This is a genomic window from Allobosea sp. TAB14, assembly GCF_052113865.1.
In the GTDB taxonomy this organism is placed as follows: Bacteria; Pseudomonadota; Alphaproteobacteria; order Rhizobiales; family Beijerinckiaceae; genus Allobosea; species Allobosea spartocytisi.
The window spans coordinates 1-56,152 of sequence record NZ_JBFRDQ010000089.1; the positions used below are offsets into that span (position 1 = coordinate 1).

Here is a 56,152-nt window from a genome sequence, read left to right on the forward strand (position 1 = left end):
CGGGCGAGCAGGCCAATGGCATCGACGAGATGAGCCAGGCGGTGGCGCATCTCGACGAGATGACGCAGGCCAATGCGGCGCTGGCCGAGCAGAGCGCGGCCTCGGCCGGCTCGCTCTCGGGCCGGATCGGCCAGCTCAACGACCTCGTCGCGACCTTCCGCACCGGCCGCGAGGCGGCCGGGCAGTCCGCCTCTCCGCAAGCCCATGCGGCGGCGCCCGCCCGCCCGGCGAAGGTGGCCTCTGCCGTCCCGGCCGCCACCGCGCCCGAGCCGGCSCGGCTGCGCCAGCTCGCCGAGGCCGCCTTCGTCCAGTCCCGGACCGCCCCGGCCCCCCGCAAGGTCGCCAATGGCCGCGCCATCGACACCGGATGGGAAGAGTTCTGAGGGAGCCCGGCCTTCAAGGCGCTCCGTCACAAACACAAACGGCGCCGAAAGGCGCCGTTTTCGTTTCCAGCAATCGCCGGAGCTTTCCGATTTTTACGTAGGACCTCTCCGTCATCCGGGGCTTGGCCCGGGATCCATGCCGGAGTGCTTCCGGGAAGGTTCGGGCATGGATCCCGGATCTCCGCTTCGCTCCGTCCGGGACGACATGCTGTTTCGCTCGAAACAGCATGTTCTCGATGTCACCCCGGCAGCCGGTAATCCTTGAACATCTCGCGCAGCACCGTCTTCTGGATCTTGCCGGTTGCGGTATGCGGAATGGCCTCGACCAGCACGACATCGTCCGGCAGCCACCATTTCGCGATCTTGCCGGTCATGAAAGCGAGCATCTCGTCCTTGCTCGGCGTGCGGCCCGCCTTCGGCACGATCACCAGCAGCGGCCGCTCGTCCCATTTCGGATGGGCGACGCCGATCACCGCCGCCTCCGCCACGTCGGGATGGCCGACAGCGAGGTTTTCCAGATCGATCGAGGAGATCCACTCGCCGCCGGATTTGATCACGTCCTTCGAGCGGTCGGTGATCTGCATGTAGCCAGCGGGATCGACGGTGGCGACATCGCCGGTGTCGAAGAAGCCGAGATCGTCGAGGACCTCCTCATCGCGCTTGAAATAGGCACCGGCCACGGCCGGGCCACGCACCTTCAGCCGGCCGAAGGTCTTGCCGTCCCAGGGCAGGTCCCGCCCGGCATCGTCGGTGAGGCGGAACTCCACCGTGAAGGGCGGATGGCCCTGCTTGACCTTGAGATCGTAGAGCTTCTCGCCCTCGAGCTCCTGATAGACCGGTTTGACCGAGCAGAACGACCCGAGCGGGCTCATCTCGGTCATGCCCCAGGCATGGGCGACGGTGACGCCGTATTTGCGCTCGAAGGCTTCCGTCATCGCGCGCGGGCAGGCCGAACCGCCGATGACGACGCGCTTCAGCGTCGAAAGCTTGCCGTTCGTCGCCTCCAGATGCTGCAAAAGCCCGAGCCAGACCGTCGGCACCGCCGCCGTCATGGTCACGCCCTCATCCTCCAGCAATTGGTGCAGCGAGGGACCGTCGAGCTTGGCGCCCGGCATCACCAGCTTGGCCCCGGTCATCGGCGCCGAATAGGCCAGCGACCAGCTATTGGCATGGAAGAGCGGCACCACCGGCATCACCGTGTCGCGCGACGACAGCCCCATATAATCCGGCGCGGCGCAGGCCAGCGCGTGCAGCACGTTCGAGCGGTGCGAATAGAGCACGCCCTTCGGCCCGCCTGTCGTGCCCGAGGTGTAGCAGAGCCCGGCCGCCGTGTTCTCGTCGAAATCCGCCCAGGCGAAATCATCGTCGGCCTCGGCCAGCCACTCCTCATAGGGGACCGCGCCCCTGAGCGTGCATGGCTGCATGTGAGCCGCATCGGTGAGGATGATGAAGCGTGCAATGCTGGGCAGCTTCTCCTGAATCGCCTCGATCATCGGCACGAAGGTCAGGTCGAGGAACATCAGCCGGTCCTCTGCATGGTTCACGATCCAGGCGATCTGCTCCGGGAACAGCCGCGGATTGACCGTGTGGGTGATCGCGCCGATGCCGCTGATGCCATACCAGAGCTCGAGATGGCGGTCGCTGTTCCAGGCCAGCGTCGCCACGCGGTCGCCGATCCCGATGCCTGCGCGCTGCAGGCGCTTGGCCACTCGCAGCGCGCGGCTCCTGATTTCGGCATAGGGACGGCGCCGGAGCGTCCCGTCCTCGACCGCGCGGSTSACGACCTCGCGSGTGCCGTGCTGGACGGCGGCATGGTCGATGATGCGATGGAGCAGAAGGGGCCAGTTCTGCATCAGGCCGAGCATGGTCGTTTCTCCCGGGCGTCATCTGTTTTGCCGGCAGGATAGCGACGGCTTCCGCGGAAAGTGAAGTGAGCCCTTTGGACGCCCGGTCCGGTACAGCCCCCAGGAGCGTGACCTTCACTTTGCGTAAGGTAAGACGCATGGCGATCTCGCCTGACCGGTCGAGATGGTTTAGGTCTGATCCGTCATTCGTCGGGGTATGCTTTTTTGTCAGCGACCAAGCCCGTGCCGCAAGCCTCGTCCGAGGCCGACCGCGTCTGGTTCCGCGTCATGCGGCTGCATCAGCGCATGCTGACGCAGATCACGGCGCGCATCCGCACCATCGGCCTTTCGATTCCGCAATTCGACCTGCTCTCGACGCTGACCGAACAGGAAGGCATCAGCCAGAGCGAGCTTGCCGAACGGCTCTACGTCACCAAGGGCAATGTCTCCGGCCTGGTCGACCGGCTGGTGCAGGCCGGACTGGTCGAGCGCCGCGCCATCGCCGGTGACCGGCGCTCCTACGCCATGCACCTGACGCCGGAAGGCCGCCGCCTCGCCGAGAGGGGGATCGCCATCCAGCGCGATTTCGTCGCGAGCACGCTGGGCAAGCTCGCGCCGCAAGAACTCTCCGAGCTCGACCGCCTCATCGTGCTCTGGCGCGATCTCGCCCGCGCCGCGGATGCTCCCTGACGATACGCCCCGAGGATGCCGCGTGAGGTTGCTGCCGTGCCTGCCACCATCGACCTGACCACATCCGCGACCGCGTTGCGCAAGGCGCTTCTGGCCCGGCGCTTCAGCGCCGCCGATTTGCTGGAGGCGAGCCTCGCCCGCATCGACGCGCTGAACCCGCGCCTCAATGCCGTGGTGGCTGAGGATCGCGAGGCGGCCCGCGCCATGGCCAAGGCTTCCGATGCCCGCATCGCCGCCGGCTCCGCACGCCCGCTCGAGGGCTTGCCGATCACGATCAAGGACGCCTTCGACGTCGCCGGCCGGCCCTCCTCCGGCGGTCTGCCGGCCTATCGCGAGCGCATCCCGACCGAGGATGCCGCAGCAGTCGCAAGGCTGCGCGCCGCCGGCGCCGTCATCATCGGCAAGACCAATGTCCCGGTCTTCTCCGGTGATTTCCAGAGCTACAATCCCGCCCATGGCGTGACGAACAACCCCTGGGACGAGGCCCGCTCTCCCGGCGGCTCSTCCGGCGGMGCGGCRRYCGCGGTCGCGACCGGCATGWSYGCYTTCGAGCTCGGCTCCGAYCTCGGCAGTTCGATCCGCTGGCCGGCCCATGCTTGCGGCGTCTTCGGCCTGAAGACGAGCTGGGGGCTGGTCTCGACCTGGGGTGCGATCCCGCCACCGCCCGAACGGCGCACCGCGCGCAATGTCGATCTGATGGTCGCAGGGCCGATCACGCGCGCGGCCGAGGACCTCGACCTCATCCTGCCGGTGATCGCCGGTCCGCGTAACGTCGCGCTTGCCTGCCCGCCCCTGCCGGAGCCGCGAGCCCGAAGCGCCAGGGGCCTGCGTGTCGCGCTCTGGGCCGAGGATTCCTTCGCGCCGGTCGACCGGGAGATTTCCGAGGCCGTGCGCGAGGCCGCGCGCCGATTGGCTGAAGCCGGCGCCGTCATCGACGAGACGGCCCGCCCCTCGGTCAGCCTTGCCGACGCCTTCGAGGTCTACGCGCTGCTGAACCACGCGGTCGTCGCCTATGGCCTGCCGCCGAAGGTGCGCGCCCGCATCCAGGCGCAGGCCTCGCGCTTCAGCCCGGGCGACCTCTCGCATCAGGCGCTGCAGGCGCGCGGCGCCCGGATGACGCCCGGCCTCTACCACCATCTCGCCCAGCGCCGGCTTGCCCAGAAGCGGCAATGGGCCCGCTTCTTCACGCGCTACGATGTCGTGCTCTGCCCGCCTGCCCCCGTCRCCGCGATCCCGCATGATCACAGCCCGGACATCCATGCCCGCCGCCTGATCGTGAACGGMGAGCCKCGCCCCTATCTCGATTTCCTGCTCTGGGCCKCRCTCGCSACYGGCGCMGACCTGCCKGCGCTCTGCGCGCCGGTCATGCAATCGCGTGAGGGCCTGCCCCTCGGCGTTCAGATCATCGCGCCCTTCGGGGAAGACCGCACCGCGATCGCCGTCGGCGCGATGCTGGAAGAGGCCGGAAGCCGCTTCACCCCGCCACCGCTCGCGCGCTGAGGCGCCGTTCACGCGCCGGCGCCGCAGGCCTTTACGCCGCCGGGCGCATTGCAGCAGAGTCTGCGGTCCCCTGCGCCGAAATCGCTCAACATTTGCGGACATTCAGGCGTATGGTGGCAAGTATTCTCAACAGGGACCGGGAGCCCCATCATGTTGTCGAACGTCGCCGTCAGGGACATCGAGACCCTCGTCCATCCCTACACCAACCTCGCGACCCACCGCGAGAACGGCCCGCTGGTGCTGGAAAGCGGCAAGGGCATCTACGTCTACGATTCGACCGGCAAGGAATATATCGAGGGCATGGCGGGGCTCTGGTGCACCTCGCTCGGCTACTCCAACCAGGAGCTGATCGAGACCGCCTACGAGCAGATGAAGAAGCTGCCCTTCACGCACATCTTCGGCGGCCGCAGCCATGACCCGGCGATCGAGCTGGCCGAGAAGCTGAAGGAGATCGCCCCGGTTCCGATCTCCAAGGTGTTCTATGGCGCCTCCGGCTCGGATGCGAACGACACCCAGGTCAAGATCGTCTGGTATCTCAACAACGCGCTCGGCCGCCCGCAGAAGAAGAAGATCATCTCGCGGCTGAAGGGCTATCACGGCGTCACCGTCGCCTCGGCGTCGCTGACCGGCCTGCCGAACAACCATATCGATTTCGACCTGCCGCTGCCCGGCATCCTGCACACCTCCTGCCCGCACCATTACCGCTTCGCCGAGCCCGGCGAGAGCGAGCAGGACTTCTCCTCGCGCCTCGCCGCCGAGCTCGAGGAGATGATCCTGCGCGAGGGGCCGGATACGGTCGCCGCCTTCATCGCCGAGCCGGTGATGGGCGCCGGCGGCGCGATCATCCCGCCGGAGGGCTATTTCGAGAAGGTCAACGCCGTCCTCGCCAAATACGACATCCTCTTCATCTCGGACGAGGTCATCACCGGCTTCGGCCGCACCGGCAAGATGTTCGGCACCGAGACCTACGGCATGGCGGCCGACTCGATCTCGCTCGCCAAGCAGATCACCTCGGCCTATTTCCCGCTCAGCGCCGTGATGATGAACGACAAGATCTACGACGTTCTCGTCGATCAGAGCCGCAAGATCGGCACCTTCGGCCACGGCAACACCTATGCCGGCCACCCGGTCGGCTGCGCCGTCGCGGTGAAGACGCTGGAAATCTACCAGCGCGAAAAGATCGTCGACCATGTCGCCAAGGTCGCTCCGACCTTCCTGCGCCGCCTCGACAAGCTCGCCGAGCACCCCCTCGTCGGCGAGGCGCGCGGCGTCGGCCTGATCGGTGGCGCCGAGCTGGTCAAGGACAAGCAGACCAAGGCCTCCTTCGAGGTCAAGAAGGGCGTCGGCGCCAAGGCCGTCTCCTTCGCGCTGCAGGAAGGCCTGATCACCCGCGCCATGGGTGACCGTCTCGCCTTCTGCCCGCCGCTCGTCATCTCCGAGGCGGAGATCAACGAGATGTTCGACCGCTGCGAGCGCGCCCTCGACAAGACCCTGGCCTGGGCCAAGGGCGAAGGGCTGCTGGCGGCCTGACGACTCGGGCTCCGCGACAAACAGCAAAGGGCCGGGCGCCAAGCGCCCGGCCCTTTCCGATTCGTTCAGCAATATGGCCGAATGTGATGAGCCGGCACAAATTGCCTTGAATGGATCACGATCGCGCCCTGCCGCCGTCCCGATCCCGCATCAGGCTCCCTTGGGTCGGCAGGCGAAAGCCTTTCGACATCGGACCATCAGTGAAGTCAGGAGCCATGATTCACCTCGACGCGCGTTCCCAGACCCAATCTCGCAAGGGCTTTCACGACGCCTCCGCCCGTGAGACCTATGCATCGCGTTTCCGCCCGATCGCGATTCAGGCCGTTGCGGCCGGAACCCGGCAGAGCTCACCTGCGTTGAGGAAGTTGGATGATGAGCGCAGGGCAGAGTTGCCCGGCGTCCTTCGCCACGGTTTCGACGACTGAGACCTCCTGTTTCGAGACTCTCTTTTGACCCAATAAACTGACCGGCGCGGAGCCTCTCCCGCCGGTCTTTTTCTGTTCGGCAGGAGCTGAAAACAAAAATGGCGGGCGCCACAGGCACCCGCCATCGAAAATGCGATCGCGCGGAGCGTCAGATCACGACCACCTTGGCGCCGACCGGAACGCGGTTGAACAGGTCGATCACGTCGATATTGCGCATCCGGATGCAGCCGGAGGAGGCCGAACGGCCGATCGTCTCCGGCTCGTTGGTGCCGTGGATGCGATAGAGCGTGTCGTGGCCATTCTGGTAGAGGTAGAGCGCGCGGGCGCCGAGCGGATTTTCCGGCCCGCCGGTCATGCCGCCCGCCACCGGCTTCAGATGCGGCCAGCGCTTGACCATTTCGGCCGGCGGCGTCCAGCGCGGCCACTCGGCCTTGCGCTGCACCACGGCCTCGCCGGTCCAGCCATAAGCCTCGTCGCCGGTGGCGACGCCGTAGCGGATCGCCTTCTTGTTCGGCAGCACGAGATAAAGGAACTTTTCCTTGGTATCGATGTAGATCGTGCCGGGCGGCTGGCCGGTCGGATCGCTGATCTCGTAGGGGAGATAGGGGAGATAGGTGTCGAACTTCGGAACCAGCGCGATATATTCGGCATCGCGGGCGGAGAGCTCCGGAGCGGCGACGCTCTTGTACTGGCAGGCACCCAGAAGGGCCGACAGCGCCAAGGCAACGAAAACGGTCTTCTTCATAGTCCCCACCCGAGCGACCCGCAGGCAGCCTTTATGATGAATCAAACGTTAACGCTTCGTATCGCCGATGCTTGGCCTGCAAGGCGCAGGGAGCGATGGTCGCGCGCAGAACTAGGCTCCAAACGGGCATGGCGCAATCTTGTTCCGGACATGGCGGCCGCAACAGCGATGAACGTGGCAAAGTGGTCACGGTTTTGCGCTTGAATGGCGCTGCCACCGGATAGAGACCTTTGACGACCCTCCTCATCACCCACCCCGCCAGCCTGCTCCATGCCATGCCCCCGGGCCACCCCGAACGGCCCGACCGGCTGCGGGCGATCGAGCGCGCCCTCGAAGCCGAGCGATTCGCGCCGCTGATTCGCCTCGAGGCGCCACTCGGCACGATCGATCAAGTGGCGCTCTGCCACCCGCCGGCCTATGTGCAGGCGATCCTCGACGCCTCCCCGCAGGAGGGCTTCGTCCAGCTCGACGCCGACACGACCATGTCGCCCGGCACGGTCGAGGCTGCCTTGCGCGGCGTCGGCGGCGCCATCATGGCGGTAGACGAGGTGATGTCGGGCAAGGCGCGCAACGCCTTCAGCGCCATGCGCCCGCCCGGCCACCATGCCGAGCGCGAGCGCGCCATGGGCTTCTGCTTCTTCAACAGTGCGGCGATCGCGGCCCGGCACGCGCAGAAGGTCCATGGCGCCGAACGCGTCGCCATCGTCGACTGGGACGTTCATCACGGCAACGGCACGCAGGACATCTTCTGGGACGATGCCAGCGTGCTCTACGCCTCCTCGCACGAGATGCCGCTCTATCCCGGCACCGGTGCCCCATCCGAGCGCGGCAGCCACGGCACCATCGTCAATGCCGCGCTCGCGCCCGGCGACGGTTCGGATCAATTCCGCGAGGCCTTCGAGATCGCGATCCTGCCGCGGATCGAGGCCTTCCRRCCCGAYCTCGTSATCRTCTCSGCCGGCTTCGAYGCGCATTGGCGCGACCCGCTCGCCAACATCAAYCTGSKCGARRGYGATTTCGCCTGGGCGACSCAGAAGCTGATGGATTTCGCCGACAGGCACGCGAACGGCCGCCTCGTTTCCATCCTGGAAGGCGGCTACGACCTTGAGGGCCTGGCGACATCGACGGCCGCGCATGTCGGCGCGTTGATGGGAAGCTGACGAAGCTCCTCGCCCGGCGGCCTCCGGCCGTCATTCTCGGGCCGCGTGCGGCCCCGAGAATCTCTTTGCGGAAGTGTCTCCGGTACGGGGCCCATCTCGTCTCGAGATGCCCGGGTCGAGCCCGGGCACGACGGCTAAAATGGCTGCGCGCCTTCACTCCAGCGGCTGCGTATCCGCGATCTCGATACCGAAACCRCTCAGACCCACGAAGGAGCGCGGCGAGGAGGCGAGGTTGACGATCGAGGCGACGCCGAGATCGCGCAGGATCTGCGCGCCGAGGCCCACCTCGCGCCATTGCTGGCTGCGCAGCGCGTCCGAGCCTTCCTCTTCGACGCTCTTGATCGGCACGCCGGCGGTGCCGTCGCGCAGATAGATCAGCACGCCCCGCCCGTCCTGCTGGAAGCGCCGCAATGCGCACTGGATCGAGCTCGCGCCCCCCAGCACATCGGCGACGACATCGGCGCGATGCAGCCGCGCCGGCACCTTCTCACCATCGCCGAGCTTGCCCATCACGAAGGCGAAATGCTGCGTGTCGTCGAAGGGCGTGATGTAGACATGGCCGGTCATCTCKCCGAACKCGGTCTTGACCGGGAAGGAATGCACCCGCTCGACSAGCTTYTCGCGCRMYTGSCGRTAAGCGATCAGMTCGGCGACCGTGATCTGCTTGAGGCCGTGCTTCTGCGCGAAGGCGGCGATCTGCGCGCCCTTCATCACCGTGCCGTCGTCATTGGCGAGCTCGCAGATCACGCCGACCTGCGGCAGGTCGGCGAGCTTGCATAGGTCGACGGCCGCTTCGGTATGGCCCGAGCGCATCAGCACGCCGCCATCCTTGGCGATCAGCGGGAAGACATGGCCGGGCCGAACGAAATCGGCGGCGCCCATATTGCCATTGGCAAGCGCGCGAACCGTGTTGGTGCGCTGCTCGGCCGAGATGCCGGTGGTCAGCCCATGCTTGACGTCGACCGTGATGGTGAAGGCGGTGCCGAGCGGCGCGTCGTTCGRAGACACCATCGGGTCGAGCCGCAGGCGACGCGCCTCGCTCGCCGTCAGCGGCGCGCAGACGATGCCGCAGGTGTTGCGGATGATGAAGGCCATCTTCTCCGGCGTGCAGAGCGAGGCTGCGACGATGAGATCGCCCTCATTCTCGCGATCGTCGTCATCGGTGACGATGACGATCTCGCCGCGGGCGAAGGCTTCGATGGTCTCGGTGACATTGTTGAACATGGCAGCCTCGCGCGGCCCGGATAGGCCGAGGAAATCATTGGGGGTAACGGAGCCGCCCGTGACGGCGGCGATACGCTCGGCGCTTTCCCGCGAGATCCAGGCAGCCGGATCGTTGCACAGCGCCGTCACGCTGGCCGGCGACAGGCCGACCTGCTTGGCAAAGGCGCTGCGCGCGATCTTGTTCTGCCGGAGCCAGGCGTGGAGCTTCATGCCGGCAAGCTAATACGCCGACGCTTCATCTGCAATGAATGAGTGCTGCATTTTCAGTATTGCTGAAATGCAAGTTCTCTGGCGCGTCATGTTCGGGCTTGCCCCGAGCATCTCATGACGAGGAAGGCTCTCGTACCAGAGCCCCTTTTCGGCCAGAGATTCTCGGGTCTGCGCTTCGCTTCGCCCGAGAATGACGGCGATGTCACTCCTGGAACGGCCAGCGCGGCTCGACGACGCCGACCTGCCCGCGATGGCGCAGATAATGGTCCGCCAGCACGCAGGCGACCATCGCCTCGCCCACCGGCACTGCGCGGATGCCAACGCAGGGGTCGTGGCGCCCCTTGGTGAACATCTCGGCCTCGCCGCCGGTCCGCGTCACGGTCGCGCGCGTCGCCAGGATCGAGGAGGTCGGCTTCACGGCAAAACGCGCCACGATCGGCTGGCCGGTCGAGATGCCCCCGAGGATGCCGCCGGCATGGTTGGAGAGAAAGAGCGGGCGCCCGTCATTGCCGGCGCGCATCTCGTCGGCATTCTCCTCGCCGGAGAGTTCGGCGGCGCCGAAGCCTTCGCCGATCTCGACGCCCTTCACCGCGTTGATGCTCATCAGCGCGGCCGCGATCTCGGAATCGAGCTTGGCGTAGATCGGCGCGCCCAGCCCTGCCGGCACGCCTTCCGCCACGATCTCCAGCACGGCGCCGATCGAGGAGCCGGATTTGCGGATGCCGTCGAGATAGCTCTCGAAGAAGGCGGCGGCCTTTGCGTCCGGGCAGAAGAACGGGTTGCGGCCGACCTCCTCCCAATCCCAATTGGCGCGGTCGATCTTGTGCGGCCCCATCTGCACSAGSGCRCCGCGCACSAYCATGCCYGGCACGACCTTGCGSGCRATSGCGCCGGCYGCGACSCGCATSGCCGTCTCGCGCGCCGAGGARCGMCCGCCRCCGCGATAGTCGCGGATGCCGTATTTGACGTCATAGGTGTAGTCGGCGTGACCGGGCCGGTACTTGTCCTTGATGTCGGAATAATCCTTCGAGCGCTGGYCGACATTGTCGATCATCAGCCCGATCGAGGTGCCCGTCGTCACCTGCACGCCGTCGCTCTCACGCGCGAAGACGCCCGAGACGATGCGGACCTGGTCMGGCTCCTGGCGCTGCGTSGTGAAGCGCGAYTGRCCGGGCCGGCGCCGGTCGAGATCACCCTGGATATCGGCTTCCGTCAGCGGAATCAGCGGCGGGCAGCCATCGACGACGCAGCCGATGGCTGGCCCATGGCTCTCGCCGAAGGTGGTGACACGGAAGAGATGGCCGAAGCTGTTATGCGACATGGGAGCCTGCGCGAAATCTGCGCAGGGTCTTAGTCCGTGCCGGGACCCATGGTCAAACGAAGCGAGCGGCTCAATGCCCCGCAGCCGCCTTCGCCGGCACCGCAGGCGCTCCCTCCCAGCGCGTATGCGCCGGCAGGTTCTCGCCCTTCATGATCACGGTGAGCAGGCCGATCTGGGCGTAGTCGCCGACATGGGTGTCGTAGAGCACGGTTGCGCCGGCGCCGACGCAGACGCCCTTGCCGAGCCTGACCCGGCCGACCTTCATCACCCGGTCCTCGTAGAGATGCGTCTGCAGCGCCGAATGGGCGTTGACCGTGCAGAAGTCGCCGACCTTGATGCAGTCGAACTCGGTGATGTCGGTGGAGTCGAGCCAGACGCCCTTGCCGTATTTCGCGCCGAACAGCATCAGGAACCAGGGCAGGAAAGGCGTGCCGCGCAGATAGTCGAACAGCACCTTGCCGCCGAGGCCCCAATACATCACCGCGACCGCCTCGGTGCGCATCGCCCACCAGGACCACATCGGCTTCATCACCGGCTTGTAGACGCCCATCATCAGCCATTTGACGCCTGCGCAGATCACTGCCTGCACCAGCGCGATGACGACGGCGACGCCCATGAAAGAGGTGACGAGGCCGAGCCAGTCGCCCTCGTTGATCTTCTGCTGCAGCACCATGTCGACCGCGATGGTGCCGAAGGTGATGAACAGCATCGAGGGGAAGGAGGTGTGCAGCGCCTCGAAGACGCCGCGCCCGAACTGCTTGGCGAAGGACGGCTTGTAGGTCCAGTCGGCCCCGAGATCGACCTTCTGGCGCGTCGGCAGCTTGATCGGCGGCGAACCGAACCAGGTATCGCCGGGCTGCATCCTGTCGTTCGCCGGCGGCTTCGACTTGATGCCAATCAGCACGCGGTCCGGAATGACGGCGCCCGGCGGCACGACGGCATCGTTGCCGACGAAGACCTGCTCGCCCGTGCGCGTCTCGTCGAGGCGCATATAGCCGCGCCGCATCTCCTCGTCGCCGAACACGACCTCGTCGGCGATGAAATTGCCGGCGCCGATGCCGGTCACGTCGTAGCGGCCGGAGAGGTTGGTCGAGATTTCCGCCCCGCTCCCGATCCGCGCGCCCATCAGCCGGTACCAGGCCCGCATATAGATGGTGGCGAAGAGCGACGACAGCGTCTCCAGCGTCACCTCGGTGGCCAGCGCCACCGTCCATTTGCGGGCGTAGAAGCCGGAATGGATCGAATAGGAGCCGCTCGTCACCCGCGGCAGGATCGCCCAGCGTAGCGCCGCGATCATCAGCACGGTGAAGGCGATGAGGCCGATCGCGGTCGGCCAGGTCAGGATCGGCAGGAACCAGAGATAACTGATGTCGGTCCAGCCGGCGATCCAGTAGTCGATCTTGTCGAACAGCCAGAAGGCCGGGAAGATCGGCAGCAGGCTGACCGGCGGGAGCACGATCAGCATGAAGATGTAGAAGGCCGTCATCAGCGCCCGCCGCCCCGACGAGGCCTGCGCCTGCGGCGGCAATGCGGCGACATCGACCATGCCGGTCTTGCGGCCGGGCGAACCGTCCCAGATCTCGGCCGCGCCGACATGGGTGCCGGGCGCGATGGCGGTGAGATCGGCGATCTCGGCATGGTCGCCGATCACCGCGCCATGGCCGAACACGACGGAGGCGCCGGCCGAGACGTCCTTGCCGATGGTGATGCGGCCGATCACCAGCTTGTCGCCGATCGCCTCGCCATTGGCGAAGGTGGTCTTGGTGCCGAAGGTCGAGCCCTCGCCGATCTCGATCAGGTCGATGGCGCCGGCCTCGTAATCGGAGAGGATGACGTCGCGCCCGACCTTGGCGCCGAGCAGGCGCCAGTAGAAGCGCATCACCGGCGAGCCCTGCAGCCATTTGATATGGACAAGCCCGGCGACGCGCGCCGCGAACCACCAGCGGAAATAATAGACACCCCAGAGCGGATAGACGCCGGGCTTGGTGCGCCCGAGCACGATCCATTTCAGCGCGATGGCGATGAGCCCGGTCACGACGATGATCGCGACATAGATGCCGAGCAGCGCGCCGATCTGACCGAGCAGCGACAGGTCCTCGCCCGACACGATCATGTAGGTGACGAAGACGCCGAGCCATTGCGCGGTGGAAAGCCCGATGATGACCGGCAGCACCGCCGCCTGCGCCAGCCCGCAGAGGAAGCGGCGCAGGAAGGGCGGCGGCGTGAAGGAGAGGTCCTCGCTCACCGCCGCGCCGCGCTCGTCGAGGAGCCCGGCCATCGCGCGCAGCGTGCGGGCACCGTAGACATCCTGCAGCGTGATGCCGGCATAGGCCGGCGTCTCGCGCACGATCGAGATGAAGCGGGCGGCGAGCAGCGAATGCCCACCGAGATCGACGAAGAAATCGGCCTCGAGCGGCAGGCTCGCCGCGCCGAGCACGCGCTTGGCCGCGTCCAGCAATGCCGCCTCGGTGGCGTTGCGCGGCGGCTCCTGCTCGCCATCGGCACTGGGCGCCGTGAGCGGCGCCGCCTTCAGCATCTTGCGGTCGACCTTGCCGGAAACCATGCGCGGCAGCGAGCCGACGGCCTCGAAATGCGCCGGCACCATATAGGGCGGCAGCTTCTCGCGCAGCGCGGCCCTGAGCGCCGGCCCATCGACCGCGATGCCCGGCTCCGGCACGACGAAGGCGACCAGCCGCTCGATGCCGTCATCCGTGCGCAGCACGACAGCCGCCTGCGCCACGCCGGGCTCGTCGGCGAGCTTGGATTCGATCTCGCCGAGTTCGACGCGGAAGCCGCGGATCTTGATCTGATCGTCGATGCGGCCGTGGAAGACGATATTGCCGTCGGCATCGAGGCTGACCGCGTCGCCCGAGCGGTAGAGGATCGGATCGTCGGAGCCGGCGACTCCGGAGAACGGATTCGCGATGAACTTCTCGGCGGTCAGCTCCGGACGGCCGTGATAGCCCTTGGCCACGCCGGGGCCGCCGATCAGCAATTCGCCCTGCTCGCCCGGCTGGACGAGGTGCAGGCCCTCGCTGACGACATAGGCCGTGTAGTTCGGGATCGGCCGGCCGATGGTGACCGTCTCGCCCGGCACGACCTCGGCGGCGGTGGCGACGACCGTGGCCTCGGTGGGGCCGTAGGTGTTGAGGATGCGCCGGCCCGGCCGCGACCATTTCTGCACGATCGCCGGCGGCAGCGCCTCGCCGCCGAGCAGGATGAGGCGCAGCGACGGCACGTCGGAGGGCAGGATGCCGAGCAGCGTCGGCACCGTGTCGATGACGGTGACGCCGGCCTGCTCCAGCAGCCCCGGCAGCTTCTCGGCATCGCCCATCATCTCCGGCGAGGCCACGAACAGCGTCGCGCCGACGAGATAGGGCGTCCAGATCTCCTCCATCGACAGATCGAAGGCGACGGAAGCGCCCTGGAAGACCACATCGTCGGGGCCGATGCCGTAGAACGCGTTCCCCGAGCGCAGGAAATGGCAGATGTTGCGGTGGCTGATGACGATCGCCTTCGGCGTGCCCGTCGAGCCTGAGGTGTAGATCAGATAGGCGGGGTGGTCCTTGGTCAGCCCGGCGGCGCGTGCCGGCGGCTCGACCCCGTCGGCGCCCGCGGCAAGCGCATCGGGCGTCCAGATCGTGCGGCCCGTGTCCTCGGCGCGGACGGCCCAGCCGCCGCAGGTGACGATGCCCTTGGCCTGCGCGTCGTTCAGGCAGGTCGCGATGCGCTCGACCGGCGCCTCGGCGTCGAACGGCACCCAGGCCGCGCCCGCGCGCGTGATCGCGATCTGCGCGATCAGCAGGTCGATGCCGCGCGGCATCCACAGGCCGACCATGTCGCCGGGGCCAACGCCCGCGAGGTGGAGCCCGCGCGCCTGCCGGCCGGCAGCCGCCCAGACCTCGGCGCTGCGCTCAAAGCCCGGATGGAGGGCGGGAAGCGCGGCTCCCGCATCCTTCATTCGCACCTTGCCACGCACCTTTAAACAAACCCGGAATCGACGCTCCGATGACCGCGCTATCCGGTCGAGCCCCCCGGCCGGGCAAGCCGCCGCTCCGCGCGCCCTGCTAGCACATTCCTCGTGCCAGATCATCCGTGAACCGGTGATGAATGCCGGCGCGGTAAAGCCGAGGCTCAGAGCCACTCGGCCTTGCTGCCCTCGACGACGAGCAGCTTGCCCTGCCAGATCTCGACCATGGAAGCCTTCAGCGGCGAGACCGCGCCGACGAGMGCGAGCACSGCCCGCGCCACGCCGCCATGGCTGACGATCACCGTCTCGCGCTGCAATTCCTCCAGCACCGGCCGCACCCGTTCCGCCAGCATCCGGTAGCTCTCCCCGCCGGGTGGCACGAAGCTCCATTTGTCGCGYTCGCGCAGATGCGCCTGCTCGCGCTCGGCTTTGCGGATATCGCGCCAGGTGAAACCTTCCCACGCCCCGAAGGTGAGTTCCTTCAATCGCGGATCGACGCGGTATTCTCCCGCCGGCAGGCCGAGATCGCGGCGCAGGATGTCCATCGTCTCCCGCGCCCGCTCCATCGGCGAGCAGATATAGTCGAGCGTCGCGAAGCCCGGCTCCAGCGCCTTGAGCCGCCCGGCCGCCTCCGCCGCCTGCTCGCGCCCGAGCGCGTTGAGCGGGATATCCTGCCCGCCCTGCAGCCGCCCCTCGCGATTCCAGTCGGTCTCGCCATGGCGGACGAGAATGAGCCGGTGCGGAAGCGAGAGCGGGATCATGCCCGGCTTCTGCACGCCTCGCCGGGGGAGGTCAAAAGCCTAATGCGCCCATCGGCTATGCGCAGGGCCGATCGCGACGATCCGTCGCTTTGGGTGGCCGATCGGCAACAGGCTGTGTATAGGCGGCAGGTGAGCCTCATGGCTCCGAATTCGCGGACCGCCATGCCTCCTGCCCTCACTCTCCCCGATGGCCGCCGCCTCGCGCTCGACGCGGGGCCCTTGCTCATGGGCATCGTCAACGTCACGCCGGATTCCTTCTCGGATGGCGGCTTGCTCGGCAGCGCCGAGGCGGGGGTGGCGCACGGTCTGCGGCTGGCCGAAGAAGGCGCGGCGATCGTCGATATCGGCGGCGAATCGACCAGGCCCGGCCACGAAACCGTCGATGCCGCGACGGAGCTTGCCCGCGTGCTCCCCGTCATCGCCGGGCTGAAGGCCCGCAGCGCCGTGCCGCTCTCGATCGACAGCTACAAGGCGGAGGTCGCCGAGGCCGCGCTCGCCGCCGGCGCCTCCATCGTCAACGACGTCTGGGGTTGCCGGCGCGATCCGCGCATCGCCGAGGTCGCAGCACGGGCCGGAGCCCCGATGGTGCTGATGCACAACCGCGACACGGTCGATGGCTCCCTCGATATCTTCGACGAGGTGATCGGCTTCCTCGAAGGCTCCATCGCCATCGCCACCGCCGCCGGCGTGCCGCGCAGCCAGATCGTCGTCGATCCCGGCATCGGCTTCGGCAAGACGCCGCGCCAGAACCTCGACCTGATCCGCGAGCTCGACCGGCTCAACGTGCTCGGCTGCCCGATTCTGCTCGGTGCTTCGCGCAAATCGACGCTGGGCCTCGTCACCGGCCGCAAGGTCCCGGCCGAGCGGCTGGCCGCCACGCTCTCCGCCCATCTCTACGGCGCCAGCCGCGGCGCCGCCATCCTGCGCGTCCATGACGTCGCGCCGCATGTCGACGCGCTCAAGGTCTGGGCCGCCATCGCGGACGAAACGAAGGTGATCCCGTGAGCGAGACCGGCCGCATCCTGATCGAGCAGCTCGATATCTACGCCTATCACGGCTTCTTCTCGGAAGAGGAGCGGCTCGGCCAGCGCTTCGTCCTCGACCTTGTGCTCGATGTCGACCTGCGCGCCGCCGCGCTGAGCGACCGCCTTGCCGATACGGTCGATTACGGCCGCGCCGTCGCCATCGTCAGCGAAGCCTTCACGGCCCGGCGCTATCATCTGCTGGAGGGTGCCGCGCGCGCCGTCGCGCTCGCCCTGTTCGAGGCCTTCGCCCCCGTCGCGGGCGTCGAGGTCACCCTGCGCAAGCCCGCCCCGCCCATCCCGGCGACGCTGGGCGCGGTCGGCGTCAAGCTGAGCTTCCGGCGTGGCGACTGAAGCCGCACTCGCCTTTGGCGGCAATCTCGGCGATCCCGTCGCGGCCTTCGCCGCGGCGCTGATCGCCTTGCGCCGGCATCCGGCCGTCAGGCTCGGACAGCTCTCCCCGGTCTATCGCACCCCGCCCTGGGGCAAGATCGACCAGCCGGAATTCCTCAACATGGCGGCGCGGATCGAAACCACGCTGACCGCCGACGACCTGCTCACGCTGTGCCTCGAGCTGGAACGCGCCGGCGGCCGCGAGCGCCGCGAGCGCTGGGGGCCCCGCACGCTCGACATCGACATCCTGACCTATGGCGAGACGGTAATCGACCGGCCCGGCCTCCAGATCCCCCATCCGCGCATCGCCGAGCGCGCCTTCGTGCTGGCGCCGCTGGCGCAGATCCTGCCCGCCAAGCTGATTGGCGGGCGAACGGTCGCGGCTTTGCTGGAGGCGATCGCAGACGAAACGATCCGCCGCGACGATGCCGCGACGGATCGGTTGAAGAGATTGCTGGCGCAATAGCGGCCGGCGGCCTTCCGGTTCACTCGCCCTTGTCGAGCGAGATGTCCGGCGCGGTCGGCACCTTCATGCCGACGACATGGTAGCCGGCGTCGACATGCATGATCTCGCCGGTGATGCCGCGCGACATGTCCGAGACGAGGAACACCGCGGTCTCGCCGACCTCCTCGATGGTGACCGTGCGGCGCAGCGGGGAGTTGTATTCGTTCCAGCGCAGGATGTAGCGGAAATCGCCAATGCCGGAGGCAGCCAGCGTCTTGATCGGCCCGGCCGAGATCGCGTTGACGCGGATCTTCGAGGGGCCGAGATCGGCGGCGAGATACTGCACGCTCGATTCCAGCGCYGCYTTCGCSAYGCCCATGACGTTGTAATGCGGCATCCAYTTCTCGGCGCCGTAATAGGTCAGCGTCAGCAKCGAGCCGCCATYSGKCATCAGCTTCTCGGCGCGCTGGGTGATCGCCGTGAAGGAATAGCAGGAGATCAGCAGCGACTTGGAGAAATTCGCCTCGGTGGTCTCGACATAGCGGCCGGTSAGCTCGTCCTTGTCSGAGAAGGCGATGCAGTGRACGACGAARTCGAGCTTGCCCCAGAGCTTCTCGACCTCGGCGAAGACKGCRTCGATCGTGGCGCCGTCGGTGACGTCGCAATGGCCGACGACATGGCCGCCGAGCTCCTTGGCGAGCGGCTCGACCCGCTTCTTCAGCGCATCGCCCTGATAGGTGAAGGCGAGTTCCGCGCCCGCGTCCGCCGCTGCCTTGGCGATGCCCCAGGCGATGGACCGGTTGTTCGCGACGCCCATCACGAGGCCGCGCTTGCCCTTGAGGAGATTGGCGGTCGGCGAAACGGCGTTGGAATCAGGCATGGGGGACCCGCAGATGAACGAGGAGCAGGTCTCTTAGAACAGTCGCGGGGAAGTGGAAACCGCTTTTGAACGCTGTCCCCACGCCTGGATTGCAGCCCCGCGAGGCCGAACCGGGCCTCGCCCAGGCCCGTTTCTTCGGCTGGCGGCTCGTTACTCGGCGCGCGCCTTCATCAATGCGGAGAGCTCCGCATCGCTCGCCGGCATCTCGATGTCGATGGCGACGAAGAGGTCGCCGGCGGCACCTTTCTCGCCCTTCAGGCCCTTGCCGCGCAGCCGAAACTGCTTGGTCGTGCCGGTCATCGGCGGAATGGTCATTTCCACGGCGCCGGTCAGGGTCGGCACATGCAGCGGCCCGCCCAGAACCGCCTTGGCCAGCGGCACGGCGACGCGCGTGCGCAGATCCTGGCCGTCGATGGTGAAGCGCGGATCGGGCTTGACCTTGATGGTCATCAGTACGTCGCCGGTCTCGCCGGAATAGGGATCGGTCTGGCCGAGCCCGCGCAGGCGCATGACCTTGCCGTCGCTCACCCCTTCGGGAATGGTGATCTCGACCTCGCGCCCGCCCGGCAGCTTGACACGCCGCGTGGCGCCGCTGACCGCCTGAGCCAGCGTCACCTCGAGCGTGAAGCTCTGCTCCGGCGGCTTCTGCGGCTCGGCCTTGCCGCGCGCGCGGCGGCCGGCCTCGCCGAAGAGCGAGGAGAAGATGTCGGAGGCATCGAATCCGGCGTCGCCACCACGGCCGAAAGGCGCGCCCTGGCCGAAATTGAACTCGAAGCCGCCGGCCCGGCCGCCACGGCCGGCGCCCATCCCCTCGAAGCCCTGGAATTTCGGCTTGCCCTCGCCGTCGATCTCGCCGCGGTCGAACTGCTTGCGCTTGGTCTCGTCGCCCAGCACCTCATAGGCCGTGTTCAGCTCGGCGAACCTGTCCTGCGCCTTCGGATCGTCCCGGTTCGCGTCAGGGTGCAGCTCCTTGGCGCGGCGACGGAAAGCCTTCTTGATCTCCGCATCGCTCGCGCCGCGGGCGACGCCCAGAACCTGATACGGATCGCGCATCCAAAAACCTCGTTTCCACGCAAGACTAGGACGGCCCCGTCTGCCGGCAAGCCGTCCGCTACGCCTTATCTGGGGATGGTGTGGCCCGTACGCAACATCTTGCGGGATACGCTTCCGCTCCCGCCTTACCGGCCGAGGCGAATGGCCCGGGCGGATGCTCTAACCCAGCCCCTTCCAGGGCTCCATGTCCTTGACCGCCCAATCTCCGCCCGAGGGGCGGCAGGCGGTGCCTTGCAGCTTGAGCGGCCGGGTCTGCGTCTGGACGCTGGCGATGAAGGCCCGGCAGATTTCGTCGGCGCGCAGAAACGGGCCGCCGACGGGCACGAAGGAGCCCTTGATGCCGGTTTGCGGATTGTCCCAGGAGACGGCGGCGCCATTGCCCTGCGGATCGAGCGCGACCGACATGGCGCCATCCGCCCGGCGCAGATCCTCGGGACCGAGCTCGCTGGCGAGGGTGCCCAGCCCGGCGGCCTTGTCCGGCCCCCGGCTCGGCAGGATGGCGGAGGTCGTCGCGACCTCGTCCTCGCTCTTGCTCGACAGGCCCAGGATCGGGAAGGACACCGAGCAGCCGGCGGCCAGCAGCCCCAACGCGACGGCAGCGACGCATGAGCGCATGGGCGCCACGCAGCGAGGAAGGCTTTGGAACGCCTCCGCCCCTGCCCTATATAAATCAGCCGCCCGAAACCGGATCACTTTGCGCTCGCCCAACGCCCACTTCCAATTGCTGAGGATTAGACTGTGCAACCGTTARCGAGCGGTGACTTCACCGAGGAAAACGAGCCTTTCGCGCTGTTTCAGAGCTGGTTGGACGAGGCGGTGAAGTCCGAGCTCAATGACCCGACCGGCATGGCGCTCTCCACCGTGGACGGCGATGGAATGCCCAACAGCCGCATGGTTCTGCTCAAGGGGCATGGGCCGGACGGCTTCGTGTTCTACACCAATACCGAGAGCCAGAAGGGCGAGGAACTGCTCGGCCAGCCCAAGGCCGCGGCTCTCTTCCATTGGAAGAGCCTGCGCCGGCAGATCCGCATCCGCGGCACGGTCGCGCTCGTCACCGATGCCGAATCGGACGCCTATTTCCGGTCCCGCCCGCGCGACAGCCGAATCGGGGCGTGGGCCTCGCAGCAGTCGCGCCCGCTGGAGAGCCGCTTCGCACTGGAGAAGGCCGTCGCGAGCTATGCGCTCAAATTCGGCGTCGGCGAGATTCCGCGCCCGCCTTATTGGCGTGGCTTTCGCATCACCCCGGTCTATATCGARTTCTGGCGCGACGGGGCCTTCCGCTTGCACGACCGCATCATCTTCCGCCGGGCCTCGCCATCCGAGCCCTGGACCAAGACGCGCTTCTACCCTTGATGCCGCGCTTCTACCCCTGAAGACACGCCTCTGCACTTGAGGACTCAAGACCCATGGCGATGCCGAAATTCGACTTTCCCAAGACTGAAGCGGGCAAGCGCCCGGTCATGCTGCTGACCGGCGCGAGCCGGGGCATCGGCCATGCCACCGTGATGCAGTTCGCCATGGCGGGCTGGCGCATCCTGTCCTGCTCGCGTCAGGCCTTTTCCGAGAAATGCCCCTGGCCGTCGGGGGCCGACGACCACATCCAGATCGATCTCGGCGACCCCGAGGACACGATGCGCGGCATCGCCGAGATCAAGAAGCGCCTCGCCGCCGAGGGTGGCAAGCTCAACGCGCTGGTCAACAATGCCGGCATCTCGCCCAAGGGGGCGAAGGGCGAGCGGCTGGGTGCCGCCACCACCTCCTTCAACGACTGGCACCAGGTCTTCCAGGTCAATTTCTTCGCGCCGATCATGCTGGCGCGCGGGCTCCTCGACGAATTGACCGCCGCGAAGGGGGCGATCGTGAACGTCACCTCGATCGCCGGATCGCGCGTCCACCCCTTCGCCGGCGCGGCCTACGCCACCTCCAAGGCCGCGCTCGCCAGCCTGACCCGCGAGATGGCTGCCGATTTCGGGCCGTTCGGGATCCGGGTGAACTCGATCTCGCCGGGCGAGATCGACACCGCCATCCTCTCGCCGGGCACGGAAAAGATCGTCGCGACCTTGCCGATGAAACGGCTCGGCAAGACAGAAGAGGTCGCCAAGGCGATCTACTTCCTCTGCACGGATGCATCGAGCTACGTCACCGGCTCGGAGTTGCACATCAATGGCGGGCAGCACGTTTGAGCCGGAGCCGCGCCCGATGACGGCGGGGGACGGCCAGGTCATCCGCTTCCCGGCGGTCGGCAAGGCGCCGGCGCGACCGGTTCTGGCCGCCTCCGTCGCGGTCTTCCGCGACGGCAAGGTGCTGCTGGCGACCCGCACCAAGCCTCCGGCCGACCGGCTCTGGTCCCTGCCCGGCGGCAAGGTCGAGGCCGGAGAGACGCTCGAGGAAGCGGCCTTGCGGGAGCTCGAGGAAGAGGTCGGCGTCACCGCCCGCATCCTCGGCTTCAACCGCCATGTCGAGATCTTCGGCCGCGATGCCAAGGGCGAGGTCACGCATCATTTCGTCGTCGCCTCCTTCATCGGCGAATGGCTCTCCGGCGAGCCGCGTCCGGGGCCGGAGGCCGGCGCGGTGATGTGGGCCGATCCGCTGAGCCTCGGCGGTCTCGCCACCACGCGCGAGCTTGGCGAGGTGCTGCGCCGCGCCCACAAGCTGTTCACCGGGGGAGCCTCGGTGTGAGGGCGCTCGCCGCCGCGCTCGCCATGCTGCTTGCCGTCGCGCCCGTGGCGGCTCTCGCCCAGCAGCGCCCCGCCGCTCCGRCAGCAAAACCCGCACAGGGCGCGAAACCGGCCGAGCCCGTGCCGCCGGAGCCGGATGGTCCGCCCTACGAGCCGCAGCTCCTCCAGCTTGCCGAGATCATGGGCTCGCTCGCCTATCTGCGCACGCTCTGCGGCGGCAAGGAGGCTCAGGACTGGCGCGATCGCATGGCGGCCCTGATCGACGCCGAAGGCCGCACGCCGCAGCGGCGGGACCGCCTGACCGCCGCCTTCAACCGCGGCTTCAAGGCCTATTCGCTGACGCACCGGACCTGCACCGACGCCAGCCAGGAGGCCTCTTCCCGCCTCGCCGACCAGGGCCAGCAGCTCTCGCGGATGCTCGCGGGGCGCTATGGCGGATAGGCCACAGATGTTGCACGAATGCGATGTTCGGTGGAATTCTTGCGGTCGCGTTAACCTTTCCTAAACACCACGCTGGCGTGCCGCTCTGGCACGGCCTATGACGGGAACGTCATCAAACGTCGCGATCCGGGGCAGAACCGCCGCGATTCGCTCCAGCCAGAGGCAGCAGAGTCCCGTCTCGATGTCGATCCTTTCAGACGACCCGATGCTCGACCCGAACCTCCCCGAGGACCATGGCGACGCTCGCCGTGTTGCCTACGGTTATGTCGAGGACGCCTTTGCCGAGGGCCAGCAGGATGGGCTGGATTCCGACGCCATGGCCCATGCCGCGCTCTTCGCGGCCCTGCGCACCCTGGTCGAGACCTATGGCGAGGAGGCAACCGCCGTCTTCACCGAGGCCCTGCCTGAGAAGGTTCGCTGCGGTGCCTTCACCAGCGGCACGCGGCACTAGCCGGCAGCCGCCCGCGCCTTCACGGCCCGCTCGGCCATCAGCGCCTGCTCCTTGACGTTACCAGTCAGCGCGACCGCCTGCTCGAAGGCCTCCGCCGCCTCCCGATGCCGGCCGAGCTTGGACAGAAGATCGCCGCGCACGCTCGGCAGCAGGTGATAGCGCTTGAGCGCAGGCTCCCCCGCCAGCGCTTCGACCAACTCCAGCCCCGCCGCCGCCCCCTCCGCCATGGCGACCGCGACAGCCCGGTTCAATTCCACGATCGGCGACGGCGCCACACGGGAGAGCACGGCGTAGAGCGCCGCGATTCGCGCCCAGTCGGTCTCCTCGGCCGTCCGGGCGCGGGCATGGCAGGCGGCGAGCGCGGCCTGCAGCAGATAGGGGCCGGGCGAAGCTCCCGCGAGCCGCTGCGCCCGCTCCAGCGCGGCCAGGCCGCGCCCGATCAGCAGCCGGTCCCAGCGGGCGCGGTTCTGGTCGAGCAGCAGGATCGGCTCGCCGTTCGGGCCGGTCCGTGCCCGCAGCCGCGAGGCCTGCAGCTCCATCAGCGCCACCAGCCCGTGAACCTCCGGCTCCTGCGGCGCCCGCGCCGCAATGATGCGCCCGAGCCTGAGCGCTTCCTCGCACAATGCCGGGCGCACCCAGTCGTCGCCGGACGTCGCGGCATAGCCCTCGTTGAAGATCAGGTAGACGACCTCCAGCACCGAGGCGAGGCGCTCGCCGAGCTCCGCCCCGGCCGGCACCTCATACGGCACTCTCGCATCGCTCAACGTCTTCTTGGCCCGCACGATGCGCTGCGCCATCGTCGGCTCCGGCACGAGGAAGGCGCGCGCGATCTCCTCGGTCGTCAGGCCGCCGATAAGCCGAAGCGTCAGCGCCACCCGCGACTCCTGCGACAGCACCGGATGGCAGGCTGTGAAAATCAGCCGGAGCAGATCGTCGCCGACCTCGTCATCCAGCGCCGCATCGAGATCGGGCATGGACGGGCCGTCGTCTTCGAGATCGCGGCCGAGCTCTTCCTGCTTGCGCCGCGCCATCGCCTCGCGACGGGCGGCATCGAGCGCGCGATGCTTGGCGACCTGCATCAGCCAGGCGGCGGGATTGCGGGGAACGCCCTCTTCCGGCCATTGCTTCAGCGCCGCGACCAGCGCGTCCTGCGCCAGCTCCTCGGCGCGGCCGATATCGCGCGTCAGCCGCACGAGGCCTGCGATCAGCCGGGGCGCCTCCATGCGCCAGACCGTCTCGACGGTGCGGTGTGTATCGCTTGCCGACATGGGAAGCGATACACACCATCAGCAGCCTGCGCTGGCAAGCGGCGCGCTTCGCGCGCCGTTCAGCCCTTGCCTTCGACTTCGTCCTTGAGGCGATCCCACTGCGCCGCGGTCTCCGGCGTGACGATCTCGCCGAAATCGGCCAGCTCGAACAAGGGCCGGATCTCGATTTCGGACGGGCCGGGCATCGGGTTGGGGCAGCGCTTGACCCAGGCGATCGCCTCCTCCAGCGAGGCGCATTCCCAGAGCCAGTAGCCGGCGACGAGCTCCTTGGTCTCGGCGAAGGGCCCGTCGACGACGGAGCGCTTGGCGCCGTCGAACTGGACGCGCGCGCCCTTCGAGCTGGGCTGCAGGCCGTCGCCGCCCTTCATGATGCCGGCTTTCACCAGCTCTTCATTGTAGGCCATCATCGCCTCGAGCAGCTCCTGGCTCGGCGGAGCGCCGGCTTCGCTGTCCTTCGTCGCCTTGACCATCACCATGAAACGCATCGGTTTTCTCCTTTGGAGGGACGGAGGCATCGCCTGCACCGTCCATTGAGTTGGATGTGGGATGCCGGGCCGGCTCAGCCGGGGCGCTTCTCGAATTCGGCGCGCAGGTGTTCTTTCCGTTCGCGCCGCTCCGGCGTCACCATGTCTCCGAAATCCTCCATCTCGAAGACGGGCCTGAGCTCGATTTCAGTGCCACCGTCGAAGGGCGCGCGCTTCAGCCACTCGACGGCCTCGTCGAACGACTTCACCTGCCAGAGCCAGAAGCCGGCGAGCAGTTCCTTGGTCTCGGCGAAGGGGCCGTCGGTGATCGCCCGCTCGCTGCCCGAGAAGCGCATGCGCAGCCCCTTGGAGGTCGGCTGCAGGCCTTCAGCGGCGAGCAGGATGCCGGCCTTGATCAGTTCCTCGTTGTAGACGCCCATCTTCGCGAAGACGTCCGGGTCCGGCATCACGCCGGCTTCGCTGTCCTTGCTGGCCTTGACCAGAACCATCACACGCATCGGTCTTCTCCTTGGGTTTGGGAGAACCGGGCGGCTCCGGCGCGGACCGCCGAAACCCGTTCTCTGACTGCACGTCGAACGGGCGCGGCTCAAATCGACAGCGCCGGGAATCTTTTTTGATTTTTTTGCGGCGCCGCCCGCGCGCTCATCCAGAGCCGAACGCGGGCGGCGCCGATCCGTTTCAGGCGCCGCGCGGCAGCGCCTCCAGGAAGCGGGCCGGCTCGCCTTGCGACGGCGTCGTCAATTCGCCCTCCCACATCACTTTCAGGCCACGCACATAGGTGCCGACGGGCCAGCCCGTGACGGTGACGCCGTCATAGGGCGTCCAACCGCATTTCGAGGCGATCCAGTCATTGGTGATGGTGTGCTTGCGCTTGAGGTCGACGATGGTGAAATCGGCGTCGTAGCCGACCGCGATGCGGCCCTTGCCCTCCAGCCCGAAGATGCGCTGCGGCCCGGCGCTGCTGAGGTCGACGAAGCGCTCCAGCGAAAGCCTGCCCGCATTCACATGGTCGAGCATGATCGGCACCAGCGTCTGCACGCCCGGCATGCCGGAATGGCTCTCCGGATAGGGGTGGTGCTTTTCCTCATGCGTATGCGGCGCATGATCCGAGCCGAGCACGTCGACGATACCCTGCTCGACGCCCCACCAGATTCCCTGACGATGATAGTCGTCGCGGATCGGCGGGTTCATCTGGGCATAGTTGCCGAGCCGCTCGTAGCAGTCAGGCGCGACGAGGGTCAGGTGGTTCGGCAGCACCTCGACGGTCGCGACATCCTTGTGGTCCTTGAGGAAGACCATCTCCTCCGCCGTCGAGATATGCAGGATGTGGACGCGGGCGCCGGTCTGCCGCGCGATGCGCACCAGTCGCCTGGTGCAGGTCAGCGCCACCTCGGGCGAGCGCCAGACCGGGTGGCTCGACGGGTCGCCGGTGATGCGCAGATCCATGCGCTCGCGCAGCATCGTCTCGTCTTCGGAGTGGAAGGCCGCGCGGCGGCGCGTGCGCTTCAGGATCTCGGCGACGCCCTGGTCGTCCTCGACCAGCAGGTCGCCGGTCGAGGAGCCCATGAACACCTTGATGCCGGCCGCGCCCGGCAGCCTTTCGAGATCGGGCACATTGGCGGCGTTCTCATGCGTGCCGCCGACCCAGAAGGCGAAGTCGCAATGCATGCGATGCCTGCCGCGCTTCACCTTGTCGGCCAGCGCCTCCGGCGTCGTCGTCTGGGGAATCGTGTTCGGCATCTCGAAGACGCAGGTCACGCCGCCAAGCGCAGCTGCGCGCGAGCCGGCCTCGAGATCTTCCTTATGCTCGAGCCCGGGCTCGCGGAAATGCACCTGGCTGTCGATCACGCCCGGCAGGATGTGCAGGCCGTAGCAGTTCACGACCTCGCCGGCCGAGGCCTGGCCGAGATCGCCCAGCGCCATGATCTTGCCGCCGGTGATGCCGATGTCGCGCGTCACGCGGCCATCCTGATTGACCACCGTGCCGCCCTTGAGGATCACGTCGTAGGTCTGGGGCATGGCGGGTCTCCGGGAGGTTGAGCAAAGACGGGATGCAGCCTACCTATCGGCCAACGCGCCGTCCCGGAAGCCCAAACAGTTTTCGGGTGGCGACATCATCCCCATTCGGCTGACGAACCTCGACCCGACATCAGAACTGGACCGGCTGCCCATGTCCGCCACAAGATTGATCGATCGCGGCGTCATCCGCGTCAGCGGCGAGGATGCCCGCGACTTCCTCCAGAACATCGTGACCAACGAGATGGACGAGGTGACGCCGGAGCGGGCCGGCTATGGCGCGCTGCTGACACCGCAGGGCAAGATCCTCTGCGATTTCTTCGTCGTCGCGCTGCCGGCGGAAGATGGCGGCGGCTTCCTGCTCGATACGCCCCTGCTCCAGACCACCGATCTGATGAAACGCCTGAAGCTCTACAAGCTGCGCGCCAAGGTGGCGCTCGACGACCTGACCGAGTCCAGCGCCGTCCTCGCTTCCGCCGATGGTGCGCCGCTGCCGGCCGATGCCGGCTTCGTCTATGACGACCCGCGCCTGCCGGCGCTCGGCCAGCGCGCCATCGCGGCTGCTGCCGGGATCGACAGCCTCGTCGATGCCGAGCCGGAGGCTTATCATGCCCGCCGCGTCGCGCTCGGCATGCCCGCAGGCGGGCGCGACTTCCCCTATGGCGACACCTTCCCGCACGAGGCCCTGCTCGACCARCTCGGCGGCGTCTCYTTCAAGAAGGGCTGCTATATCGGCCAGGAGGTCGTCTCCCGCATGCAGCATCGCGGCACCGCCCGCACCCGCGTCGTGCCCATCGTCTTCGACGACGGCATCGCCACCGAAACCGGCGCCGAGGCGACAGCCGGCGGCAAGACGCTCGGCACCATCGGCTCGGGCGCGAACGGCAAGGCGCTCGCGATGCTCCGGCTCGACCGGCTGGCCGATGCGCTCGCAGCCGGGCAGACACCGCTCGGCGGCGGCCTCGCCTTCCATCTGGCGGAAAAGCCGGGCTTCATCCGCTTCCCCTTCCCCGGCGAGCCAAGCTTCGGCGTCGTCGCAGGAGCCGTCCTATGAGCGAGACAGCTCTTCTGAGCGAGGCAAGTGTCTCCAGCGAGGAACGCATCGCCATCGCGGGGCCGGACGGCAAATTCCGCTGCCGCTGGCCGGGCACCGATCCGCTCTACCTCGCCTATCACGACACCGAATGGGGCGTGCCGGAGTATGATTCCCGCGCGCTCTGGGAGAAGCTGATCCTCGACGGCTTCCAGGCCGGGCTGTCCTGGATCACGATCCTCAGGAAGCGCGACGCCTTCCGCGCCGGCTTCGCCGGCTTCGAGCCCGAAGCGGTCGCCCGCTTCACCGAAGCCGACGTCCAGCGCCTGCTCGCCAACCCCGGCATCATCCGCCATCGCGGCAAGATCGAGGGCACGATCAAGAGCGCGCAGGCCTATCTCAGGCTCAGCGAGCGCGAGCCCTTCGCCGACTTTCTCTGGAAGCATCTCGACGGCCGCGTCCTCCAGAACAGCTTCCGCACCCAGAACGAGGTGCCGACGCAGACGAAACTCTCCGAGGCGATCTCGAAGGATCTGAAGAAAGCCGGCTTCACCTTCTGCGGCCCCACCATCGTCTACGCCTTCATGGAGGCCTGCGGGCTGGTCAACGACCACCTGACCGGCTGCTTCCGCTGGAGCGAATGCGCGGCGCTCGCGCGCGACAGCCGCCCCGCCGCCTGATGCCCCGCGCCCCCGAACAGCCGCGCGCCTGGCAGCGCATGCTCTCGGGCCGGAGGCTCGACCTGCTCGACCCCTCSCCGCTCGATRTMGAGATCGAGGAYATCGCSCATGGCCTCGCCCGCGTCGCACGCTGGAACGGCCAGACGCGYGGSGMSCATTCCTTCTCGGTCGCGCAGCAYTGCCTGCTGGTCGAGGCSATCGCSRGCCAYCTCAATCCCGACTGGAGCGACGCGTGGCGATTGATGGCGCTGCTRCACGATGCGCCGGAATACGTCATCGGCGACATGATCTCGCCCTTCAAGGTGGTGATGGGCGATGCCTATAAGAGCGTGGAGCTGCGCCTGCTGACGGCGATCCATCTGCGCTTCGGATTGCCCGCCGCGACGCCCGCCTTGCAAACAGTTCTGCAGCAGCGTCGCGTTCCCGTCCATCACGCGGATGGTATAGACGGTGATCCCCGCCTTCTTGATACCCGTGCAGGCAAGCGCCGTCCGCGAGTCGATCGCCGACTGGGAGGTGGTGAACCTGTTTTGAGTATTGTCGCCGTCCGTGAGCAAGATCATGTATTTTTTCAGCCGCGGCGTTTCCGCAGGCTTCGCCTCCGTGAAAGGCACGTCCGTCGAAAGCGTCGCCCATCCCCATACCGCGCCGATCGTGACGTTGGTGTTGCCCACCGGGGTCATCGTATTGATCTTGCTCGACAGYGACGTCCAATCGGACGTCAGGCCCATCGCCTCGACGAGCGAACTTTGGCCGCACCAGGTCGCCGGATAGGCTTGCGCGTTGGAGGCCGTGGCGCCGCCATCGGTCACGTCATAGTTCTGATCCCGGTCGGCAATGCAGCCTTCACTGTTCGCCCAGGTTGCCTTGGTCAGCGTCTGGAGCTGCGTGCAGGTCTGGTTCTTTTTCCCTTGCCCCGTCGGAACGCAGTTCGACACATCGCTGCCGATCTTGGTATTGGTGTTCGCAAACACGCAGTTCTGGCCCTTGGTGTCGCAAGTGACGCTCACGTTCACGTTACGGGTCATCCCGTAGCGGATCCACTGCTCGTCCTTGAGACTGCGGGAGATCCGGACCTGCGTATTGAAGGGGACGATCGAGATCCTGATCTGATCCGTCTCCTGGGTGGAGTCTTTCATGATCTGGATCAGATCGAGCGACGCCTGCTTCAGCGCTGTCATCTTGCCGCTCTGGGCCATCGAGCCGGTGTTGTCGAGCACGAGAGCAAGCTCGATGGTGTTCAACCCCCAGGTCGACTGGCTCGAGCTGGACACAGCGAGATTGTCGGAGCCGAGGACCCGCGCGATGGTCGTCGGCACCTGCGCATTGGCCACGATTTTGACGGTGCGCGCCGTGCGGTCGATGCTCACTTGGGCACTGGTGAACTCGCTTTTCACGTCGGCCGGCAGGTTGTCCTTGAGCCAGGCATTGACCCGTGCGGTCAGCTGCACATCGGTGAGCTTCTGCGCGTCGCGCGCCGCCATCAGGGCCGCGGAATCGATCGCAGCGTTCAGCGACTGCCGGGCGTTGCTGGCGCGCGAATAGTCGACGGCCACGCCGACAACACCCATCAGCGGCACCAGGGAAAGCCCGAACAGCATCATGATGTTGCCGCTCTGGTCCTTGCGGAACCGGCCCATCATGTCGCGCAGGGAACCGAACTTGCTCATTATCCACTCACCCCCGGCCGAATTGACACATTCGACGGGGCGAGCCTTGGGCGCCGGAACTTACAAATTACTAAAACCGATTTGAGGAAGTCGAACCTATCTGCGCATTTTGAGGGAAAAGCCGATGCCCTTACGTCATATCGCGCTAGCTTAGCCGAGAAAACAACCTTGGCGCGCATAATTCCTCTTCCTCTCGGCATGAGAGATAATTTCCTTACAGGAAAAAGTGATCGTCATTTTTTCTGGATTTCGAAATGACCCGTTTCGAGCCAGCATCGACCCAATGTTTCAGGAGGAATGCTGATGTCCGACATCCCCTCGCTCGATCTGCCGGCCGGCGTCGTCGTCAAGGGCGCGCTCACGCACCGCTTCGATGAAATTCTGACCCGCGATGCCCTCACCTTCGTCGCCGACCTCCACCGCCGCTTCAACGAGACGCGCAAGCGCCTGCTCGCGCTCCGGGCCGAGCGCCAGAAGCGCTTCGACGCTGGCGAAACGCCGGACTTCCTGGCCGAAACCAAGCATATCCGCGAAGGCGACTGGACCGTCGCGCCGATCCCGGCCGACCTCCTCGATCGCCGCGTCGAGATCACCGGCCCGGTCGATCGCAAGATGATTGTCAACGCGCTGAATTCCGGCGCCAAGGTCTTCATGGCCGATTTCGAGGACGCCTCCTCGCCGGTCTGGGCCAATATGATCGAAGGCCAGATCAATCTGCGGGACCGCTGGGCGAACAGGCCAGTCGGCGCTCGGCTTGAAGAACGGCACGATCAAGGCGACTGTCCTGATCGAGACCCTGCCCGCCGCCTTCGAGATGGACGAGATCCTCTACGAACTGCGCGAGCACATGGCCGGCCTGAATTGCGGCCGCTGGGACTACATCTTCTCCTTCATCAAGAAGCTCGCCCGCAACAAGGCCTATGTCCTGCCGGACCGTTCGCAGGTCGTGATGTCGAAAGCCTTCCTGCGCGCCTATTCGCTGCTGCTGATCAAGACCTGCCACAGGCGCGGCGCCTTCGCGATGGGCGGCATGGCCGCCCAGATCCCGGTCAAGAACAACCCGGAGGCCAATGCCGCCGCCTTCGCCAAGGTCAAGGCCGACAAGGAGCGCGAGGCCGGCGACGGCCATGACGGCACCTGGGTCGCCCACCCCGATCTCGTCCCGGTGGCGATGGAGGTCTTCGACCGGCTGATGCCGCAGGCCAACCAGCTCGGCAAGAAGCGCGACGACGTCTCGATCGGCGCCAAGGACCTGCTCGAGGTCCATCAGGGCACGCGCACCGAGGAAGGCTTCCGCGAGAACATCCGCGTCGGCGTGCAATATATCGAGGCCTGGCTGCGCGGCCGCGGCGCGGTGCCGATCTACAACATGATGGAGGAYGCYGCGACSGCCGAGATCAGCCGYGCCCAGATCTGGCAGTTCRTCCAGTACGGCGTCGAACTCGAAGGCGGGATCAAGGCCGATGCGGCGCTGTTCAAGCGCTGCCTSMCSGAGGAGATGGAGCGCGTGAAGGGCGARSTCGGCCCTGAGAACTAYGCMAAGGGCCGCTTCCCSGAGGCGATTGCGCTCTTCGAGACGCTGTCGCTGGCGCCGAACTTCGAGGACTTCCTCACCGTGCCGGCCTACGCCAAGCTCGCCTGACGGGCGGACCCGGATGATCGCAAAGAGGGCGCCGTCTTAGGACGGCGCCCTTGTCGTTTGAGGACCTCAGCCATGGTGCAGGGACCAGAGGACGCGGATGCCGATGACCGCCGCCATCAGGGCGATCGAAACGCAAAGATGCAGCACATCGGCTTTCCAGCCGCCGGCGGAAACGCGCCTTGTGCTTTGATAGACCGCCTCGCGGCGGCGACGGTAGCTGCCGATCACGGACATGAGAGCCTCCTTCGAGAGTGGGGAGCCGGTGGCGCGTATCAGCGCCGCCCGGCCGCCCCTGCGGCGGCGCGGCCGAGAGACTGCGCCGTCATGGTTTCCGGGAGCGGGCGCGGCAGATCCTCGATCGCCTCGCGGACGAGTGGAACCAGCTCCGGCCGTGCGGGTGTCAACGGCGCCCGGCAAGCGGCTTCGATGCCCGAATGAAGCAGCGAGAGCGCGAGCTTGACGAGAATCGGATCGGGTTCTTTCGCCAGCAGGTCGAGCAGCGGGATGAGCCGCCGTTGCAGGATCTGCGCCTGGCCGTAAAACTCGGAGCGCGCCGCGCTTTCCAGCCGCGCCAGCCAATGCGGGGCGAGATTGCCGATGCTGGTGACGGCGCCGCAGCCTCCGGCGAGCAGATAGGCCGGCAGGGTCTCGGCCGCGCCGGTCAGGCGCATGAAACGGCGGTCGCGGATCCTGGCGATCCGGTCGCAGCGAATAAGATCGCCACGCCGCTCCAGGATGCCGACGATGTTCGCCGCCCCTTCGAGCCGGTCCAGCGTCTCGAGCGCGATCTCGACGCCGCAGCGATCCGGATCGTTGTCGAGGATGATCTCGAGCCCGGTCGCCTGCGCGACGGCCAGCGCATGAGCGGCAAGCCCGGCCTGGGTCGGCCGGCTGTAATAGGGCATGCGCAGCAGCAGGGCCGAGGCGCCCGCCTTCTCCGCCTCCATGACGGCCGCGACCGTATCGGCCGTACCGTAAGTTCCGGCGGCCACGATGACGGGAAAGTGCCGGCCCGCGATGCTGCGCGCTGCGGTCAGCAGCGACTGTTGCTCGCGGTCGGYCAGCGCGGAGATTTCACCGGTCGCGGTGCCGACCACGATGCCGTCTGCGCCCTGGGCGATCTGCCAGGCGATCAGACGCTCCAGCGCACCATAATCGATCGCCCCGCTGTCGAACGGCGTGACCAGCGCCGTGAACATGCCGTGAAGCCAGTGGTTCATGGCATGCCTCAAAGCAGGCGCAGCTGTCTCGCCGTCATCCGGACGGCGCGTGGCCGATGGGCCGTCTCGGCCGCGGCATAGCGCAAGGCAGCGCTCCGGTCGGCGAAGATGCCGCCGCCGCGCCCATGCGTCTCGATGGCGAGCCAATGCCCCTCGGCATCGCGGCCGATGAGGAAGGCGGGAGGATCGGCGAAACGCCTGTGATGGATCTGGTTCATAATCCTGGTTTCCGAACGGCCTTTGGGACCGCACGGAAAAGGATAGGGTCGCAGCCATAGCCGTTCGAGACGGACTCCGGTCCCGGAACATCAAGATCGCATAGGATTTCGCCGGAGCGCCTCCCAGGGCGCTCCGGCGGCCGTTCAGCCCGCCTTCTTCGCCTGGAGCAGCAGCACCTCGATCTTGAAGCTGCCATCGGGCTCAGTGTCGAAATAGCCGGTGATCGCCGAGGAGACGGAGGTCTGCAGCGCCCGGATCGCCTCGACCTGCAGCTTCGGCGTGTTCATCCGCTCGACCCAGGACTTGAACTCCAGCCGCATCCGGAAGCGCGTGGCGACTTCGGCCTGGAAGCCGGCGCGGGCGACCGCCGCCTCCCATTCGGCGCGGGTGTAGTTGCGGCCATGCGAACAGTCGCGCAGGATCTCGATCGCCTGGAAATAGCTGTCGGCGAGCGGGTTCGACGGCGCGACCGTGTCCGACATCACCAACTCGCCACCGCTCTTCAGGACGCGCGCCGCCTCGCGCAGGCCGGCATCGACATCGCGCCAGTGATGGGCGCTGAAGCGGCTCACCACCATGTCGAAGGAGCCATCCGCGAAGGGCAGCTTTTCCGCCGGCCCCTGCTGCGTCACGACATTGCGCAAGCCCCGCTTGCCGGCGGCGTCGGCCACCACCCGCAACATCTCGGACGACAGGTCATAGGCCACGACCTCGCCGACGAAGGGTGCGATGTTGAATGAGGCATGCCCCCCACCGCAGCCGAGATCGAGCACGCGCGCGCCGTCCCGCCCCTTCGCCAGCGCCGCCAGCGCATCGAGATCCGCGCTCTGCGCATGCACCGCGCTGTGCAGATAAGCCTCGGCGCGCGATCCGAACTGCGCGCCCACCAGGGCTTCGTGACTGCCTTCCGACATCGTGTGATCTCCGTTCGATCGATGATGGCGGCCGGCTTAGCACGCACTTATAACTAGCTTCAGAGAGAAGTTTTAACTGGTATAAATTGCACCATGATAGCTGCGTCATGATATCCGGCCCCTCCCCCGAGCAACGCCGCGAGCTCGGCGATTTCGTGCGCACCCTGCGCGAGCGGCTGAAGCCGTCCGGCATCGGCCTGCCGGATGGCGGGCGGCGGCGCACCCCCGGCCTGCGCCGCGAGGAGGTGGCGCAGCTCTGCGGGCTGAGCGTGACCTGGTACACCTGGCTCGAACAGGGCCGGGAGATGGCGCTCTCGCCGCTGGCGCTGGCCCGTTTTGCCGGGGCGCTGCGTCTCGGCCGGGCCGAGCGAGCCTATCTCTTCGAGCTTGCCGGCCGGCGCGACCCCGAACAGGGCGACAGCGAAAGCCATGCCGTGCCGCCCGATGTCCTCGCCTGCGTCGGCCTGATCGCCGCCCCAGCCTATATCCTCGATCGCGGCTGGACGGCGCTTGCCTGGAACGAGCCGGCCAGCCGCCTCTTTCGTGGCTGGCTGGACGGCGACGCCGATCGGAATCTCCTCAACTTCATCTTCCTCGCCCCGGCCGCGCCGGCCCTGATCTGCGACTTCGAGAATCGGGCGCGCCGCGTCGTCGCGGAGTTTCGCGCCGATGTCAGCGCCCATCTGAACGAGCCCTCGATCCGCAAGCGGATCGAGGAGTTGAGCGAGCGCAGCGAGGCCTTTGCGCGCTACTGGCGCGAACGCGTCGTGCTGGAGCGCGAGGGCGGCGAACGCACCTTCAACCATCCGGCGCAGGGCCGGCTGGCCTACCATCAGGTCAGCTTCGCGGTCGCGAGCCAGCCGGAGCTGAAGCTGTCCATGCTCGTTCCGGCGGAAGGGACGACGGCCGACGCGCTTTGACATCGCCCCCCTCGGCGCGCTCAATCCCGCCCCCTGTTCGCCGGATTCGCCGCATGCGGTATCGCTTCTTGTCTCTCGCCACGGCTGCCTTGCTGGCTGCCTCATTCGCTCAGGCTGCGACGCTCGCACCGGAGCAGCGCTTCAAGGCCGTCAGCGATTTTGCCGGGAAGAAGCCCGGAAAGGCCGCGCATGACGTCAGCGGCCTCGCCTGCATGCCTGTCGCCAACGGAGCCCAGCGCTGCCTGCTGATCAATGACGAAGGCGCCTTCGCCCAGTTCGCGGAGATCGCCGAGAACCGGATCACGCCGGGCGCCACCTTGCCGATTATCGGCGACGAAGCCTCGCCGGCGGTGCTCGGCACGCCGCCGCAGGGCATCTGCAAAAAGCCCGGCCGCTTCGGCGAGCTCGATGGCGAGGCCGTCGCCTATGCCGATGGCGCCTTCTACATCGCGGGCTCGCATGGCTGCTCGCGCAGGAATGGCGAGTTCCGGCTTTCCGCCTTCCATCTCGCGCGTCTTCGCGTCGAGGCAACCGGTGCGCCGGCCGGGCAGGTCGAGCTGACCTATCGCCTGAGCGATGTCCTGCGCCGCGCGGGCGAGGCCGGCGCCTTTTTCGGCAAGAGCCTGATGGACGATAACGGCCTCAATGTCGAAGGCATCGCGGCGCAGGGCGACACGCTCTGGGTCGGGCTTCGCGCACCCTCGCTCGGCGGGCGTGTCTTCCTGGTCGGAGCCTCGCTCAAGGAGCTGTTCGCGCCGGGCCATGCGCCGGCAACAGAGGCGCCGCGCGTGGTTGCGCTGCCGGCCGGGCCGGATCGCGGCATCCGCGATCTCGCCCTCCTTCCCGGCGGGCGGCTGCTCGCGCTGATCGGGCCGGCGCAGGAGCAGCAACGGCCTTATGGCCTGCTGCTGATCGACCCCGCCCGGCCCGACGCCACCGCCGATCTCGGCGAGTTGCCGGAGCGGCGCAACGCGAAGGCCGAATCCCTGACGGTGCTCGCGCAGCAGGGCCGCAAGCTCGATGTCCTCATCGGCTATGACGGCCCGCGCAACGGCCATTTCGAATCCTACCACCTGCAACTGCCCTGAGAGATTGAAGCGAAGCCATGGATTTCATGCCCTGCCTGACCGAAGCCGTCGCACGCTATCGCAGCGAGGTCGCGGGCTCCCGCGAGCATCTCTCGCTGCTGCGCTGGCAGATCGAGCAAGGCCATGCCCTCGACCGGCGCGAGACCTTTCCCGGCCACGTCACCACCAGCGCCTTCGTGCTCTCTCCCGACCACGCCCGCATCCTGCTGATCGACCATGTCGTCATCGGCCGCTGGCTCCAGCCCGGCGGGCATTGGGAGGAGGCCGAGTACTTCCACCAATCGGCGGCGCGCGAGGCGGTCGAGGAGACCGGCGTGCAGGATTTGCAGCTCCACCCCTGGCATCGCGAGGCGGATGTCCCCTTCGCCATCGACAGCCATGACGTGCCGGGCAAGCCCGCTCGCGGCGAGCCGGACCATGTCCATCACGACCTGCAATATCTCTTCCTCGCCGACCCGGCCCGGCCGCTCGTCGCTCAGGTCGAGGAGGTGCATGCCGCCGCCTGGAAGCCGGTGGAGGAGCTGGCGGCGATCGCGCCGCGCGCGCTGGCCCGGATCGCGATGCTGGCCCTGCCTGGTTGATTGTTGCGGCGGCGCAACATGTAATATTATTACGAAAAGAGAGCCTCCGCTCTCTCGCTTCCCCGTCATCGGCGCGCCATAGTTTGGTCGGAAGCGATTATGCTATTGCGAATCAATCGCAATAGCATAAGGTCATTGCTCACCCCGCCGGAGCCGCCATGCCGACAGCCCTTCTTCTTCTGTTGCAACGCCGCAACAGCCGAACGGATTGCCGAAATACCTATGGCTCTTTTATCGCGGAAAGCGGGCCGCGAATGCATCATCACACCGATMCGAGTGACTGAGCACGCTTTGCACGCACGGTGCCCCGCCCCTCCTCAACTGGAATGTCCGCGATGAAGCTGGCCTCAGCCCTCCTCTCCTCCCGCCTCGCCTTCGCGTTCCTCGGGGCCTGCGTCGCCACCGCAGGCGCTGCCGCCGACCTGCCCTCCCGCAAGGGCGCGCCCGCGGCACCTGCGCCGGTCGTCTCCCGCTGCACCGAGAGCGAGGGCATTCCGACCGACGCCTTCGGCTTCACCACCGGCTCCGACGTGGCCGATGTCGGCTCCTTCGGCCCCAGCCTGACCTATAATGGCGGCTTCGGCACCCGGGTCGGCACCTCCAACAGCCACGGCTTGACGCTGCAGGGCTCCTACGGCCTGTTCCCCTGCGCCGAGGTCGGCCCCTATGTCCTCGGCAATTTCACCGATGCCTCGGCCGGCGGTATCAGCGCCGATTCGCGCGGCTACGGCGCCGGCGTCGAGATGAAGTACCGCCTGCTCGGCCGYGACWTGCACGGCATCGGCCTGACGCTGGTGATCGACCCGAGCGTTACTCGCACCGATCCGGACGGCATCGCCCGCAACTTCACCACCTACAATACCGGCATCCGCCTCTTCGCCGACAAGACGCTGATCCCGAACACGCTCTATGCGGCGGTGAACGTCTCGCAGGACCTGACCTGGACCGGCCCCTCGCCCTATGGCCGCTCCTCGACGTTGACGCTCGCCGGCTCGCTCGCCTGGCAGGTGCAGGACGGGCTCTATCTCAGCGGCGAGGTCCGCCACATGCGCAAGCACAACGAACTCGGCTTCGACAAGGAGGCCGGTTACGCCACCTATGTCGGCCCCGGCGTGTTCTGGCAGGCGACGAAGCAGCTCGCCCTTTCGGCAGCCTACAACATCCAGGTCGCCGGCAAGGCCAAGGGCCAGCCCGGCGATCTCGACCTGACCAATTTCAGCCAGCACCTCGTCAAGGTGAAGCTGGGCTACAGCTTCTGACGATCCAATCGAGACCTCAGCCCTCATCCTGAGGAGCCGCGAATGCAGCGTCTCGAAGGATGAGGGCTGGGTCATGATTTTGCGCAAAGCGAAGAGCGGCAGCGGCAACGCTGCCGCTCTTTTCGTTTCGGCCCGCCTCGCGCGTTGACATACTCCCCCTCAGTACCATAGCGTCGCGGCAACCGGAGCCTCGGTGCCCATGCCTCATACGCCTGAAGAGAAGAAGCGCGCCGTCACGCGGCTGCGCCGGATCAGGGGGCAGACCGATGCCCTGATCGCGGCCGTCGAGCGCGGCGAGGAATGCGGTGCGCTGCTGCAGCAGCTCGCGGCGTTACGCGGCGCGGCGACCGGGCTGATGGCGGAGGTGCTCGAAAGCCATCTGCGCGAAACCATGCAAGCCGGCGCCGGCCCGGCCATCGGCTCCGCCGATGACGCGAACGAAGACGAGATCGCCGCCATCATGCGGGTGATCCGCCCCTATCTGAAATGAACAGCCTCAAAGAAGGAACCGCCCGATGAAGACCCGCGCCGCCGTCGCCTGGGAAGCCGGCAAGCCCCTCACCATCGAGACCATCGAGATCGGCGGCCCGAAGGCCGGCGAGGTTCTCGTCGAGGTGATGGCGACCGGCATCTGCCACACCGACGCCTATACGCTCTCGGGCCTGGATTCGGAGGGCAAGTTCCCGGCGATCCTCGGCCATGAGGGTGCCGGCATCGTGCGCGAGGTCGGCGCCGGCGTCACCACGCTCAAGGTCGGCGACCACGTCATCCCGCTCTACACTCCGGAATGCCGCAATTGTAAGTCCTGCCTGTCGCGCCGCACCAATCTCTGCACCTCGATCCGCGCCACGCAAGGGCAAGGCGTCATGCCGGACGGCACCTCGCGCTTCTCCTGCGATAGCGGCGAGATCTTCCACTACATGGGCTGCTCGACCTTCGCGAACTTCACGGTCCTGCCCGAGATCGCGCTGGCCAAGGTCCGCGAGGACGCCCCCTTCGACAAGATCTGCTATATCGGCTGCGGCGTGACCACCGGCATCGGCGCGGTGATCTACACGGCCAAGGTCTGGCCGGGCGCCAACGTCGTCGTCTTCGGGCTCGGCGGCATCGGCCTCAACGTCATCCAGGGCGCCCGCATGGTCGGCGCCGACAAGATCATCGGYGTCGACATCAATCCGGSCAAGCAGGAGATGGCGCGCAAGTTCGGCATGACCGACTTCATCAAYCCGRMSGAGATCGGCAACGACAAGGTCGTGCAGGCGATCGTCGATCTCACCGGCGGCGGCGCCGATTTCTCCTTCGACGCCACCGGCAACACCAATGTGATGCGCCAGGCGCTGGAATGCTGCCATCGCGGCTGGGGCGAGTCGATCGTCATCGGCGTGGCCGAGGCCGGCAAGGAGATCGCGACGCGCCCCTTCCAGCTCGTCACCGGCCGCGTCTGGAAGGGCACGGCCTTCGGCGGCGCSCGCGGGCGCACCGACGTGCCGAAGATCGTCGACTGGTACATGGAGGGCAAGATCAACATCGACGACCTGATCACCCACAAGCTGAAGCTCGAGGAGATCAACCACGGCTTCGACCTGATGCATGAAGGCAAGTCGATCCGCAGCGTCGTGGTCTATTGAGGCGTCGTTTTGCCGCCTCATCTGTGAGGCAGTGAAGCATCCTCAGTCATTCCGGGGCAGCGCGAAGCGCTGAACCCGGAACCCGCGACGGGGCATGACGCTTGAACAAGCCGACTGGGCAAGGGCTCGCCCGGTCGTCGGTCCGGATTCGATCCTGACGGATCGCCCCGGAACGACAAAAGCGCGCGCCGCAAGAAAGGACCCCGCATGGAACTCCTCTCCGCCTCCAAGGCCTTCGGCGGCTCGCAGCGCGTCTATCGGCATGAGAGCACGGCCTGCGCCTGCCCGATGACCTTCGCGATCTACCTGCCGCATCAGGCGGAGGAAGGGCCGGTGCCGGTGCTGTGGTATCTTTCCGGCCTGACCTGCACCCACCAGAACGTCATGGACAAGGGCGAATACCGCGCGGCGGCTGCCGCCAACGGCATCGCCGTCATCTGCCCGGACACCAGCCCGCGCGGCGAGGACGTGCCGGACGAGCCGGGCAACTGGCAGTTCGGCTCGGGCGCGGGCTTCTACCTCGACGCCACCCAGGCCCCCTATGCCGCGAACTACCGCATGGAGAGCTATATCCGCGACGAGCTGCCGGAGCTGGTCGCCCGGAACTTCCCGCTCGACATGTCCCGTCAGGGCATTTTCGGCCATTCCATGGGCGGCCATGGCGCGATCACGCTCGCCCTCAAGAACCCGGAGCGCTACCGCTCCGTCTCCGCCTTCGCCCCGATCTCGCAGCCCTCGACCGCCGGCTGGTCGCGCCCGGCCTTCGAGAAATATCTCGGCCCCGACGAGGCCGGCTGGCGCGCCTACGACTCGACCCTGCTGATCGCGGACGGGCATCGCCTCAAGGAACTGCTCGTCGATCAGGGCGGCGCCGACGGCTTCCTCGAGGAAGGCCTGCGCCCGCAATTGCTCGAGATCGCCTGCGCCACCGCCGGCATCCCGCTGCAGCTCACGCTGCGGGAGGGTTACGATCACTCCTACAACTTCGTCTCCACCTTCATGGCCCAGCACATCGCCTGGCACGCCGAGCGCCTCTTCGCCTGAACGGCCTGAGGGAACGGCCGTCCCCGCATCGCGTTGAAGCTGTCACAGCCTCAACACGGCTCGGGGGACCATCATGGCAAAGAGATCCAAGCGCCGCCTGCCGCAGAGCGACCGCTCGTTCTTCACGCGCCTCTCTCAGCGCGTCGCCCACTGGTCCGGCAAGCCGCAGACGTTCTTCGGCGCGGCGATCGTCATCGTGATCTGGGCCCTGTCGGGGCCGTTCTTCGGCTACAACGACACCTGGCAGCTGGTCATCAACACCTCGACGACCATCGTCACCTTCCTGATGGTCTTCATCATCCAGAACAGCCAGAACCGCGACACCGCCGCCATGCAGATCAAGCTCGACGAGCTGATCCTGAAGCTGGAGGGCGCGCGCGAGGAGCTGCTCGATCTCGAAGAGCTCGACGAGGAGAAAATCGAACACTTCCGCTCGGAATTCGAGGCGATGGCGGCAAAGGCACGCCAGACCCTGCAAAAGGTCGCGACCGGGGAAGAAGCGCCCCCTTCAACCAAAAAGTAAGGTTAGCCGTTAGGGTTAAGTCTCGTTTAAGAAATCGCTGGCATGGTCCTGCGCAACGGTAACTGCGCGGGACTGCGTCCTTGTCCTTGCGCACAACGCGAAGGATCCTGCCATGGGCAGCCTGAAATCCATTGCGCTGGGGGGCGCCCTGGCCCTCAGCGCCGCTGCGGCAGCCCATGCCGCCGACTTCCTGCCTCCCCCGCCCCCGATGGAGCCGCCGGTGCTCAAGGGCACGATCTCGAGCGGCATCTATCTGCGCGGCGATGTCGGCGTCGGCGTTCAGAGCGTCAGCAAGTACCATCAGGACGATGTCGCCGAGTTCGGCGGCAGCTTCTTCGGCAAGAGCGACAACTCCACCTTCTTCGCCGGCCTCGGCATCGGCTACCGCTTCAACAACTGGCTGCGCTTCGATGTCACCGGCGAGTATCGCGGCGCCGGCCAGATCGGGGTGAACGACATCGTCTTCAACCCCTTCAACAACGGCAACCAGACCAACACCTACAAGGGCAACCTGACCTCCCTGGTCACGCTGTTCAACGGCTACTTCGACCTCGGCACCTGGAACTGCCTGACACCCTATATCGGCGCCGGCATCGGCTTCACGCAGAACCGCATCGCGGGACTGACCGATCAGGGCGCGTTGTTCGGCAACTTCGTCGGTCCGACGCTGGGCTATGCCAACACCGGCACCAAGACCAATGTCGCCTGGGCGCTCATGGCCGGCGTCGGCTACGAGGTGAACAAGAACCTCACCCTCGAACTGGGCTATCGCTACCTCAATCTCGGCGACGCCCAGTCGGGCCGCCTCATCAACGCCTTCACGGGCCAGATCCAGGGCCCGCTCAAGGCCAAGGACATCGACAGCCACGATTTCCGCATCGGCATGCGCTGGAACTTCGGCGACCCGAATTGCTGCGGCACGCCCGAGCCCGCGCCGGTCGCCTACATGCCGCCGCCGACGGTGCGCAAATACTGAGGCTCACGGCCTTCCGACAAGCGAAACGGCGCGGATCATCTCCGCGCCGTTTCGCTTTTTTCATCTCTTCGAGACACCTGCACGCAGGGTCGTCCTGCGCGACCGCATGGATCCCGGATCGGCGCCGCCCAAAGGCGGCTTGTCCGGGATGACGATTCCGCGCGGGCTGTACTGGAAGGCTCCCCGTCAGCGCAGCAGCGACTGCCCGGTCATCTCGGCCGGCTGGGCGAGCCCCATCAGCGCCAGCAGCGTCGGCGCGATATCGGCGAGCCGGCCCTCCGCCAATGCCCTGCCCTGCCCGCCGATCAGCATCAGYGGCACCGGATTGGTGGTGTGGGCGGTATGCGGCTTACCGGTGACCGGATCGACCATCAATTCGGCATTGCCGTGATCGGCGTTGACGAGCAGCGCCCCGCCCTGCCGCTGCAYGGCGTCCGCAATGGCGCCGAGCCCCGCATCGACCGTCTCGGCCGCCTTGATGGCGGCTGCGAGCACGCCGGTATGGCCGACCATGTCGGTATTGGCGAAGTTCAGGATGACGAGGTCGTAGCGGCCTGAATCGATCGCCTCGACCGCCTTGGCGGTCAGCTCCGGCGCCGACATTTCCGGCTGCAAATCATAGGTCGCGACCTTGGGCGACGGCACCATCACCCGGTCCTCGCCGGGATAAGGCGTCTCTTCGCCGCCATTGAAGAAATAGGTGACGTGCGGATATTTTTCCGTTTCCGCCATACGCACCTGCTTCAGTCCGGCCTTGGCGACCGTCTCGCCCAGACCGTTGGCCAGCGTCTGCGGCAGGAACAGCGCCGGCATCACCTTGTCGAGCTCGGCGCTGTAGGAGGTCATGCTGACCGCCCCAGCGAGCTTCGGCACGCGCGGCCGGACGAAGCCCGAGAAATCCGGCTCCAGCACCGCGTTCAGGATCTCGCGGATGCGGTCGGAGCGGAAGTTGAAGCTGAGCAGCCCGTCGCCGTCCCGCATGCCCGCATAGCCGCCGATCACGGCCGGCATGATGAACTCGTCGGTGACCTTGTCGGCATAGGCATTGGTGATAGCGGCCTGCGCATCGGGGAAGGCGTTCCCCTGCCCCAGCACCATCGCGTTCCAGGCCTTCTCGACGCGCTCCCAGCGGTTGTCGCGATCCATCGCGTAGTAGCGCCCGGATACGCTGGCGATGGTCGCGCCGCTCGGCAGCGCCGCCGCGAAGCTCTTCACATAATCGGCGGCCGATTGCGGCGGGGTATCGCGCCCATCGGTGAAGACATGCAGCTTCACCGGAATGCCCTGCGCCGCGACGATCTTCGCCAGCGCCACGGCATGGTCCTGATGCGCATGGACGCCGCCCGGCGAGACGAGGCCGAGCAGGTGGCAGGCGCCGCCGCTCGCCTTCAGCGCAGCGACGAGCCCGCTCTCCTCCACGGCCTTCGCGATCGAGCCATCGGCGATCGCCTGGTTGACGCGCGGCAGATCCTGCATCACCACGCGCCCGGCACCGAGATTGAGATGGCCGACCTCGGAATTGCCCATCTGCCCGGGAGGGAGACCGACATCGAGCCCCGAGGTCCGCAGGAAGGTATGCGGACTGCTCGCCCAGAAGCGATCGAAATTCGGCGTCTTCGCCAGCTTGATCGCGTTGTTCTCGGCATCCTCGCGCCAGCCCCAGCCATCGAGGATCATCAGCATCACGGGACGAGGCGGCATCGGCTTGACCTTCGGCATTCAGGAAAAGGTGCTGGTGCGGATACCATGTGCTGCGCCGCCGATGCGAGTGCTAAGAAGGCGAACTATCAGAGACCTAGCCCCGGACGGAGGATGTCCATGTCGATCAAGGCCCTGGTTTTCGACGCTTACGGAACGCTGTTCGACGTCCAGTCCGTCGCCGCCGTCACCGAGGCCGCTTTCCCCGGCCACGGCGCGACCATCACCCAGATCTGGCGRYTGAAGCAGCTCGAATACACCTGGCTGCGCGCGCTGATGGGTCGCTACGAGGATTTCTGGACGGTCACGACCGAATCCCTCGACTTCACCTTGAAAACGCTGGGCCTCACCGCGACGCCCGCATTCCTGGCGGAGATCGCCGGCGCCTATGACGGGCTTGCGCTCTATCCCGAGGCGCGTGCCGCGCTGCAAGGGCTCGCCTCCTACCGGCTCGCCATCTTCTCGAACGGCAGCCCAGCCATGCTGAAGCGGCTCGTCGCCCATGCCGGCATCGGCGAGTTCCTGGAGACCGTCATCAGCGTCGACGAGATCGGCGTCTACAAGCCCGATCCGCGCGGCTATGCCCATGTCGAGAAGCGTCTCGGCCTCTCGCGCGACGAGATCCTCTTCGTCTCCTCCAACGGCTTCGACATCGCCGGCGCCAAGGCCCATGGCTTCACGGTCGCACGCATCGAGCGCGTGCCGGCCGCGGCCTTGCGGGTCGAGATCGAGGCAACCGGCACGATCGACCCGAAGCTGATGTTCAAGGCGCTGCGCCTGCAGCCGGAACAGCTTGGCTTCCATGCGGATGTGACGATTGCCGCGCTGACCGATCTCGTCTCCTATGCCGCGATCCGTAACCTGCCCGGACCAAGCGGGAGCCTGCCATGATCAAGCTTTACTACCACCCCTCGCCGAACCCGGCGAAGATCGCGCTCTTCCTCGAGGAAGCCGGCCTGCCCTACGAAATGGTCCCGGTCGACACCCGCAAGGGCGACCAGTTCAAGCCGGACTTCCTCGCCATCAACCCCAACGCCAAGACGCCGGCGCTGACCGATGGCGACGTCACCGTCTTCGATTCCAACGCGATCCTGCTCTATCTCGCCGAGAAGACCGGAAAGTTCCTGCCGCAGGATACGCCGAAGGCGCGTGGCGAGATGCTGTCCTGGCTGATGTTCGTCGCCACCGGCATCGGGCCCTATTGCGGTCAGGCCGTGCATTTCAGCCGCTTCGCCCCCGAGAAGATCCCCTATGCGATCAACCGCTACGCCCGCGAGGCCGAGCGTCACTGGGGCATCATCGACGAGCGGCTGAAGACCCGGCGCTATATGCTCGGCGAGGACTACACGCTGATCGACATCTCGGTCTGGGGCTGGGCGACGCGGCTTTCCTTCGCCGTCGGGGAGGATTGGGCGACGATGTTCCCGAACGTGAAACGCCACACCGACGAGATCTCGGCACGGCCGGCCGCCCAGCGCGCCATGGCGCTGAAGGACCAGTTCGCCTTCAAGACCGAGGTCGATGCGGAAGCCCGCAAATTCCTCTTTCCTCAGAACGCGCGTCTGGCGGGGTGAGCTTGTTCGTCATGGTCGGGCTTGACCCGGCCCTTTCTAAAGCCAGCTAGCCAATCCGGAGATTCTCGGGTCGGCGCACGGCGCCGCCCGAGCATGACGCAGGACACAGCGCCTCCGCTGTGCATCACCCTTTGAAAACGCTGGCAGCGCCCAGCATTTCCGGCCAGTGTCTCGACGCCCCGCCCCCGTGAGGCGCGCGGGCCAGCACAGTCTCCGAGAGGACGGATGCCCACCGATATCGAGATCGCGCGCGCCGCGACGCTTCAACCTGTTGGCGCCATTGCCGAGCAAGCCGGCATCCCCTCGGAAGCGCTCCACCCCTACGGCAAGTTCATCGCCAAGATCGACACCGGTGCGATTCCCGGCTTCCATGACAAGCCGGACGGCAAGCTGATCCTCGTCACCGCGATCAGCCCGACGCCGTGCTCGACATGAACGACCGCGCCTTGCGTTCGATCGTCTCCTCGCTCGGCGGCAATGGCAACGGCTTCCCGCGCGAGGACGGCTTCGACATCACCGTCGCCTCGGAGGTGATGGCGATCTTCTGCCTGGCCCGTGATTCCGCCGATCTGGAGGAGCGCCTCGGCCGCATCGTCGTCGGCCGCACCCGCGACAAGCGCCTGATCACCGCCGCCGATCTCAAGGCGACCGGCGCAATGAGCGTGCTGCTCAAGGATGCGCTGATGCCGAACCTGGTACAGACGCTGGAGGGCACCCCGGCCTTCGTCCATGGCGGCCCCTTCGCCAACATCGCCCATGGCTGCAATTCAGTGATCGCGACCCGCGCGGCGTTGAAGCTGGGCGATTACGTCGTCACCGAGGCCGGCTTCGGCGCCGATCTCGGCGCGGAAAAATTCTTCGACATCAAATGCCGCGAGGCCGGGCTGAAACCGGCCGTCGCCGTCGTCGTCGCCACCGTCCGCGCCCTCAAGATGCATGGCGGCGTGGCGAAGGACGCGCTCGGGCAGGAGAACCTGAAGGCGCTCGAAGCCGGGCTCGCCAATCTCACCCGCCATGTCGGCAACATCCGCAAGTTCGGCGTGCCGCCGATCGTCGCGATCAACCACTTCGCGACCGATACCGCCGCCGAGCACGAACTCATCCGCAATTACTGCCGCAACCATCTCGGCGTCGAGGCGGTGATCTGCCGCCACTGGGCGCAAGGCGGCGCCGGCGCGGAGGAACTCGCCCACAAGGTCGCCGCGCTCGCGGATGAAGGCGAGGCCGATTTCGCCCCGCTCTACCCGGACGCCATGCCGCTGCGCGAAAAGCTGGAGACGGTGGCGCGCGAGATCTACGGCGCGGCCGGCATCAGCCTCGACGCCAAGCTCGCGGCGCGCTTCGCCGATCTCGAGGCCGCCGGCTTCGGCGAGCTGCCGATCTGCGTCGCCAAGACCCAGTATTCCTTCTCGGCCGACCCGACGCTCCGCGGCGCGCCCTCCGGCCACATCGTCCCCTTGCGGGAACTCAGGCTCTCGGCCGGCGCCGGCTTCGTCGTCGCGATCTGCGGGGACATCATGACCATGCCCGGCCTGCCGCGCGAACCCGCCGCCGAACGCATCCACATCGACGCGCAGGGGCATATCGAGGGGTTGTTCTAGGAGCGCTTCCAGCCGTCATGCTCGGGCTTGGCCCGAGCATCTCTCGCCGAAGAAGGCTCCGGCATTATCTCGTCCGGAGATTCTCGGGTCCGCTGAGGCGGCCCGAGAATGACGAGCCAGCTGCAACTCAAGCGAAGTCGAGCTGCACCTTGATCGCCTTCGCCTTGTCGGCGGCGAGGTCGAAGGCCTCGACGGCGCGGTCGACAGGGATCGTCGCGGTCAGCAGCGGCGAGAGATCGATATTGCCCGAACCGATCATCGCCACCGCCCAGTCGAACTCCTCATGGAAGCGGAAGGAGCCGCGCAGGTCGAACTCCTTGGCGACGACGACGTTCATCGGCAGGGTGAACTGACCGCCGACGCCGATCTGCACGATGATGCCGCCCGAGCGCACCACGTCGAAGGCGCCGGTCAGCGCATGCTGGTTGCCCGACGCCTCGAACATCACGTCGAAAGCGCCCTTCTCCGCCCCGTATTCCTCCTTCAGCCGGTCCGGTTCCGCCATGACGTTGATTGCCGCCGTCGCGCCCATCTTGCGCGCCACCGGCAGCGGGCCATCGACCACGTCGGTGGCGACGATCTCAGCCGCGCCCGCCGCTTTTGCCGCGACGATGGTGAGCGCGCCGATCGGCCCCGCCCCCGTTACCAGCACGCGCTTGCCGAGCAGCGGCCCGGCGCGCTTGGCGGCGTGGAGGCAGACCGAAAGCGGCTCGGCGAAAGCGGCCTGCGCCGCGGTGACGCCCGGCGCCACCTTCACCGCCTGCCGCTCCTCGACCACGAGCACGTCGCGAAAGCCGCCCTGCACATGCGGGAAGCGCATCGCCGAGCCATAGAACAGCATGTCGGTGCAGTGCTGCTGCAACCCCATCTGGCAATAGCGGCAATGGCCGCAGGCGCGGCTCGGATTGACCGCGACCCGGTCGCCCGGCTTCACCCGCGAGACCTCGCCGCCGACGGCCTCGACCCGGCCGGCGATCTCGTGGCCAAGGATCAGAGGCTCGCGCACCCGGATCGTGCCGAAGCCGCCATGCAGATAGTAATGCAGGTCCGAGCCGCAGATGCCGCCGGCTTCCATCCGCACGCRCACGTCGCGCGGCCCCAGCTCCGGCGCGGTCGTCTGCTCGACGCGCAGATCCTTCTCGGCATGGATGACGACGGCACGCATGGCGGCTTCTCCTCAAATGGCGCGAGMCAAGCTTAGCCGCGCCGTTGTCTAATCGTTTGAAAACTGCTTACCCAACGACGCGCCACCGGCGCAAACGAAACCGACGCCGGGCTCCGGCAATTTGCGAGGATACGCCATGTCGCTGTCGCTGTTCAGCCTGGAAGGCAAGATCGCGCTGGTCACCGGCTCTGGCCAGGGCATCGGGCTCGCCCTGGCGGAGGGCCTCTCGGAAGCCGGCGCCCATGTCGTGCTGAACGGACGCGACAAGACGAAGCTCGAGCGGGCGCAGCAAACGCTGACCGCGGCCGGCCGCAAGGCTTCCATCGCGCCCTTCGATGTCACCGACCAGAAGGCCGTCGAGGCCGGAATCGCCATGATCGAGGCCGAGATCGGCCCGATCGATATCCTCATCAACAATGCCGGCATGCAGAAGCGGGCGCCGATCACCGAATTCCCGGTCGAGGGCTGGCATGAGGTGATGAACACCAATCTGCATTCGGTGTTCTACGTCACGCAAGCCGTGGCGAAGCGGATGCTGCCCCGTAAACGCGGCAAGATCATCAGCATCGGTTCGGTGATGAGCGAGCTCGGCCGGGCTACCATCATCCCGTACACAGCCTCCAAGGGCGCGGTGAAGATGATGACGCGGGGGCTCGCCGCCGAGCTCGGCAAGCACAACATCCAGGCCAACGCCATCGGCCCCGGCTATTTCAYAACCGAGATCAACCAGGCGCTGCTCGCAGACGAAGCCTTCACCAGCTGGGTCTGCAGCCGCACGCCGGCCGGGCGCTGGGGCGAGACGAAGGAGCTGGTCGGCGCCGCGATCTTCCTGTCCTCGGCGGCTTCCGACTACGTCAACGGCCATCTGCTGATGGTCGATGGCGGGCTGACCGCGGTGGTGTGAGGCCGACATTGCCTCCGCCGTCATTCTCGGGCGAAGCGCAGACCCGAGAATCTCGTGCCGGAATAGCCGTCGGAGCCTCCTTCGGCAGGAGATGCTCGGATCAAGCCCGAGCATGACGCGCGCTCTTCTCAGGCCGCGGCCTTCGTCACCGCATCGACGACATCGTCGACCGCGCGCTCGACCAGATCGCGGTCGTCGCCCTCGGCCATGACACGGATCACCGGCTCGGTGCCGGAGGGCCGGATCACCAGGCGCCCGCTTTCGCCAAGCAACTGCTTCGCCGCCTCGATGGCGCTCATCACCGCCTGCTGCTCCAGCGGCTTGCCGGTCTTGTAGCGCACGTTCTTGAGGATCTGCGGCAGCGGCTCGAAGCAGTGGCAGACCTCCGAGACCGGCTTGTCCATCCGCTTCACCACCGCGAGCAGTTGCAGCGCTGCGACCAGCCCGTCCCCGGTCGTGCCGAAATCCGAGAGGATGATATGGCCGGACTGCTCGCCGCCGAGGTTGAAACCGTGATTGCGCATATGCTCCAGCACATAGCGGTCGCCGACCGCGGTGCGCGCCAGCGACAGGCCTAAGCCCGCCAGATAGCGCTCCAGGCCGAGATTGGACATCACCGTCGCGACGATGCCCGGCGCCGAGAGCCGGCCATCCTCCAGCCAGGAGCGCGCGATCACCGCCATGAGCTGGTCGCCGTCGACGACCTGGCCATGCTCGTCCACCACCAGCACGCGGTCGGCGTCGCCGTCGAGCGCGATGCCGACATCGGCGCGCATCTCCTTGACCTTGCTGACCAGGGTGGACGGATGGGTCGAGCCGATCTCCCGGTTGATATTGAAGCCGTCGGGTTCGACACCGATGGTGATGACCTCCGCACCCAACTCCCAGAGCGCCTGCGGCGCCACCTTGTAGGCSGCGCCATTGGCGCAATCGAGCACGATGCGCAGGCCTTCCAGGCTCAGATTGCGCGGCAGCGTCCGCTTGGCGAATTCGACATAGCGCGCATCGGCGCTGTCGATGCGCTTGGCCCGGCCGAGCATCGGCGAAGTCGCCAGGCGCGGGCCGAGATCGGCGTCGATCAGCGCCTCGATCTCGCGTTCGACATCGTCGTTGAGCTTGTAGCCGTCGGGCCCGAACAGCTTGATGCCGTTATCCTCATAGGCGTTGTGCGAGGCCGAGATCATCACGCCGAGATCGGCACGCATCGAGCGCGTCAGCATGGCGACGGCCGGCGTCGGCATCGGGCCGAGCAGCATGACGTCCATGCCCACCGCGGTGAAGCCGGCCACCATGGCATATTCGATCATATAGCCCGACAGACGGGTATCCTTGCCGATCACCACCCGGTGGCGGTGCTCGCCGCGGCGGAAGGCGAGGCCGGTGGCCTGCCCGACCCTCAGGGCGAGGTCGGGCGTGATGACGCCGTTCGCCCGCCCACGAATGCCGTCCGTTCCGAAATATTTGCGCGTCATTGCCAATCGCTTCCGAGAGGGCGCCAGCACCCTGAATTTGCGTTCTTCTATAGCCAAAAAACCTTTCCGCCTTCTCACAAAATATGACGGAGCGTGACAGGGACGCGGCCCCGCATAGCCCCGCTCTCATCATTCAGGCCCTGTCCTCCCGGGGGCAGCGAAGCGGAGACCCGGGATCCGTGCCGGCATGTTTCCGAAATGCGCTCTGGCATGGATCCCGGATCGGCGCCGCCATGGGCGGCTTGTCCGGGATGACGGCGCGGAAGCGGAATGGAGGCGATCTCCCACCACACATGAAAAAGGCGGCCCGAAGGCCGCCTTTTTCATTTCAGTYGAACCGCCTCACGCCTGCGGTTGCGGCTCCAGCCCGGCATCGGGTTCGCCGCGCTTGCGGCCCTTGCCGGCGCTCGGCACGGCCGAACCGCGCGGGGCGTGCGGCGTGTCGTCAGCGTCGCGCACCGGGCGCTTACCGGCGATCAGGTCGCGAATTTCCTCGCCCGTCAGCGTCTCGAATTCGAGCAGCGCCTCGGCCACCGAGACGAACTCGTCATGGTGCTCGGTGAGGATGGCCTTGGCGTCCTGGTAGCCGTTGTCGACGAGGCGCTTGACCTCGGCGTCGATCTTCTGGGCGGTCGCCTCGGAGACCGCCTGGCTGCGGCCCATCGACATGCCGAGGAAGACCTCTTCCTGATTGTCGCCATAGGCGACCATGCCGAGCTCGTCCGAATAGCCCATCTGCGTGACCATGGCCTTGGCCATCTTGGTCGCCTGCTGGATGTCGCCGGTGGCGCCCGAGGTGACGTTCTCGCGGCCGAAGGTCATCTCCTCCGCCACGCGCCCGCCCATGGCGACCGCGAGCTGCGAGGTGAACTCCTTGAACTTCATCGAGTAGCGATCACCCTCCGGCAGGAACTTGACCATGCCGAGCGCACGTCCGCGCGGGATGATCGTCGCCTTGTGCACGGGGATGCCAGCCGGGACGTAGAGGCCGACGATGGCATGGCCGGCCTCGTGATAGGCGGTCAGCTTCTTCTCCTCCTCGGACATGGCCATGGATTTGCGCTCGGCGCCCATCATGACCTTGTCCTTGGCATCCTCGAACTCGGCATGGGTGACCATGCGCTTGCCGCGACGGGCCGCCAGCAGCGCCGCCTCGTTGACGAGGTTCATCAGATCCGCGCCGGAGAAGCCGGGGGTGCCGCGGGCGAGGATCTTGAGGTCGACATCCGGCGCCATCGGCACCTTGCGGACATGGACGCGCAGGATTTTCTCGCGGCCGGCGACATCGGGGTTCGGCACGACGATCTGGCGGTCGAAACGGCCCGGACGCAGCAGGGCGGGATCAAGCACGTCGGGACGGTTGGTCGCGGCGATGATGATGACGCCTTCGTTCGGCTCGAAGCCGTCCATCTCGACAAGGAGCTGGTTCAGCGTCTGCTCGCGCTCGTCATTGCCGCCGCCGAGGCCGGCACCGCGATGGCGGCCGACCGCGTCGATTTCGTCGATGAAGATGATGCAGGGGGCGTTYTTCTTGGCCTGCTCGAACATGTCGCGCACGCGGCTCGCGCCGACGCCGACGAACATCTCGACGAAGTCGGAGCCCGAGATCGTGAAGAACGGCACATTGGCCTCGCCCGCGACGGCACGCGCCGTGAGCGTCTTACCCGTACCGGGAGGGCCGACGAGCAGCACGCCGCGCGGAATGCGCCCGCCCAGCCGCTGGAATTTCTGCGGATCGCGCAGGAACTCGACGATCTCCTGCAGGTCTTCCTTGGCCTCGTCGATACCCGCAACGTCCTCGAAGGTGACGCGGCCATGGGCCTCGGTCAGGAGCTTGGCCTTCGACTTGCCGAAGCCCATCGCCCGGCCGGCGCCGTTCTGCATCTGGCGGGACATGAAGATCCACAGGCCGATGAAGATGACGAAGGGCAGCGAGTTCACCAGCAGCGCCATGAACCAGGGCGTGCCCTCGGAAGGAGCGCGGGCCGAAACCGTCACGCCCTTCTGGGCCAGTGTCTTCAGCAGGTTCGGGTCGCCATAGGGCGCATAGGTCACGAAGTTGCGACCATCCGAGAAGGTGCCGGAGATTTCCTGGCCCGCGACCACGACGCTCGAGATGCGCCCGGAATCGGACTCGTTGATCAGTTGGCTGTAGGGAATCTCGTTGGTGTTCGAGCGTTGGCTCGGACTCTGGAACAGCGTCACCAACGCCAGGACCAGCAGGAAGATCACCACCCAGAGGGCGAAATTGCGAAAATTCGGATTCATCACCAGTCCGATCGGGCCTGCCGGGACCAACCGGATAAGGCCTGGTTTCACTTAACAGGCAATCTAGGTGCGACATGCGTCCTTGCCAAGGGAAACGCACGCAAAACGCACGACGCCACGTTACTATGATGTCGCAGGGTGAACACCGCGTCTGCGCGGCCCCTCCCGCCGCAAGCTCAGCACGCCGTTCCGGTCGAGCGACAGGATGCATCCGGAGAACGTCCGCTTTGTGGCGGACCCCGCACGCGATGCGGCGAGCAGCGCCGCTGCGCAGGCCTCCAGCCGCTCCAGCCGCCCATAGCTCTCGACGCCTTGCGTCATTTCCGCCAGCGCAAGCGCCAGCACGCGCAGGACGATCTCCTCCGGCTCTTCGGCAAGCTGCCGGAAGCCGAGCCGCCGCTCCTCCCCCACGGTGACCGGGAGCCGCCGCTGCGCCAGCACATCCGCCGCCCGACGTGCCAGGGCATCCTCCTGCCGGGCCATGCGCTCCGCAAGCAATCCGAGCCGCGCCGCATCGAGGCCGTGTTCCGCGAGCGACGGCGCCAATTCGCGCCAGCGCACCCGCTCGAAACGCGAATCGGCATTGCTGGGATCGCGGACGAAGGGCAGGCCCCGTGCCTCGGCGGTAGCGATCAACCGCGATTTCGCGAGGCCCAGCAGCGGCCGGACGATCGCGACCGCGCCTCGCAAGCTGCGCGGGCGCATGCCGACGAGCCCCGCCGGCCCCGAACCATGGGCGATCCGCATCAGCAGCGTCTCGGCCTGGTCGTCGAGCGTATGCGCCGTGACGATGGCCGCGTTGCCGCGCCGCAACGCTTCCTCCGCGAGGAGGTCGTAGCGAGCCTGCCGCGCGGCGGCCTGCAGGCCGTTAGCGGGCTTCGGCCCGGCCCAGCGCAGGATTCTGTGTGCGACGCCCAGCCGCCCGCAAAGCCTCGCGACCGCCTCGGCCTCGCCGGCGGCCTCCGGCCGCAAACCGTGATCGACCGTCGCGGCCTGGAGGGAGGGACGCCCCGGCAGCTTCGCCCAATCCGCCAGCAGCGCCAGCACAGCAACGGAATCGGGCCCGCCCGAGACGGCGACGAGCAGCCCCGGCTCATCTGCCAGAGGCTCGAACAAGGCACTGGCCTCGGCAGCCGAGACCGGCGTCGCCGAAGGATCGAGAGGGAGAACCGCGCTCAAGCGCAGCCGGAACGGCGGCGCTCGCGCTCGACCGCCTGCCGCACGGCACTGGAAGCCTGCGGATAATCCACGCCGACCTTGGCATAGGTGGCGCAGGCCTGCTCCTTGGCGCCGAGCCCGTTCAGCGCCATGCCGAGCCTGAGCAGGCTGTCGGGCGCCTTGCCAGCGCGCGGCGATTCCTTGGAAATCTTCAGGAACTGCTCCGCCGCCTCGCGATAACGCTGGCGCTGCATGTAGCTCTCGCCGAGCCAGAAGGTCGCGTCGGTGGCGAGCCGGTCACGCGGATAGCTCTGCAGGAACTGGCGAAAGCCCATTTCGGCCTGCTCGTATTCCCGGCGCTGGAACGCCGCATAGGCGCCGTCATAGGCTTCCTTGGCCGTGGCCGGACCGCTCGCGGCGGCGACGCTCTGGCCGCGCGGGACGCCCGGAGCCGCCCCGCCCTGCTGGACCGGGCGCCCGACGCCTTGCAGATCGAGCGGCTGGCCCGTCGCCGGGCCTCCGGAATACTCGTCCTCGATAATGCCGGCGATGCCGCCGCCAAGCTGTTGGGGCCCCCCGGCCGCGCCCTGCTGGGTCGTCGGGTCGAAGGCATCGCCGCGGCGCTGGCGCTGCGGCGTCCCGCCGGCGGGAGGCGTGGAGGAGGGACGCGCGCCGCCCTTTTCGTTCAGGCGGAAATCGACATCCTGCTGGAAACGGCTGAGCTGATCGCTCAGGCGCTTGTTCTCGAACTGGAGCTGCTCGATCTGTCCGGCCATCTGGCGGAGCTGGTTTTCGAGCCGGGTGGTGCGCACCAGCAGGTCGGCGGCATCCTGCGCCGAAGCCGGCAGGGCCGCTCCGAAAAGCCCCGCAGCGAGCGCGAGCGCCGGCAATGCCGGACGGGCGAGGAGGCGGGCAAGGGAAAAGCCAGGCATCTGAAAAACCGGTTCCTTAACTGAAACTGTCGCGCATCTCTTATATCACCCACGCACCACGGCCAAAATATGAACAACTTCATGAGCCGCCTGCGAAATTCGGCTGGCGCCGGCAAAACGCCTCTGGCGCTTTGCCGGCGCGTTGCCTACATTGGTTGGGCGGGGCTGCCTGGTGCGTGCGAGACAGCATTCCCCGGGCCCATACGACTCCCTAGGGAGCTGTCCCTGACCGGGTCCCTGGATCCGGACACACGGCGCCCACCTACTTCTGTAGGTGTCCCGGGATTCAAAACTCCACGGCCGAGGTGGCTCCGCAGCCTTTATGACCAGCATGGCGTCCGAGACCCTTCCCCAGCCTTCCGCCGTCAAGGCAGCACTACGCGCGTCGGCGCTCGCCCGGCGTGATGCGCTCGAGATCGACGACCGGCTCGAATGGGACCCCGACATCGCGGAACGGACGCTGGCTTTGCCGCTCTGGAATGCGGACGGCCCGGTTTCTGCCTATTGGCCGATGCGCTCGGAGGCCGATCCACGCCCGGTCCTGGAAGAGCTGCACCGGCGCGGCCTGCCGCTCTGCCTGCCCGCGATCGTCGCCGGGCGCATGATCTTCCGCCGATGGGCGCCCTATGAGCCGATCGTTCCGGGCGGTTTCGGCACGCTCGTTCCGTCCCCGCAGCAGCCCGAGATCGCGCCGCGCATCCTGATCGTGCCGCTGGCCGCTTTCGACCGGCGCGGCTACCGCATCGGCTACGGCCGGGGCTATTACGATCGCGCGCTGGCCGAGCTCGGCCCGACCGTCAGCATCGGCATCGCCTATGCGGCGCAGGAGATCGAAGCCGTGCCCGACCAGCCGCATGACCGGCGCCTCGACTGGATCGTGACCGAGCGCGAAACCATCCGCTGCGGTTGATTCTGCCGGGCTTTCGGGCCACGGAGGAAGCATAACAGCCTGCGGACCGGTTTCATGCGTCTTCTCTTCCTCGGTGACATCGTCGGCCGCCCGGGCCGGATTGCGGTGCAGGAGCGCCTGCCTGCCCTGCGCGAAGCCTGGAAGCTCGACTGCGTCGTCATCAACGGCGAGAATTCCG

At 67.1% G+C, this 56,152-nt stretch carries 53 protein-coding genes, 1 other RNA gene and 5 pseudogenes (1 of these 59 cut by a window edge); 35 read left to right on the forward strand and 24 right to left on the reverse strand.

Annotation, left to right across the window (positions count from 1 at the left end; genetic code table 11):
- Nucleotides 1-383: pseudogene (locus tag AB4Y99_RS14835) on the forward strand (methyl-accepting chemotaxis protein); the annotation flags it as partial.
- Between the two features lie 239 nt (nt 384-622).
- Here the strand turns inward: AB4Y99_RS14835 and AB4Y99_RS14840 are convergent.
- Complete coding sequence (locus AB4Y99_RS14840; protein ID WP_441523844.1) at nt 623-2,248, reverse strand: long-chain-fatty-acid--CoA ligase; 1,626 nt, start codon at nt 2,246-2,248, stop codon at nt 623-625.
- Nucleotides 2,249-2,452: 204 nt separating this feature from the next.
- Between AB4Y99_RS14840 and AB4Y99_RS14845 the strand changes: the two genes are divergently transcribed.
- The 4 genes from AB4Y99_RS14845 (at nt 2,453) to AB4Y99_RS14860 (ending at nt 6,372) form a co-directional block, all read left to right on the forward strand.
- Nucleotides 2,453-2,917: a MarR family winged helix-turn-helix transcriptional regulator gene (locus AB4Y99_RS14845; RefSeq protein ID WP_038359540.1), complete on the forward strand. Its 465-nt coding sequence runs from the start codon at nt 2,453-2,455 to the stop codon at nt 2,915-2,917.
- Nucleotides 2,918-2,953: 36 nt separating this feature from the next.
- Nucleotides 2,954-4,417 carry an amidase gene (locus tag AB4Y99_RS14850; RefSeq protein WP_441523845.1) on the forward strand — a complete coding sequence of 488 codons (1,464 nt, stop codon included), beginning with the start codon at nt 2,954-2,956 and terminating at the stop codon, nt 4,415-4,417.
- Nucleotides 4,418-4,567: 150 nt separating this feature from the next.
- Nucleotides 4,568-5,947 carry an aspartate aminotransferase family protein gene (locus AB4Y99_RS14855; protein ID WP_038359542.1) on the forward strand — a complete coding sequence of 460 codons (1,380 nt, stop codon included), beginning with the start codon at nt 4,568-4,570 and terminating at the stop codon, nt 5,945-5,947.
- 215 nt (nt 5,948-6,162) lie between these two features.
- Nucleotides 6,163-6,372 carry a hypothetical protein gene (locus AB4Y99_RS14860; RefSeq protein ID WP_038359543.1) on the forward strand — a complete coding sequence of 70 codons (210 nt, stop codon included), beginning with the start codon at nt 6,163-6,165 and terminating at the stop codon, nt 6,370-6,372.
- Nucleotides 6,373-6,520: 148 nt separating this feature from the next.
- On the opposite strand, the gene AB4Y99_RS14865 is transcribed toward AB4Y99_RS14860, so the two are convergent.
- A complete protein-coding gene (locus AB4Y99_RS14865; RefSeq protein ID WP_191125688.1) occupies nt 6,521-7,117 on the reverse strand; it encodes a L,D-transpeptidase in 597 nt (198 codons plus the stop codon).
- A 230-nt stretch (nt 7,118-7,347) separates the two neighbouring features.
- On the opposite strand from AB4Y99_RS14865, the gene AB4Y99_RS14870 reads away from it, so the two are divergent.
- A complete protein-coding gene (locus AB4Y99_RS14870) occupies nt 7,348-8,277 on the forward strand; it encodes a histone deacetylase family protein (protein ID WP_441523846.1) in 930 nt (309 codons plus the stop codon).
- Nucleotides 8,278-8,430: 153 nt separating this feature from the next.
- On the opposite strand, the gene ribB is transcribed toward AB4Y99_RS14870, so the two are convergent.
- The 4 genes from ribB to AB4Y99_RS14890 form a co-directional block, all read right to left on the reverse strand.
- Nucleotides 8,431-9,711 (reverse strand): 3,4-dihydroxy-2-butanone-4-phosphate synthase, encoded by a 1,281-nt coding sequence (gene ribB / locus AB4Y99_RS14875; RefSeq protein WP_441523847.1) that lies wholly within the window; start codon nt 9,709-9,711, stop codon nt 8,431-8,433.
- Between the two features lie 202 nt (nt 9,712-9,913).
- Nucleotides 9,914-11,032: a chorismate synthase gene (aroC, locus tag AB4Y99_RS14880; RefSeq protein ID WP_441523848.1), complete on the reverse strand. Its 1,119-nt coding sequence runs from the start codon at nt 11,030-11,032 to the stop codon at nt 9,914-9,916.
- Nucleotides 11,033-11,102: 70 nt separating this feature from the next.
- Complete coding sequence (locus AB4Y99_RS14885) at nt 11,103-14,993, reverse strand: Pls/PosA family non-ribosomal peptide synthetase (protein ID WP_441523849.1); 3,891 nt, start codon at nt 14,991-14,993, stop codon at nt 11,103-11,105.
- 173 nt (nt 14,994-15,166) lie between these two features.
- The gene (locus AB4Y99_RS14890) at nt 15,167-15,763 is read right to left on the reverse strand and encodes a histidine phosphatase family protein (protein ID WP_133564470.1); all 597 of its coding nucleotides are present in this window, start codon (nt 15,761-15,763) and stop codon (nt 15,167-15,169) included.
- 162 nt (nt 15,764-15,925) lie between these two features.
- On the opposite strand from AB4Y99_RS14890, the gene folP reads away from it, so the two are divergent.
- The 3 genes from folP to folK are packed head-to-tail and all read left to right on the forward strand — an operon-like array spanning nt 15,926 to nt 17,644.
- Nucleotides 15,926-16,768 (forward strand): dihydropteroate synthase, encoded by an 843-nt coding sequence (gene folP, locus AB4Y99_RS14895; RefSeq protein WP_142022167.1) that lies wholly within the window; start codon nt 15,926-15,928, stop codon nt 16,766-16,768.
- Nucleotides 16,765-17,139, forward strand: coding sequence for a dihydroneopterin aldolase (gene folB, locus AB4Y99_RS14900; RefSeq protein ID WP_166653040.1), 375 nt, complete (start codon nt 16,765-16,767; stop codon nt 17,137-17,139). The genes folP and folB overlap by 4 nt, the downstream gene beginning before the upstream one ends.
- Entirely contained in the window at nt 17,129-17,644 is a 516-nt protein-coding gene (gene folK / locus AB4Y99_RS14905) for a 2-amino-4-hydroxy-6-hydroxymethyldihydropteridine diphosphokinase (protein WP_441523850.1), read from the forward strand. Before folB ends, folK begins: the two co-directional genes overlap by 11 nt.
- A gap of 19 nt (nt 17,645-17,663) precedes the next feature.
- Here folK and fabI read toward each other — a convergent pair whose 3' ends face one another.
- The 3 genes from fabI to AB4Y99_RS14920 form a co-directional block, all read right to left on the reverse strand.
- The gene (gene fabI, locus AB4Y99_RS14910; RefSeq protein WP_441523851.1) at nt 17,664-18,503 is read right to left on the reverse strand and encodes an enoyl-ACP reductase FabI; all 840 of its coding nucleotides are present in this window, start codon (nt 18,501-18,503) and stop codon (nt 17,664-17,666) included.
- Between the two features lie 150 nt (nt 18,504-18,653).
- Complete coding sequence (locus AB4Y99_RS14915; RefSeq protein WP_038359563.1) at nt 18,654-19,556, reverse strand: DnaJ C-terminal domain-containing protein; 903 nt, start codon at nt 19,554-19,556, stop codon at nt 18,654-18,656.
- 159 nt (nt 19,557-19,715) lie between these two features.
- Complete coding sequence (locus AB4Y99_RS14920) at nt 19,716-20,171, reverse strand: RT0821/Lpp0805 family surface protein (protein ID WP_112764455.1); 456 nt, start codon at nt 20,169-20,171, stop codon at nt 19,716-19,718.
- Nucleotides 20,172-20,294: 123 nt separating this feature from the next.
- Here AB4Y99_RS14920 and pdxH point away from each other — a divergent pair, with 123 nt between their 5' ends.
- The 5 genes from pdxH (at nt 20,295) to AB4Y99_RS14945 (ending at nt 23,126) form a co-directional block, all read left to right on the forward strand.
- Nucleotides 20,295-20,909 (forward strand): pyridoxamine 5'-phosphate oxidase, encoded by a 615-nt coding sequence (gene pdxH / locus AB4Y99_RS14925; protein ID WP_441523852.1) that lies wholly within the window; start codon nt 20,295-20,297, stop codon nt 20,907-20,909.
- 53 nt (nt 20,910-20,962) lie between these two features.
- Nucleotides 20,963-21,739, forward strand: coding sequence for an SDR family NAD(P)-dependent oxidoreductase (locus tag AB4Y99_RS14930; protein ID WP_370954495.1), 777 nt, complete (start codon nt 20,963-20,965; stop codon nt 21,737-21,739).
- 16 nt (nt 21,740-21,755) lie between these two features.
- Complete coding sequence (locus tag AB4Y99_RS14935; RefSeq protein WP_441523853.1) at nt 21,756-22,235, forward strand: NUDIX hydrolase; 480 nt, start codon at nt 21,756-21,758, stop codon at nt 22,233-22,235.
- A complete protein-coding gene (locus AB4Y99_RS14940) occupies nt 22,232-22,675 on the forward strand; it encodes a TIGR02301 family protein (protein ID WP_441523854.1) in 444 nt (147 codons plus the stop codon). Before AB4Y99_RS14935 ends, AB4Y99_RS14940 begins: the two co-directional genes overlap by 4 nt.
- A gap of 181 nt (nt 22,676-22,856) precedes the next feature.
- Entirely contained in the window at nt 22,857-23,126 is a 270-nt protein-coding gene (locus AB4Y99_RS14945; RefSeq protein ID WP_370954497.1) for a hypothetical protein, read from the forward strand.
- Here AB4Y99_RS14945 and AB4Y99_RS14950 read toward each other — a convergent pair.
- From AB4Y99_RS14950 to AB4Y99_RS14965, 4 genes are all read right to left on the reverse strand, one after another.
- Complete coding sequence (locus tag AB4Y99_RS14950) at nt 23,123-24,394, reverse strand: RNA polymerase sigma factor (RefSeq protein WP_441523855.1); 1,272 nt, start codon at nt 24,392-24,394, stop codon at nt 23,123-23,125. The two genes, AB4Y99_RS14945 and AB4Y99_RS14950, sit on opposite strands and share 4 nt — an antisense overlap.
- Nucleotides 24,395-24,453: 59 nt before the next feature.
- Nucleotides 24,454-24,879 carry a YciI family protein gene (locus tag AB4Y99_RS14955; RefSeq protein ID WP_441523856.1) on the reverse strand — a complete coding sequence of 142 codons (426 nt, stop codon included), beginning with the start codon at nt 24,877-24,879 and terminating at the stop codon, nt 24,454-24,456.
- Nucleotides 24,880-24,953: 74 nt separating this feature from the next.
- Nucleotides 24,954-25,376: a YciI family protein gene (locus AB4Y99_RS14960; protein WP_441523857.1), complete on the reverse strand. Its 423-nt coding sequence runs from the start codon at nt 25,374-25,376 to the stop codon at nt 24,954-24,956.
- Nucleotides 25,377-25,557: 181 nt separating this feature from the next.
- Nucleotides 25,558-26,898, reverse strand: a complete 1,341-nt coding sequence (locus AB4Y99_RS14965; protein WP_038359577.1) for a dihydroorotase — start codon at nt 26,896-26,898, stop codon at nt 25,558-25,560.
- A 151-nt stretch (nt 26,899-27,049) separates the two neighbouring features.
- On the opposite strand from AB4Y99_RS14965, the gene ygfZ reads away from it, so the two are divergent.
- The 3 genes and pseudogenes from ygfZ to AB4Y99_RS14980 form a co-directional block, all read left to right on the forward strand.
- Nucleotides 27,050-27,949, forward strand: coding sequence for a CAF17-like 4Fe-4S cluster assembly/insertion protein YgfZ (gene ygfZ / locus AB4Y99_RS14970; RefSeq protein WP_441523858.1), 900 nt, complete (start codon nt 27,050-27,052; stop codon nt 27,947-27,949).
- On the forward strand, nt 27,946-28,608 hold the full coding sequence (locus AB4Y99_RS14975) for a DNA-3-methyladenine glycosylase I (protein WP_441523859.1): 663 nt from the start codon (nt 27,946-27,948) through the stop codon (nt 28,606-28,608). Before ygfZ ends, AB4Y99_RS14975 begins: the two co-directional genes overlap by 4 nt.
- Nucleotides 28,569-29,021, forward strand: a pseudogene (locus AB4Y99_RS14980) (YfbR-like 5'-deoxynucleotidase); the annotation flags it as partial. The gene AB4Y99_RS14975 and the pseudogene AB4Y99_RS14980, both read left to right, overlap by 40 nt.
- A 1,068-nt stretch (nt 29,022-30,089) precedes the next feature.
- Here the strand turns inward: AB4Y99_RS14980 and AB4Y99_RS14985 are convergent.
- Nucleotides 30,090-30,278, reverse strand: a pseudogene (locus tag AB4Y99_RS14985) (TadE/TadG family type IV pilus assembly protein); the annotation flags it as partial.
- 303 nt (nt 30,279-30,581) lie between these two features.
- Here AB4Y99_RS14985 and AB4Y99_RS14990 point away from each other — a divergent pair.
- Together AB4Y99_RS14990 and AB4Y99_RS14995 are read left to right on the forward strand one after the other, a co-directional pair.
- Nucleotides 30,582-30,743: pseudogene (locus AB4Y99_RS14990) on the forward strand (hypothetical protein); the annotation flags it as partial.
- A 289-nt stretch (nt 30,744-31,032) separates the two neighbouring features.
- Nucleotides 31,033-31,920: a malate synthase gene (locus AB4Y99_RS14995; RefSeq protein ID WP_441523860.1), complete on the forward strand. Its 888-nt coding sequence runs from the start codon at nt 31,033-31,035 to the stop codon at nt 31,918-31,920.
- 66 nt (nt 31,921-31,986) lie between these two features.
- On the opposite strand, the gene AB4Y99_RS15000 is transcribed toward AB4Y99_RS14995, so the two are convergent.
- From AB4Y99_RS15000 to AB4Y99_RS15015, 4 genes are all read right to left on the reverse strand, one after another.
- Nucleotides 31,987-32,154: a hypothetical protein gene (locus AB4Y99_RS15000; protein ID WP_156115885.1), complete on the reverse strand. Its 168-nt coding sequence runs from the start codon at nt 32,152-32,154 to the stop codon at nt 31,987-31,989.
- Nucleotides 32,155-32,192: 38 nt separating this feature from the next.
- The gene (locus tag AB4Y99_RS15005) at nt 32,193-33,140 is read right to left on the reverse strand and encodes a dihydrodipicolinate synthase family protein (RefSeq protein WP_441523861.1); all 948 of its coding nucleotides are present in this window, start codon (nt 33,138-33,140) and stop codon (nt 32,193-32,195) included.
- A gap of 8 nt (nt 33,141-33,148) precedes the next feature.
- The gene (locus tag AB4Y99_RS15010; RefSeq protein ID WP_038359583.1) at nt 33,149-33,358 is read right to left on the reverse strand and encodes a hypothetical protein; all 210 of its coding nucleotides are present in this window, start codon (nt 33,356-33,358) and stop codon (nt 33,149-33,151) included.
- A gap of 144 nt (nt 33,359-33,502) precedes the next feature.
- Nucleotides 33,503-34,273 carry a class I SAM-dependent methyltransferase gene (locus AB4Y99_RS15015; protein ID WP_113253714.1) on the reverse strand — a complete coding sequence of 257 codons (771 nt, stop codon included), beginning with the start codon at nt 34,271-34,273 and terminating at the stop codon, nt 33,503-33,505.
- A 107-nt stretch (nt 34,274-34,380) separates the two neighbouring features.
- Here AB4Y99_RS15015 and AB4Y99_RS15020 point away from each other — a divergent pair, with 107 nt between their 5' ends.
- The 9 genes from AB4Y99_RS15020 (at nt 34,381) to AB4Y99_RS15060 (ending at nt 42,292) form a co-directional block, all read left to right on the forward strand.
- Entirely contained in the window at nt 34,381-35,193 is an 813-nt protein-coding gene (locus AB4Y99_RS15020) for a helix-turn-helix transcriptional regulator (RefSeq protein WP_441523862.1), read from the forward strand.
- Between the two features lie 53 nt (nt 35,194-35,246).
- Nucleotides 35,247-36,281, forward strand: a complete 1,035-nt coding sequence (locus tag AB4Y99_RS15025) for a DUF3616 domain-containing protein (protein WP_441523863.1) — start codon at nt 35,247-35,249, stop codon at nt 36,279-36,281.
- A 17-nt stretch (nt 36,282-36,298) separates the two neighbouring features.
- Complete coding sequence (locus AB4Y99_RS15030; RefSeq protein ID WP_441523864.1) at nt 36,299-36,862, forward strand: NUDIX hydrolase; 564 nt, start codon at nt 36,299-36,301, stop codon at nt 36,860-36,862.
- A gap of 335 nt (nt 36,863-37,197) precedes the next feature.
- Nucleotides 37,198-38,121 (forward strand): hypothetical protein, encoded by a 924-nt coding sequence (locus AB4Y99_RS15035; protein ID WP_441523865.1) that lies wholly within the window; start codon nt 37,198-37,200, stop codon nt 38,119-38,121.
- A 199-nt stretch (nt 38,122-38,320) separates the two neighbouring features.
- On the forward strand, nt 38,321-38,611 hold the full coding sequence (locus AB4Y99_RS15040; RefSeq protein ID WP_038359595.1) for a metal-sensing transcriptional repressor: 291 nt from the start codon (nt 38,321-38,323) through the stop codon (nt 38,609-38,611).
- 25 nt (nt 38,612-38,636) lie between these two features.
- The gene (locus tag AB4Y99_RS15045) at nt 38,637-39,749 is read left to right on the forward strand and encodes an S-(hydroxymethyl)glutathione dehydrogenase/class III alcohol dehydrogenase (protein WP_441523866.1); all 1,113 of its coding nucleotides are present in this window, start codon (nt 38,637-38,639) and stop codon (nt 39,747-39,749) included.
- 207 nt (nt 39,750-39,956) lie between these two features.
- The gene (fghA, locus tag AB4Y99_RS15050) at nt 39,957-40,793 is read left to right on the forward strand and encodes an S-formylglutathione hydrolase (RefSeq protein WP_441523867.1); all 837 of its coding nucleotides are present in this window, start codon (nt 39,957-39,959) and stop codon (nt 40,791-40,793) included.
- 73 nt (nt 40,794-40,866) lie between these two features.
- Nucleotides 40,867-41,316, forward strand: coding sequence for a low affinity iron permease family protein (locus tag AB4Y99_RS15055; RefSeq protein ID WP_113253719.1), 450 nt, complete (start codon nt 40,867-40,869; stop codon nt 41,314-41,316).
- Nucleotides 41,317-41,428: 112 nt separating this feature from the next.
- On the forward strand, nt 41,429-42,292 hold the full coding sequence (locus AB4Y99_RS15060) for an outer membrane protein (protein WP_038359600.1): 864 nt from the start codon (nt 41,429-41,431) through the stop codon (nt 42,290-42,292).
- Nucleotides 42,293-42,478: 186 nt separating this feature from the next.
- Here AB4Y99_RS15060 and gpmI read toward each other — a convergent pair whose 3' ends face one another.
- Nucleotides 42,479-43,993 carry a 2,3-bisphosphoglycerate-independent phosphoglycerate mutase gene (gpmI, locus tag AB4Y99_RS15065; protein ID WP_441523868.1) on the reverse strand — a complete coding sequence of 505 codons (1,515 nt, stop codon included), beginning with the start codon at nt 43,991-43,993 and terminating at the stop codon, nt 42,479-42,481.
- A gap of 117 nt (nt 43,994-44,110) precedes the next feature.
- On the opposite strand from gpmI, the gene AB4Y99_RS15070 reads away from it, so the two are divergent.
- From AB4Y99_RS15070 to AB4Y99_RS15080, 3 genes and pseudogenes are all read left to right on the forward strand, one after another.
- Nucleotides 44,111-44,881 (forward strand): haloacid dehalogenase type II, encoded by a 771-nt coding sequence (locus AB4Y99_RS15070; RefSeq protein WP_441523869.1) that lies wholly within the window; start codon nt 44,111-44,113, stop codon nt 44,879-44,881.
- Complete coding sequence (locus AB4Y99_RS15075; protein ID WP_441523870.1) at nt 44,878-45,564, forward strand: glutathione S-transferase family protein; 687 nt, start codon at nt 44,878-44,880, stop codon at nt 45,562-45,564. The genes AB4Y99_RS15070 and AB4Y99_RS15075 overlap by 4 nt, the downstream gene beginning before the upstream one ends.
- A 225-nt stretch (nt 45,565-45,789) precedes the next feature.
- Nucleotides 45,790-47,165 (forward strand): annotated as a pseudogene (locus tag AB4Y99_RS15080) (formate--tetrahydrofolate ligase).
- A 127-nt stretch (nt 47,166-47,292) separates the two neighbouring features.
- On the opposite strand, the gene AB4Y99_RS15085 reads toward AB4Y99_RS15080, so the two are convergent.
- Nucleotides 47,293-48,330: an L-idonate 5-dehydrogenase gene (locus tag AB4Y99_RS15085; protein WP_441523871.1), complete on the reverse strand. Its 1,038-nt coding sequence runs from the start codon at nt 48,328-48,330 to the stop codon at nt 47,293-47,295.
- Between the two features lie 136 nt (nt 48,331-48,466).
- On the opposite strand from AB4Y99_RS15085, the gene AB4Y99_RS15090 reads away from it, so the two are divergent.
- Entirely contained in the window at nt 48,467-49,234 is a 768-nt protein-coding gene (locus AB4Y99_RS15090) for an SDR family NAD(P)-dependent oxidoreductase (protein ID WP_441523872.1), read from the forward strand.
- A 128-nt stretch (nt 49,235-49,362) separates the two neighbouring features.
- Here AB4Y99_RS15090 and glmM read toward each other — a convergent pair whose 3' ends face one another.
- The 4 genes from glmM to ybgF all read right to left on the reverse strand — a co-directional run bounded on the left by glmM (nt 49,363) and on the right by ybgF (nt 55,064).
- Nucleotides 49,363-50,706, reverse strand: a complete 1,344-nt coding sequence (gene glmM, locus AB4Y99_RS15095; protein WP_038359611.1) for a phosphoglucosamine mutase — start codon at nt 50,704-50,706, stop codon at nt 49,363-49,365.
- 342 nt (nt 50,707-51,048) lie between these two features.
- Nucleotides 51,049-52,974, reverse strand: coding sequence for an ATP-dependent zinc metalloprotease FtsH (gene ftsH / locus AB4Y99_RS15100; protein WP_038360327.1), 1,926 nt, complete (start codon nt 52,972-52,974; stop codon nt 51,049-51,051).
- Between the two features lie 123 nt (nt 52,975-53,097).
- On the reverse strand, nt 53,098-54,153 hold the full coding sequence (gene tilS, locus AB4Y99_RS15105) for a tRNA lysidine(34) synthetase TilS (protein WP_441523873.1): 1,056 nt from the start codon (nt 54,151-54,153) through the stop codon (nt 53,098-53,100).
- Nucleotides 54,150-55,064 (reverse strand): tol-pal system protein YbgF, encoded by a 915-nt coding sequence (gene ybgF / locus AB4Y99_RS15110; RefSeq protein ID WP_441523874.1) that lies wholly within the window; start codon nt 55,062-55,064, stop codon nt 54,150-54,152. The genes tilS and ybgF overlap by 4 nt, the downstream gene beginning before the upstream one ends.
- Nucleotides 55,065-55,223: 159 nt before the next feature.
- On the opposite strand from ybgF, the gene ssrS reads away from it, so the two are divergent.
- From ssrS to AB4Y99_RS15125, 3 genes are all read left to right on the forward strand, one after another.
- Nucleotides 55,224-55,380, forward strand: a non-coding RNA gene (ssrS, locus tag AB4Y99_RS15115) — 6S RNA.
- A gap of 15 nt (nt 55,381-55,395) precedes the next feature.
- Nucleotides 55,396-55,974 carry a 5-formyltetrahydrofolate cyclo-ligase gene (locus AB4Y99_RS15120; protein WP_112764498.1) on the forward strand — a complete coding sequence of 193 codons (579 nt, stop codon included), beginning with the start codon at nt 55,396-55,398 and terminating at the stop codon, nt 55,972-55,974.
- Nucleotides 55,975-56,028: 54 nt separating this feature from the next.
- Nucleotides 56,029-56,152 carry the 5' end (the start) of a TIGR00282 family metallophosphoesterase gene (locus AB4Y99_RS15125; RefSeq protein WP_038359615.1) on the forward strand. 698 nt of this gene lie beyond the right edge of the window, so only the first 124 of its 822 coding nucleotides appear in the window; it begins with the start codon at nt 56,029-56,031; the stop codon falls past the right edge of the window.

Excerpts from the sequence above, each read along its gene's own strand:
- AB4Y99_RS15075 (WP_441523870.1), top strand. The coding sequence starts at position 44,878 with ATGATCAAGCTTTACTACCACCCCTCGCCGAACCCGGCGAAGATCGCG.
- AB4Y99_RS14930 (WP_370954495.1), top strand. The coding sequence starts at position 20,963 with ATGGCGATGCCGAAATTCGACTTTCCCAAGACTGAAGCGGGCAAGCGC.
- AB4Y99_RS14865 (WP_191125688.1), bottom strand. The coding sequence starts at position 7,117 with ATGAAGAAGACCGTTTTCGTTGCCTTGGCGCTGTCGGCCCTTCTGGGT.
- AB4Y99_RS15040 (WP_038359595.1), top strand. The coding sequence starts at position 38,321 with ATGCCTCATACGCCTGAAGAGAAGAAGCGCGCCGTCACGCGGCTGCGC.
- AB4Y99_RS15025 (WP_441523863.1), top strand. The coding sequence starts at position 35,247 with ATGCGGTATCGCTTCTTGTCTCTCGCCACGGCTGCCTTGCTGGCTGCC.
- AB4Y99_RS14945 (WP_370954497.1), top strand. The coding sequence starts at position 22,857 with ATGTCGATCCTTTCAGACGACCCGATGCTCGACCCGAACCTCCCCGAG.
- AB4Y99_RS14885 (WP_441523849.1), bottom strand. The coding sequence starts at position 14,993 with ATGAAGGATGCGGGAGCCGCGCTTCCCGCCCTCCATCCGGGCTTTGAG.
- AB4Y99_RS15030 (WP_441523864.1), top strand. The coding sequence starts at position 36,299 with ATGGATTTCATGCCCTGCCTGACCGAAGCCGTCGCACGCTATCGCAGC.
- AB4Y99_RS15120 (WP_112764498.1), top strand. The coding sequence starts at position 55,396 with ATGGCGTCCGAGACCCTTCCCCAGCCTTCCGCCGTCAAGGCAGCACTA.
- AB4Y99_RS14855 (WP_038359542.1), top strand. The coding sequence starts at position 4,568 with ATGTTGTCGAACGTCGCCGTCAGGGACATCGAGACCCTCGTCCATCCC.
- AB4Y99_RS14950 (WP_441523855.1), bottom strand. The coding sequence starts at position 24,394 with ATGTCGGCAAGCGATACACACCGCACCGTCGAGACGGTCTGGCGCATG.
- AB4Y99_RS14920 (WP_112764455.1), bottom strand. The coding sequence starts at position 20,171 with ATGCGCTCATGCGTCGCTGCCGTCGCGTTGGGGCTGCTGGCCGCCGGC.
- AB4Y99_RS14955 (WP_441523856.1), bottom strand. The coding sequence starts at position 24,879 with ATGCGTTTCATGGTGATGGTCAAGGCGACGAAGGACAGCGAAGCCGGC.
- AB4Y99_RS15010 (WP_038359583.1), bottom strand. The coding sequence starts at position 33,358 with ATGAACCAGATCCATCACAGGCGTTTCGCCGATCCTCCCGCCTTCCTC.
- AB4Y99_RS15060 (WP_038359600.1), top strand. The coding sequence starts at position 41,429 with ATGGGCAGCCTGAAATCCATTGCGCTGGGGGGCGCCCTGGCCCTCAGC.
- AB4Y99_RS14975 (WP_441523859.1), top strand. The coding sequence starts at position 27,946 with ATGAGCGAGACAGCTCTTCTGAGCGAGGCAAGTGTCTCCAGCGAGGAA.
- ybgF (WP_441523874.1), bottom strand. The coding sequence starts at position 55,064 with ATGCCTGGCTTTTCCCTTGCCCGCCTCCTCGCCCGTCCGGCATTGCCG.
- AB4Y99_RS14960 (WP_441523857.1), bottom strand. The coding sequence starts at position 25,376 with ATGCGTGTGATGGTTCTGGTCAAGGCCAGCAAGGACAGCGAAGCCGGC.
- AB4Y99_RS14965 (WP_038359577.1), bottom strand. The coding sequence starts at position 26,898 with ATGCCCCAGACCTACGACGTGATCCTCAAGGGCGGCACGGTGGTCAAT.
- AB4Y99_RS15000 (WP_156115885.1), bottom strand. The coding sequence starts at position 32,154 with ATGTCCGTGATCGGCAGCTACCGTCGCCGCCGCGAGGCGGTCTATCAA.
- AB4Y99_RS14860 (WP_038359543.1), top strand. The coding sequence starts at position 6,163 with ATGATTCACCTCGACGCGCGTTCCCAGACCCAATCTCGCAAGGGCTTT.
- AB4Y99_RS14935 (WP_441523853.1), top strand. The coding sequence starts at position 21,756 with ATGACGGCGGGGGACGGCCAGGTCATCCGCTTCCCGGCGGTCGGCAAG.
- folP (WP_142022167.1), top strand. The coding sequence starts at position 15,926 with ATGCCTCCTGCCCTCACTCTCCCCGATGGCCGCCGCCTCGCGCTCGAC.
- AB4Y99_RS15020 (WP_441523862.1), top strand. The coding sequence starts at position 34,381 with ATGATATCCGGCCCCTCCCCCGAGCAACGCCGCGAGCTCGGCGATTTC.
- fghA (WP_441523867.1), top strand. The coding sequence starts at position 39,957 with ATGGAACTCCTCTCCGCCTCCAAGGCCTTCGGCGGCTCGCAGCGCGTC.
- AB4Y99_RS15015 (WP_113253714.1), bottom strand. The coding sequence starts at position 34,273 with ATGTCGGAAGGCAGTCACGAAGCCCTGGTGGGCGCGCAGTTCGGATCG.
- AB4Y99_RS14915 (WP_038359563.1), bottom strand. The coding sequence starts at position 19,556 with ATGCGCGATCCGTATCAGGTTCTGGGCGTCGCCCGCGGCGCGAGCGAT.
- AB4Y99_RS15055 (WP_113253719.1), top strand. The coding sequence starts at position 40,867 with ATGGCAAAGAGATCCAAGCGCCGCCTGCCGCAGAGCGACCGCTCGTTC.